The following is a 55,812-nucleotide window of genomic DNA, read 5'->3' as shown; positions in this document are numbered from 1 at the left end:
CGCCAGCCTCCAGCGCCTTGGCGTGGACGTCATCGACGTCTACTACATGCACCGCCGCAACCCCCAGGTGCCCATCGAGGAAACGGTCGGCGTGATGGCCGAACTCGTCGCCGCCGGCAAGGTCAAGCACCTCGGCCTCAGCGAGGTCACCGGCCCCGAACTCCGCGCCGCCCACGCCGTCCATCCCATCGCCGCCCTCCAGTCGGAGTGGTCGCTCTTCAGCCGTGACATCGAGCAGGGCGTCGTCCCCGTCGCCGCCGAACTCGGTGTCGCCCTCGTCCCCTACTCCCCGCTCGGCCGCGGCTTCCTCACCGGCTCGTTCGTCAGCGCCGAGAAGGAACTCGGCAAGGACGACTTCCGCCGCCAGCAGCCCCGCTTCACGGGTGACAACGCCGCCGCCAACGCGGCCCTCCTGGAACCCATCCGCACCGTCGCCGAAGCCCACGGCGTGAGCCTCGGCCAGGTCGCCCTCGCCTGGGTCCAGCAGCAGGCCCAGGTCCACGGACTGGCCGTCGTCCCCATCCCCGGCACCCGCAAGCGCACCCGGGTCGAGGAGAACACCGCAGCCACCCACCTCGAACTCACCCCTTCCGACCTCGCTCTCCTGAACCCCATCGCCACTCAGGTAGCAGGCGACCGCTACGCCGACATGACCTTCACCTCGGCGGGCCGCGAGTAGCAACGGATCGGCCACCCCGAGGGGCAGAGCCCCGCCCCTCGGGCGCCTCGATCCCTCCGTGCCTCCCGCGGCTTCCGTGCCTCCAGCGCCTCCCGTTCCACGCGTTCACGCCAGCCCCAGGGCGAATACCGCGAACCCGGCCGCCAAGAGTCCGGCGAGGGCCCTTCGCTGGGGTGTGGCTCGCTTCCACGGGGACTCGAAGCCGCGGGTGTAGCGGCCTATCAGCAGGAGGAGCCCTGCGAAGACCGGGAGCCAGGCGATCCGGGCGGCTATCCAGGCCCAGGTGTCCGGGCCCGCCGTCAGCCCTGGCACCGTGCCGCCGAGGAACGAGCCGGGCACGGCCGCCGCGAGCATCGCGGTCTGGTGCCAGCAGAGGATCGTCATCGCCGACAGGTTGATGACCACCACCGGCGCCCACAGCGCGGGGCTGCGCATCAGCTTCCCGATGCGATCCCGCAGCAGGATCGCCGCACCGCTCTGCGCGGCTGCCAGCGCCAGGACCAGCAGCGACGGGGGGTGGGAGTTCGTCCGTGCCTCGCCCGGGACACCCACCATCGACGCCGGGTAGTGGAAGACGAACAGCAGGGCCGCGAAGAGGGCTGTCCCCCCGAGGAGCAGCAGCCACGCACCGCGCCTGCCCAGCTTCCTCTCGCCCCAACTGACGCCCAGTTGATAGGCGAACATCCAGCCCGGCAGCAGGTTTAACAGACTCAGCCAGGACGGCATCGCATCCCCGAACGGGCCGTAGCGCAGGAAGTCGATGACGGCGACCGACCCGAGCAGTGGCGCCGCGGCCCAGGCACCGAGCCGCTCGGCCGCCTTGACGCACCAAGGGGTGAGCGCGGTGATCACCGCATAGATCCCCACGAACCACAGCGGCTGTATCACCAGCGTGGACCCCGTGCGCAGGGTCGTGCCCGGCACGCCCATCGCGTACAGCACGGGGATCAGCGCGGCCCAGACGGCCGTGACGCCGAGGACAGGACGTCCCAGACGCGTCACGCGCCCGCGTAGCCAGCGTCTCGTCGACTCCCCGCGCTCCGCCGCCCGCCGGAACGACAGGACGGAGGCATAACCGCCCACCAGGAAGAAGATGCCGAGCATCTGCAACACCCAACTCAGTGGCGCGAAGAAGCCGAACGACGCCAGGGGGCTCGCGTTGTGCAGCGCGCCGCCCGCGTCGAGCGTGAATCCGCCGAGCAGCCAGTGCCCGGTCGGCACGGCTAGCAGGGCGAGCGCTCGCAGCCCGTCTATCGCCCGGTCACGATGCGCGGGCGTCTCGGCGTCGATCGCCGACGCCGTCTTGCGCAGGTTGGTCAGTGCGTTGAGGCTCATGGCCGCTCTCCGGTGGGGCGGGCCTCGGCGGAAGGCGCATCTTCGCCGATGCCGATGCCGATGCCGATGCCGATGTCAGGGGTGTCAGGGGTGTCGGGGGCAGCCGTCTCCGCGATGGCGGCGAAGGTCTGGAGGGAGTCCGTCCCCGGGGCGAAGTAGCCGGTGTGCCCCTCGGCTCGCTCCGCGGGAACGCGTCGGGCGCCGAACCCCGGACCGGCCGGGTCCGCGCCATGGCCGAGGCCGAACAGCTCGACGTTCGGCACGTCACCGATCCAGTCGCTGTCGTCCTTGGCCGCCCACACGCGGGCGGAGGTGCGCAGATCGGCCACGCTGTCCGCGCGCATGCCGGGGGAGCCGAGTACCACCAGGTCGGACGCAGGGAGTTGGGGGGCCGCCAGGCCGCACACCACCGAGCCGTAGCTGTGGCAGAACACGGCGGGGCGTGGGATGCCGACCGCCGTCAGACCTTGCACGAACCGTGTGAGCCGTGGCGCACCCGCCTCCGCGAGCCGCCCCGTCGCGGCGTCGGGGCCGAGGCCGACCGGGGTGGTGTACCCGACCCAGGCCACCACGGCCGTGTGGTCGCCCGCCGCGGAGTGCAGGGAGCGCGCCATCCCGGCCGGTGTGCCGTACCGGTCGTTCGAGCGGTCAAAGGTGCTCAGGTCAATGTCCGAGCCCGGCACGACAACGGATACGTGTCGGGCCTTGACCAAGTCCCCGTACACCTCGGCGACTTGACCTCGCCCACGTGGATCGAACGCGAGTATCTGCCGGCCGGGGCTCAGGAGCTCCTCGTATCGCGCGACGAGGGACCGGGAGCGCTCGTGGTCCTGCGGGGTGAGGCTCGGGTTGCTCTCGCGCGCCTGCTCACGGGCGCGCTCGTCCTTGAGGGCACGGGAGTTGGCCTCGAAGCGCAGAGCGGCCGGGGCACCGTCCAGGTTGCCGACGACCGAGGGATGCCGTGCGGCCAGCCTGTGCTGCTGCGCCTCGCTCAGCGAGTCGAAGAACGCGGCGACCCGGGCGGGGGCCGTGGCCGCCGGATCAGGCAGCCGGACCTCCCACGTATGGTCCGCACGCCAGGCCTGAGTGCCCGGCGGCGGGCCCGTGAGTGGCTGCTGCTCATTGCCGACCGCCCAGCCGGTCGTGCCCGCCACGATCGTCGTCGTGAGCGCCGCGGCGATCAGTGTCCGCTTGCTGCGGTTCTTCCAGCTCCCGCGGGCTTTCCAAGAACGAAGGCGCATGGCCCGTCTCCCTCCCCAACTCGTGGCACGCTCTGGCGTGACGAGGGGAAAAGTAGGGAGACGGTACCCGTCGACACCTCACACTGGGGAGCCAACTTGCAGGTCATACCGGGGTATGTGCGGCTCATACCGCGGTATGGGGAAAAGGGCTCTACTGCTCTCCGGGGGTGATCAGTCCCGACTCGTAGGCGAAGATCACGGCCTGTGCGCGGTCCCGCAGGTCCAACTTGGACAGCACCTTGCCGATATGGGTCTTCACGGTCTGCTCGGCGAGGACCAGGCGCTCGGCGATCTCCTGGTTGGACAGACCGCGCGCGATCAGCACCAGTACCTCGGTCTCACGCGCCGTCAGGCCGTTCAGCCGCAGCGACTGGTCGGTGCGCGGCCGCTGCTTGGCGAAGTCCGTGATCAGACGGCGGGTCACGGACGGAGCCAGCAGCGCATCGCCTGCCGCCACCACGCGCACCGCCGAGATCAGATCGGCCGGCGGAGCGTCCTTGAGGAGGAAACCCGAGGCCCCGGCGCGCAGCGCCTCGTACACATAGTCGTCCACGTCGAAGGTGGTGAGCATCAGCACCTTGGGCACGTGCACCACGCCGGGCGGCGGGTCCAACAGGGCGCGCGCCGCGTTGAGTCCGTCCATCTCCGGCATCCGGACATCCATCAGGACGACATCGGGGTGGGTGTTGCGGCTGACGTCGACACCCGCCTTGCCGTTCGGTGCCTCGCCCACGACGTCGATGTCGCTCTGGGCCGCCAGGAGTGCGGCGAAGCCGGCCCGCACCATGTTCTGGTCATCGACGATGATCACGCGGATGGTCATGCGGTGCCGGATTCCTTCTTGAGGAGTGGGAGTTGGGCCGCCACACGGAACCCGCCGTCGGGCAGCGGCCCGGCGTCGACCGTGCCGCCGACCAACCGTACGCGTTCGCGCATGCCGACGAGTCCGTGACCTGTGCCGCTGTGCTCCAACGAGTCGGGTGCCTCGGTGGGCGGGCCATTGACCACGAGGATCAGCAGATGCTGCCCGTCCAGGGTCACGGTGATGGTGGTGCGTGCTCCCGGCGCGTGCCGCATCACATTCGACAGGGCTTCCTGGACGATGCGGTAGGCGGACAGGTCGACGGCCGGGGTGACGTCGGCCAGCTCGGTGAGCACCGAAAGCTCAGGACGCGACAGATCGATGGGTATGCCGGCACGCACCGTGGCCTCCACCAGATGCGGCAGTCGGCTGAGCCCCGGCTGCGGGGACCGTTCGCCAGGGGTGTCCTCGCTGCGGAGCACAGCGAGCAACCGCCGCATCTCGGTGAGGGATTCACGGGCGCTCGCCGCGATGCTCCCGAACTCCTCGCGCGCCGCGTCCGGAAGGCCGTCGAGGCGGTAGGGCGCGGAGTCGGCCTGCACGGTGATCACAGACATGTGGTGAGCGACGACGTCGTGCAACTCACGGGCGATGCGGGCTCGTTCCTCCAGGAGTGTGCGCTGGGCGCGCTCGGCCTCGCTGATGGTCTCCTGCTCGACGAGTCTGCGCTGTGCGTCCCCGCGCTCGCGCAGCAGCGCACCGAGCAGCAACGCGACGCCGCTCAGCACGATCAGGAGCACGCTGGTGTCCTGGCTGCCCTCATCGCGGAACGCACCGAGGACGAGGCTCACCACGACGGTGACCAGCCAGATCCCCAGGAGGGTGCGACGGCTCTCGCGCAGGGACAGCAGGAGACACACGACCACGTAACCCACGATGATCATGGCCGTCCACGGGGCGGGGCGGTCGTCGCCCATGGACAGCGTCACGATCGCCCCGAGGACGTCCGCGACCACGATGATGCACCAGGCGGCCAACGGACGGCTGACCGCCAGCAGCAGCGGCGCGGCCTGGGCGACCCCCAAGGCGCCCGCCAGCCCGCCACTGACCCCGTAGTCGTTCGTCAGCACCTGGGTGGTGACCGGGATGAGCACCGCGACGAATCCCAGCGCGGTGATCAAGGGGAGCAGTCGCATCCAGCGCTTTGGCGCCCGCGCGAGGAGCGGTTCCGCCCGCCCCGTGGGCGTAGAGAAGAAGGCCCCTGCCCTGCCGAGCCCTTCGCGGACGCCCGCGGCCGCACGCCGAGAAGCACCCCGGCGCCCGTCCGGTTCGGTGGCCGGTGGGCGGGGATCCTGGCCCGGTGGTGTCGATGCGCTGCTCATGGCCTGATCAGCGTAGGCAAGAACCACGCCCCGCGCCGTCGTACCGCGGAGCTGACCTGCACCTCATACCCAGGTACGAACGGGGCCTCCCGCGATACCCAGGTATGACCCGGGCCGGGAGCCGACGCTTCCGCCGAACGCCAGCCCTGCCGTACGGCAACCCCGCCGGACGAGCCCCGCCGGACGAGCTCCGCCGGTCGACAGCCCCACCGGTCAGCAGCTCGGCCGGGTCACAGCTCCGCCAGCAGCTCGGCCTTCTTCGTGGTGAATTCCTCGTCCGTGAGCAGACCGGCTTGGTGCAGCTCACCGAGGTGCCGGATGCGCTCCGCGATGTCCGCGGGGTCGCGACGGGCCACCGGAGCGTTGGCGGGAACCGTGCCCGGCGTCAGGGCGGGGCCCGACGACCGCACCGCTGCGAGCACCGACGCCGCGAACGGCAGCGACTCGTGCACCGGACCGTACCCGAGGCCGAATACGACGGCCGCGGGATCCTGGTCCGCCTGCGCGGGCTGGGCGATCGGGGTCTCACGGCGCAGCAGCCGCAGATGGCCCTCGAAAACCTCGGGGGAGCGCCACTCGACGCCGCTCAGGTCCGTGACCAGGAAGCTCTGGTCGCCGGCCTTCCACTTCGCGGACGAAGCGCCCGTCCAGAACCACCGGAAGGCCACCGACTTGCCGTCGAAAGACGCTTTCCCGTCGTACGCCTTGAACTGCAACGGAGTCTCCGGCGCGGCCACCAGGTAGCGGTCCGGAGGCCCGCAATCGCCCTCCGCGAGCTGGGCCCGCAACTCGTCGGCGTAGTACTCGGCGAGCGTCTCCCGCTCGGCGGGCAGCACGAGTCGATACGGGTCGCAGCCATCCTTGAGCTGGCCCGCGGCCGCCTCCATCAGAGGATCGGCTCCCGGTCTCGGCACGGCGTGCAGGACGACCGTCCCGCGCTTGCCGGGAGTAAGTGTCACCGCCGCGATCGCCTCGTGGGGGATGCGGCGTTCGCCGAGCGCCTGAAGGAGCTTCGGCGTGCGGATCCCCCGTTCGAAGCGGATGAGCACGGAGTCGGACTCGAACTCCCAGGCGGCATGAAATCCGGCCAGTACGTCACCCATGCGGCTCATCGTAGGCGGCACGCGCGCCTCCGTCCCTCCTGCGGCGTGCCGCTGTTTTGTCGATTTCTACGCGCGTCAGGCCACTGTCGCGCCGGAAAATTCCTTCCGGCAGGTGTCATCCCCGCTCGCGCACTGCACCGAGCGGTATGAACCGATGCCGATGTCGGCGAAGTTTCTGAGGCTCTCCGTGCCCGGCTCGAAATAGCCGGTGTGGCCGATCGCGCCGCGTGCGGAGAGCACGCGCGCGCCGAAGTCCCGGGAGACGGGGTCAGCTCCGTGGCCGAGCCCGCCGACCTCCATGTTTGGCACATCCTGGATCCAGTCGTCGCCGTCCCTTGTGGCCCAGATCCGGGCACCCGTGCCCAGCTGGGTCGCCGTGTCCGCGCGCATGCCGGGACTGCCCGCGACCGCGATGTCGGAAACACGGGAGGGCAGCTGACGTGCGGCGACCCCGCACACCACCGAGCCGTAGCTGTGGCAGTACAGCGCGACGGGCGAGTGCCCCGGCAGGCCACGGACCAGGGAGTTCAGCCGGATCGCGCCGTCATCCGCACGCATGGACGTGGCTGCGTCCACACCGAGTCCGGCCGGAGCGGTGTAGTCGGCCCAGGCGATCACGGCGGTACGCGCGCGTGGGCTCGCGGAGTGCTCCGCGCCGTACAAGGCCTTGGCCATGCCGACAGGCGCCGAGTACTTGCGGTTCGTCCGCTCGAAAGTAAGCACGTTCGTGTCCACGCCCGGGACCACGACCGACACCCTGGAGGCCCGGTCGAGGTTGCCGAAGACCTCGGCGATGCGCCCCGCCCCCATGGGGTCGAAGGACAGCACCTGCCGTCCCGGGCGCATCATCACGCCGAAGCGCTTCATTCTGCGCTCCGCCTCCTGTTGCCCGAGAAGGGAGAGTCGCTTGTCGTGCATGCGCTCTCGCTCCGTCTTGCGCGCTTGCCCCAGGGCGATGTGGTTCGCGCGATATCGCAGCGTTACGGGGGCACCGTTCATGTTGCCGACCGCAAGGGGATAGCGGGTGGCGAGGCGGGTGCGCTGTTGCGCGTTGAGCGACGCGAAGAAATGGGCGAGCTTGCCCGCCGGGGCACCGGCGTCGGGCAGGGCCCGTCCACCGATGTGCCCGCGCTCCCAGGCGGAGAGCGAGGCCGCGAGCGGCGATGCGGCGTCCTTGTGGTGGCGTACCGCAGTCCAGCCCGTGGTCGCGAGCATGACGAACACGACGGCGAGCGCAAGCAGTGCGCGCCAGGCGCTGAGTTGAGGGGAGGAGTCGAAGGAAGTCACTACGGAACACCCTAGGAGAATCGTGATGCCTACCGTGCACCGGGTGAGGCAGATCACGTTTCCACTGGGGTAATTGAGGCATAGTGGGCGCACCTTGGGAGCTTTCGTCACGCTCCGTAGGTGCCTTATGCGCACTGCGCACCCATACATGCCGCTACTGACGGTGCATCAAACGATTACCCAGTGTGCTGATTTGTTCGACGGGTCGGTTCCGCGGGTGACCCGCCAAGGAGCGGGCGCGGCGTCACTTCGAGCGCCAGTTCTCCGTCAACGCGGGCCCCAAATGGTCGAGATATGTCTCGGTGATCGCGCGGATCGACTCCACGCTCGAGTCCTCGCCCGCGCCCCACAGTCGCCCGGTCACGCGCATCACCCCGCTGAAGGCGGCCACCACCACGCGCGGCCGGGGGTCGGTGTCCAGGTCGAGCCCCTCACGCTCGGCGATCACACATGCGATCTCCTCCTCCATCTCGATGGAGCGGCGCAGGTGGGCGGCGAGCAAGGAAGGGGTTGACTCGATCATCTGGTAGGTCCGCATGTGGAGTTCGACCGGGACGACCTCTTCGATGGAGCGGCCCATCGCGTCCCAGGCTCCGAGGACGGCACCGCGCAGCGCCACGAACGGGGTTTCGTCGGCAGGGCGTTCGCGCAGCGTCTCCACGAACCGCCGCTCCACCATCTCCTGCACGGCGAAGGCGGTCTCCTGCTTGTTGGCGAAGTAGCGGAAGAACGTGCGCTGGGAGACGTCGACCGCCTCGGCGATCTCGTCGACGGTCGTCTCCTCGAACCCCTTGGTCGTGAAGAGTTCGAGCGCCGCACGCAGGAGGGCGTCGCGGGTGCGCTGCTTCTTGCGCTCGCGCAGGCCGGGCCGAGAGGGCTCGACGGAGATGTCTCCGGAGGTCTCGGCCCGCGGTTTCGCGGGGTCCGTCGCTCGCTGCTCGGTCCTCACGCCATGGTCCTCTTTCCACCGTTCTGACCAGCTCACCTTACCTGTGAGCTACGTGACAGTTACCGACTTGTGAATTGGTTTGTCAACTGTCAGCGACTGACACTAGCCTCGAACGCATGACTAGTCAGATCACCGTCGACAAGGCGGACAAGGAGCCGGAGCCGTCGTCCGCTCCGGCCCCGGCCAAGGGGCTCCGCGGCCACCCATGGCTGACGCTCTTCTCCGTCGCGATCGGCGTGATGATGGTCGCCCTGGACGGCACCATCGTGGCGATCGCCAACCCGGCCATCGCCAAGGACCTCGGCACCTCGATGGCCGGAGTCCAGTGGATCACCAACGGCTACCTTCTCGCGCTCGCCGTCGCGCTGATCACCGCAGGCAAGCTCGGTGACCGGTTCGGCCACCGGCAGACCTTCCTGATAGGCGTGGCGGGCTTCGCCGTGGCCTCGGGTGCCATCGGGTTCTCCAGCAGCGTCGGCCTGGTCGTCGCCTTCCGTGTGCTCCAGGGACTCTTCGGAGCCCTGCTCATGCCGGCCGCGCTCGGCCTGCTGCGCGCCACCTTCCCCGCCGAGAAGCTGAACATGGCGATCGGCATCTGGGGCATGGTCATCGGCGCCTCGACCGCGGGCGGCCCCATCGTCGGTGGCCTGCTCGTCGAGCACGTCAGCTGGCAGTCGGTGTTCTTCATCAACGTGCCGGTCGGAGTCATCGCGCTCGTCCTCGGCCTGGTGATCCTCAAGGACCACCGCGCGGAGAACGCGCCGAAGTCCTTCGACATCCCCGGCATCGTCCTGCTGTCGGGCGGCATGTTCGCGCTGATCCTCGCCCTCATCAAGGGCTCGGAGTGGGGCTGGGGCGGATCAACGACGCTGCTCTTCCTCGCGGGTGCCGTGGTCCTCTTCGTGCTCTTCGCCATCTGGGAGACGAAGGTCAAGGAACCGCTCATCCCGCTGGGCATGTTCAAGTCCATCCCGCTGTCCGCGGGCGTGGTGCTGATGGTCCTGATGGCCTTCGCCTTCATGGGCGGCCTGTTCTTCGTCACGTTCTATCTGCAGAACGTGCACGGGATGAGCCCGGTCGACAGCGGGCTGCACCTCCTGCCCCTGACGGCCATGATGATCGTGGCCTCGCCGATCGCCGGCGCGCTCATCACCAAGTTCGGGCCGCGCGTCCCGCTCGTCGGCGGCATGGTGGCCACGGCCGTCGCCATGTTCGGCATGTCCACGATGACGACGGACACCGCGACGCTGCCGATGTCGCTCTGGCTCGGCCTGCTCGGCCTCGGCCTCGCGCCCGTGATGGTGGGAGCCACCGAGGTCATCGTCGGCAACGCACCGCTGGAGCTGTCCGGCGTCGCGGGCGGCCTCCAGCAGGCCGGCATGCAGGTCGGCGGTGCGCTCGGCACGGCGGTGCTCGGCGCGGTGATGGCTGCCAGGGTCGACGAAGACCTTCCCGGGAACTGGGCGGACGCCAAGCTTCCGCCCATGACCCCGGACCAGCTCGACCAGGCGTCCGCCGCCATCGAGATGGGAGGGGCCCCGGTCCCGCCGAAGGCGCCGGAGCCGGTAGCCGAGGCGATCACCTCGGTCGCGCATGACACGTTCGTGTCCGGCATGGGCCTGGCCTTCACCGTCGCCGGTGTCGTCGCGGTCATCGCGGCCCTGGTCGCCACGGCGACCAAGCGAGGCGCCAACGCCGACGCGGGCGCCGGAGTCGGGCACATCTAGCCGCGCTCACATCCAGCGGCGAGCACGCATCAGGGCGTGCCTCAGGGCACGCATCAGGGAAAGCCCCTCAGGGTCAAACTGGGGGGCTTTCGCCTATCTGGGTGACGCACATCCGTACCCCTTCCGACGGAGCTAGCGAGTGGGTCACAGTTCTGGCAAGTGATCCACACGACACGGGAGTTGATGCAGATGCGTACGACCATGCCCACGACCTTCGCCGCGGCCGCGCTCGCCACAGTGATCCTCACCCCCGCACAGGCCGGGGCCACGGCACCGGCCACACAGGCCGACCTCGCGACACCCGCGAAGCACGCCGGGGCCGCGGCGCCACCCACGCTGGCCGGATGCGGGCCGGGAGAGCTCTGCTTGTGGGGCAAGGCGAAGTTCAAGGGGGCCCGACAGACGTTTGAGCTGTCCGAGATCGACATCGAGAGCTGCGTAGCGCTGCCGGAGGGGGGCAGCGCTCAAGCCCTCGCCAACCGCACGGGCCGGCCGGTGACCACATACCAATCCGCGGAGTGCGGCGAGACGGGCGAGTTCGACACCTATCCGGGGGGTGGCACCTGGGTCCCCGAATCGCCCTACCGCGTACGGGCGTTCAAGGTCTGGGAGACCTGACCGGAGGCACCTGAGGCGCACCCTCGGTCGCAGCGGCACCTGCCCCCGCACCCGCCACGCCAGCCTCTGCCACGCCAGCACCCGCCACGCCAGCCCCTGCCACGCCATGCTCGGCCCCGGCAGGCCCCGTCCCGGCAGACAGGGCCGTCACCTGTGCCCGCAGGGCTCGCACCTCCGTCGTCAGCGCCTCGATCGCCGCCGTCTGGCGCCGCTCCTCGACGTCGTCCCGGTCGAAGCGCGAGATGAACCAGGCCGCGATGTTGGCGGTGACCACACCCAGAAGCGCGATGCCCGACAGCATCAGGCCGACCGCGAGGATGCGGCCGAGTCCGGTGGTCGGCGCGTGATCGCCGTAGCCGACGGTGGTCATCGTGGTGAAGGACCACCACACCGCGTCGCCAAGGGTCTTGATGTTGCCGTCCGGTGACTCCCGCTCCACCGAAAGAACGGCCAGCGAACCGAACATGAGGAGGCCCACGACAGCTCCGGCGACATATGTCGTCAGCTGGATCTGCGACGCCATCCGGGCCCGGCGCCCCACCAGCAGCAGAGTCGAGACCAGCCGCAGCAATCGCAGCGGCTGCAACATCGGGAGGAGGACAGCACCGAGGTCGAGCCAGTGCGAGCGGACGAACTGCTTGCGGTGGTCGGTGAGATAGAGGCGTACGAGATAGTCGGCGGCGAAAGCAGCCCAGACGATCCACTCCACCACCGTGCACGTGATTCCGACGCTCCTGCTCGCGTCGGGCACCACGATGGGCACGGCGTAGGCGACGGCGAAGGCCACCGCGAGCACGAGGAGCGGAGTTTGGGTGCGTCGCTCCCAGCGGAGCTGTGCCGGCCGGTGTTTTTCGGGCGCTTCCATGCGCGCATCGTAGGAAACGCCGGAGGGCGGCGGGAGCCACCGCCCCACCGCCCTCCGAACGTCCTACGTGCTACAGGTGCCGCACAGCGGCTGCCGTAATGCCTAGGCGTCGCCTCCGGCAGCGCCCGGGTCGGCTGCCGTGACGTCAAGCAGCTGGTAGCGGTCGATGGCCTGCTTCAGTACGGAGCGGTCGACCTTGCCCTCGCGGGCCAGCTCGGTGAGCACGCCGACCACGATCGACTGGGCGTCGATGTGGAAGAAGCGGCGGGCCGCACCTCGGGTGTCCGCGAAGCCGAAGCCGTCGGCGCCCAGGGACTGGTAGGTGCCGGGGACCCAGCGGGAGATCTGGTCGGGGACGCTCCGCATCCAGTCGGAGACGGCCACGAACGGGCCCTCGGCGCCGGACAGCTTCTGCGTCACGTACGGGGTGCGCTGCTCCTCCTCGGGGTGCAGGAGGTTGTGGCGCTCCACGTCGACCGCCTCGCGGCGCAGTTCGTTCCAGGAGGTCGCCGACCAGACGTCCGCCTTGACGTTCCACTCCGAAGCGAGGATCTGCTGGGCCTCGACCGCCCACGGCACCGCGACACCGGAGGCGAGGATCTGCGCCGGGATGGCGCCCTGATCGCCCGCCTTGAAGCGGTAGATGCCCTTGAGGATGCCGTCGACGTCCACATCGGCGGGCTCGGCCGGGTGCTGGATCGGCTCGTTGTAGACCGTGAGGTAGTAGAAGACGTCCTCACTGTCCGGGCCGTACATCCGGCGCAGGCCGTCCTTGACGATGTGCGCGATCTCGTAGCCGAAGGCGGGGTCGTAGGCGACGCAGCCCGGGTTGGTCGAGGCGAGCAGCTGCGAGTGGCCGTCCGCGTGCTGGAGACCCTCGCCGGTCAGCGTCGTACGGCCGGCGGTGGCGCCGAGGACGAAGCCGCGGGCCAGCTGGTCGGCCATCTGCCAGAACTGGTCGCCGGTGCGCTGGAAACCGAACATCGAGTAGAAGACGTACACCGGGATCAGCGGTTCGCCGTGGGTGGCGTAGGCAGAGCCCGCGGCGATCAGTGAGGCCGTGCAGCCGGCCTCGGAGATGCCGTCGTGCAGCATCTGTCCGGTCGGGGATTCCTTGTAGGCGAGGAGCAGTTCGCGGTCGACGGCCTCGTACTGCTGTCCGAGCGGGTTGTAGATCTTCGCGCTCGGGAAGAAGGCGTCCATGCCGAAGGTGCGGTACTCGTCGGGGGCGATCAGCACGAAGCGCTTGCCGATCTCCTTGTCCCGCATGAGGTCCTTCAGGATGCGGACGAACGCCATGGTCGTGGCGATCGACTGCTGACCCGAACCCTTCTTCGCGGTCGCGTACGTCTTGTCCTCGGGAAGCTGGAGGGGCTTCGCGCGGACGACGCGGGTCGGGACGTAGCCGCCGAGACCCTGGCGGCGGTCGTGCATGTACTGGATCTCTTCCGAGTCACGGCCCGGGTGGTAGTACGGCGGGGCGCCGTCCTCCAGTTGCTTGTCCGTGATCGGGATGTGCAGACGGTCGCGGAAGCCCTTGAGGTCGTCGACCGTCAGCTTCTTCATCTGGTGGGTGGCGTTGCGGCCCTCGAAGTTCGGGCCGAGCGTCCAGCCCTTGACCGTCTGCGCCAGGATGACGGTCGGCTGGCCCTTGTGGGCCTTGGCGGCCGCGTACGCCGCGTAGACCTTCTTGTGGTCGTGGCCACCGCGGCCCAGGTGCAGGATCTGCTCGTCGGTCATGTTCTCGACCATGGAGCGCAGGCGGTGGTCGTCGCCGAAGAAGTGCTCGCGGATGTACGAGCCGGTCTCGGTGGCGTACGTCTGGAACTGGCCGTCGGGCGTGGTGTTGAGCCGGTTGACCAGGACGCCGTCGCGGTCCTGGGCGAGCAGCGGGTCCCAGCTGCGGTCCCAGACCAGCTTGATGACGTTCCAGCCGGCGCCGCGGAACTGCGACTCCAGCTCCTGGATGATCTTGCCATTGCCGCGCACCGGGCCGTCGAGGCGCTGGAGGTTGCAGTTGACGACGAAGGTCAGGTTGTCCAGGCCCTCGCGGGCGGCGATGGAGAGCTGGCCGAGTGACTCGGGCTCGTCCATCTCGCCGTCGCCGAGATAGGCCCAGACATGCGACTTGGAGGTGTCGGCGATGCCGCGCGCCTCCATGTAGCGGTTCATCCGCGCCTGGAAGATCGCGCCGAGCGGCCCGAGGCCCATCGAGACGGTCGGGAACTCCCAGAAGTCCGGCATCAGACGCGGGTGCGGGTAGGACGAAAGCCCGTTCGGAGCCTTCGACTTCTCCTGGCGGAACGCGTCGAGCTGCTGCTCGGACAGTCGGTCGAGGAGGAACGCGCGGGCGTAGATGCCGGGGGACGCGTGCCCCTGGAAGAAGATCTGGTCGCCGCCGTCGCCCTCGTCCTTGCCGCGGAAGAAGTGGTTGAAGCCCACGTCGTAGAGCGAGGCGGATGAGGCGAAGGTGGCGATGTGGCCGCCGACCCCGATGCCGGGGCGCTGGGCGCGCGACACCATCACCGCGGCGTTCCAGCGGGTCGCGTTCAGGACCTTGCGCTCGATCTCCTCGTTGCCGGGGAAGAACGGCTCGTCCTTGGTGGCGATCGTGTTGATGTAGTCCGTGCTGCGCATCTCGGGCACGGCGACGCGCTTCTCGCGCGCGCGTTCGATGAGCCGGAGCATCAGGTAGCGGGCCCGCTCGCGGCCGCGTTCGTCGACCGCGGCATCGAGGGAGTCGAGCCACTCCTGGGTCTCTTCGGGATCGAAGTCCGGGACCTGACTCGGCAGGCCGCCAATGATGATCGGGTTGCGATCGGATCCGGAAGCCACGCTGTTCCTTCGCTGTTGGGGCTTTCGCCTGGGTTCTGCCTGGCTGTGAGACGTTCCCCATCGTGTACCGCGTAGACGCAATCGTCATCTCTACTGAGGGGTAACCGACGGGTCCGCCCGGCGGCCCTGGGGTAGGCTCGACCAAATCGCAACGATACGCCCATCCCGCCTAGCCGGTTCGTAAGACCGTTCGGACCTCAGTTCCGTCCGGTGTCGTACGAGCGAAGTCGAGCGAAGTGCGAGCGGAGAAGGATTTGGCAGGTGGGCCTTGAGTTGCGGCGACACGGCCGGGAACGTCACCGTTTCAGCGGTCTTGACGGCCGGGTACTTGCGCGATCCGGTCCGCCCGTGTGGACTACCGCCAATGTCCCGCGCACGCGCGTGGATGAAGGCATTCCCGAAAACATGATCAGGAGGCAAGCCGTGAGCGCGACCGCGGACCACGCGGAGGAGCGGACCAACCCTGCCGCGAGGCTGGGTTTCCAGCCCGAGCAGGTGGTCCAGGAGATCGGCTACGACGACGATGTCGATCAGGAGCTCCGCGAGGCCATTGAAGGGGTGATCGGCAGCGAGCTCGTCGACGAGGACTACGACGACACTGCTGACGCCGTGGTGCTGTGGTTCCGCGAGGACGACGGCGACCTGACGGATGCGCTGGTGGACGCCACCCAGCTGATCGAAGAAGGCGGCGACCTCTGGCTGATGACGCCCAAGACAGGCCGTGACGGCTATGTCGAGCCGAGCGACATCAACGAAGCAGCCCAGACCGCCGGCCTCGCTCAGACCAAGAGCATCAACGCGGGCAAGGACTGGACGGGCAGCCGTCTGGTCACGCCGAAGGCGGCAGCCAAGAAGCGGTGAAGCTGCCGCTCAGGCAGCAGGAAGTCGACTGAGCCAACCGCCGTGAGCCCCCACCGACGTAAGCCGGTGGGGGCTCACGCGTGTGTGTGGGGCGCGAGCGTCGTGTGGGGAAGCGCCGGCCCTGCGGGGTGAGGGAAAGTGCCCGCCCTGCGGGGTGATCGGACGAAACGCCCGTTGCGTAGGGTGGTCATCACCCGAACAGCCCCACCGAAGGGATGCGAACTCATGGCGCTCGCCGGCATCGCGACCGACACCAAGGCCCCGGACTTCGAGCTGAAGGACAATCACGGCCGGACCGTGCGGCTGTCGGACTTCCGCGGCGAGAAGAACGTGGTGCTGCTCTTCTATCCGTTCGCGTTCACCGGAGTGTGCACGGGCGAGCTCTGCGCGCTGCGCGACGAGCTGCCGAAGTTCGTCAACGACGACACCCAGCTCCTCGCCGTCTCGAACGACTCCATCCACACCCTGCGCGTCTTCGCCGAACAGGAGGGCTTGGAGTACCCGCTGCTCTCCGATTTCTGGCCGCACGGCGAGGCGTCACGCGCCTACGGAGTCTTCGACGAGGACAAGGGCTGCGCGGTGCGCGGCACGTTCATCATCGACAAGGAGGGCGTGGTGCGCTGGACTGTCGTGAACGGCCTGCCGGACGCCCGCGACCTCAACGACTACGTCAAGGCACTCGACACCCTGTGATTCCTCAGGGGTGACACCCTGTGATTCTTCAGGTGCAGAGCCTGTGGCGGCCGGGAACCGGTCACTAGGATCCACTCGTTGATCCGATGGCAAAGCACGACTGGGGCTCCCCGCCCCTGGACATCAATTTGGGAGGATTTGTGGGAGTCAGCCTCAGCAAGGGCGGCAACGTATCGCTGAGCAAGGAGGCCCCCGGCCTGACCGCGGTTCTGGTCGGCCTGGGCTGGGATGTCCGTACCACCACCGGTACGGACTTCGACCTTGACGCCAGCGCCATCCTGACGAATGCCGAGGGCAAGGTCAGCAGCGACGGCAACTTCGTGTTCTTCAACAACCTGAAGAGCCCGGACGGGTCCGTCGAGCACACCGGTGACAACACCACCGGTGAGGGCGAGGGCGACGACGAGGCGATCAAGGTCGACCTGGCCGCCGTCCCGGCCGATGTGGACAAGATCGTCTTCCCGGTCTCGATCTACGACGCCGAGACCCGCCAGCAGTCGTTCGGCCAGGTCCGCAACGCGTTCATCCGCGTCGTGAACCAGGCGGGCGGCGCGGAGATCGCACGGTACGACCTCTCCGAGGACGCCTCGACGGAGACCGCGATGGTCTTCGGCGAGCTGTACCGCAACGGAGCGGAGTGGAAGTTCCGCGCAGTCGGCCAGGGCTACGCCTCGGGCCTGCGCGGCATCGCGCAGGACTTCGGCGTCAACGTCTGAGCCGAGTAACGCCCTCCGCCTTGTCGTCCGGCGCCGCACACCACGAGTGCGGCGCCGGACGTGCTCAAAACTCCTGCTCCCGGGCACTGCTCCCGCACCATGGGGGACCGGGGAACTCTTGATCTCGAACCACGGGGAGGACACATCATGGGCGTCACGCTCGCCAAGGGAGGCAACGTCTCCCTCTCCAAGGCCGCACCGAACCTCACGCAGGTCCTGATCGGCCTCGGCTGGGACGCGCGCTCCACCACCGGAGCACCCTTCGACCTCGACGCCAGCGCGCTGATGTGCAACTCGGGCCGGGTCATCGGCGACGAGTGGTTCGTCTTCTACAACAACCTCAAGAGCCCGGACGGCTCCGTCGAACACACCGGCGACAACCTCACGGGCGAGGGTGACGGTGACGACGAGTCGCTCCTGATCGACCTCTCCAAGGTCCCGGTCAACTGCGACAAGATCGTCTTCCCTGTCTCGATCCATGACGCGGACAACCGCGGCCAGACGTTCGGGCAGGTCAGCAACGCTTTCATCCGCGTGGTCAACCAAGCCGACCACCAGGAACTGGCGCGGTACGACCTCTCCGAGGACGCCTCCACGGAGACCGCGATGATCTTCGGTGAGGTGTACCGCTATGGCGGGGAGTGGAAGTTCCGTGCCGTTGGGCAGGGGTACGCGTCGGGACTGCGGGGCATCGCTCTAGACTTCGGGGTCAATGTTTCGTAAAGCCGGGGACCGGCGCGGGGGAGACCGCTAAACGGGAGCCCGTACACACACGATTGGGTAGCCAGTGCTTCTGAAAACCTTCGGCTGGTCGTTCGCGGTTACCGCGCTCGGCCTGGTCGCGGCGGTGTTCTACGGGGGGTGGACAGGTTTCGGGATCGTGGCGATCCTGTCGATCCTCGAGATCTCGCTGTCCTTCGACAACGCGGTGGTCAACGCCGGAATCCTGAAGAAGATGAGTGCCTTCTGGCAGAAGATCTTCCTCACCATCGGTGTGCTGATCGCCGTCTTCGGCATGCGGCTCGTCTTCCCCGTCGCGATCGTGGCCATCAGCGCCAAGATCGGCCCGATCGAGGCTGTGCGCCTCGCGCTCAACGACAAGGACAAGTACCAGCAGTTGGTGACCGACGCTCACCCGTCGATCGCCGCGTTCGGTGGCATGTTCCTGTTGATGATCTTCCTCGACTTCATCTTCGAGGACCGTGACATCAAGTGGCTCGGCTGGCTCGAGCGCCCGCTGGCGAAGCTCGGCAAGATCGACATGCTGTCGGCCTGCATCGCGCTCATCGTCCTCATGATCTCCGCGATGACCGTCGCCACCCAAGCCCACCAGCACGGCGGCACACACGTGGACAAGGCGGAGACGGTGCTGCTCTCCGGCGTCGCCGGACTCATCACCTATCTCATCGTGGGCGGACTCTCCGGGTTCTTCGAGAACAAACTCGAGGAAGAGGAGGAGCGCGAGCACGAGCAGGAGGAAGAGGCCAAGAAGAGCGGCAAGAAGGTTCCTGCCGTCGTCATGGCCGGCAAGGCCGCGTTCTTCATGTTCCTCTACCTCGAGGTCCTGGACGCGTCGTTCTCCTTCGACGGCGTCATCGGCGCCTTCGCCATCACCAACGACATCGTCCTGATGGCGCTCGGCCTGGGCATCGGCGCGATGTACGTCCGTTCGCTCACCGTCTACCTGGTCCGCCAGGGCACCCTCGACGACTACGTCTACCTGGAGCACGGCGCGCACTACGCGATCGGCGCCCTCGCCGCGATCCTGCTCATCACGATCCAGTACGAGATCCACGAGGTCATCACCGGCCTCGTCGGCGTCGTCCTGATCGCCTGGTCCTTCATCTCCTCCGTCATGCGCAACAAGCGCATCGCGGCCGAGGAGGGCAAGGGCTCGGGCTCGGACGAGAAGACCGAGGTTCCTTCCGGCGTCTGACGCAGGGTCCGACCCGGCTCCGGAGTGTGACGCGGGGCCGAGTGAGGAACGCTTCTGAACGGGGCGGCCATCGAGGACGAGTCCTCCTGGCCGCCCCGTGGCATTCGTAACGGGCCCATGGGGCTCCGGCACTTTTTTGGGGGCGGCGATGTCCTTCTGGGACGGTCTGTGGCGTGGACGCTCGATGGACTACGAGTCGGGCAGTGCGGCGACCAACTCCATCGAACTCACGAAACGGCACCCGACGGTCTCGCTCAACAAACAGGGCGCGGCCACCGGCAATCTCCGGGTCAACCTCTCCTGGCAGATGCGTACGTCGGACATCATCGGCAAACCCAAGGGCGGCGGCCTGCTGCGGCACCCCTTCCGGATGTTCCAGCCCGACGTGGTGCAGGCGCACACCCAGGGCGTGGTCAACGTGGACCTCGACCTCGGCTGCTTGTACGAGACGGTGGACGGCGCCAAGGGCGTCGTGCAGCCGCTGGGCAGCTTCTTCGGGGACCTGAACGCGCCGCCGTACGTGAAGCTCAGCGGCGACGACCGGTTCGGTTCGCCGTCAGGCGAGACGATCTACGTGAACCTCGATCACCGTGAGTCGATCAAGAGGCTGCTCTTCTTCGCGTACATCTACGACCAGACGCCCGCCTTTGACCGCACGCACGCCAAGGTGACGCTCTACCCCAGCAACGGCCCGCGGATCGAGATCGACCTGGACGAGCGCCAGCCGCAGGCCCGCTCCTGCGCGATATTCACGCTGGAGAACGTCAAGGACGAGCTGGTCGTGCGCCGTGAGGTGAAGTTCGTGTACGGCTTCCAGGCCGAGCTCGACCGGTTGTACGGCTGGGGGCTGCAGTGGGGCCGCGGCTACAAGACGAAGGTCGGCGGCGCCTGAAGCGCCTCCCCGGCCCGGCCTGCCTCGCGCGCCCCGAGCGCCCCGCCTGCCCCGCGCCCTCAGCGTGCGAGGAACTGCGGGCCCTGGGGCGGCAGCCGGAAGTTCGGGTCGGGCATCGGGGCCACGGGCTGCGGATAGCCGTACGAGGGCTGCGGGACCGGCGCCGCGTGCGCGGGCGCGTGCTGCGGGTAGCCGTAGGACGGCTGCGGGGCGGGCTGGTGGCGCGGAGGCTCGGGAGGGTAGCCGTACGAGGGCTGCGGGGCCGGAGCGGGGAAGGGCTGCGGAGGCGGAGCCTGCGTGGCGGGCGCGGGCAGCGGTTGGCGCTGGGGGTAGGGCTGCGGGAGCGAGGCCTCGGTCGTCGGCTCGGGCACCGCCTCCGATTCGTCCACGGAGATGCCGAAGTCGCCGGCGAGTCCCTCCAGGCCGTTCAGATATCCCTCACCCAGGGCGCGGAACTTCCAGACCTCACCGCGGCGGTAGAGCTCGCCGCAGATCAGGGCCGTCTCGGCGCCCGTCTGCGGGGTGATGTCGAAGTAGGCGAGCGGTTCGGCCTCGGACGCGCCCGCGTCGTACAGCAGGATGCGCAGGGCTCGTACGTTCTCGAAGGCGACGTTCTCGGCGGACGCGACGAGCAGGACTCGGCTCACCGCGGGGTCCAGGCCCGCCATGTCCGTCTGAATCGTGTCGGTCAGGCCTTCGGAGAGGCCCTGACTGACGCGCTTCTTGCCGAGTCGCCAGACCTTGCCGGACGGGTGGCGCGGCTGGTTGTAGAAGACGAAGTCCTCGTCGGAGCGGACGCGGCCGTCGGCGCCGAGCAGCAGGGCCGACGCGTCGACGTCCGGGACGCCCTGCCCGGGGGTCCAGCGCAGCACGGCGCGGACGGCCGTGGCTTCGAGCGGGACGTTCGACCCCTTCAACATCGCGTGCGTCATGCGGTCATCCTGCCTTCCCGGGTTTGGACGGGACAACGCGGGGGTGACGGTGTGTGGCCTGTGTGTCTGTCATGGCCGAGTTACTTGAATTTCATGCCCGTGGGGAACCCTTGACACCCGTCCCTACGTACTATTACCGGCCACATCACGTCGGGTCGCGCCGACGAGTACAGGGGAAATCATGCGTCATTTCGGGCATATAGCCCCAGAGGTGCGACAGCGTCTCTTTCATCGGGAGCCGTGCGTCTTCACCGCGGACTCCTCCCCGCGCCTGCTCGCCGCCGCCCTGGGAGCCACGCTCTACAGCCCGGCCACGCGCCCCCGCCTCGCCGGTGACATCATGAAGCAGGCGGGACGTGGCGTGATCTCGATGGTCCTCTGCCTGGAGGACTCGATCGATGACGCGGAGGTCATCGGCGCCGAGGAGAACCTGGTCAGACAGTTCGCCGAGCTGGCCGAGCGGGACGGCGCCGAGCCGCCGCTGCTGTTCATCCGGGTCCGGGCCCCCGAGCAGATAGCCGACCTGGCGGCCCGCCTCGGACCCAGCATCCGGCTGCTGTCCGGATTCGTGCTGCCCAAGTTCACCGAGGAGCGTGGCGTCGCCTTCCTGGAGTCGCTCGCCGCGGCGGAGGCAGCGAGCGGCCGCAGGCTCTTCGCGATGCCCGTCCTGGAATCCGCCGAGCTGCTGCATCTGGAGAGCCGCTCCGAGACGCTCGCCGGGATCGCCCGCACCGTCGACAAGTACCGCGAGCGGGTGCTCGCGCTGCGCCTCGGCGTCACCGACTTCTGCTCGGCGTACGGACTGCGCAGACCGCCGCACATGACCGCGTACGACGTCCACATCGTGGCCTCCGTCATCGCCGACGTCGTCAACCACCTCGGCAGGGCCGACGGCACGGGCTTCACCGTGACCGGTCCCGTGTGGGAGTACTTCCGCGCCCAGGAGCGGATGTTCAAGCCGCAACTGCGCCGCAGCCCCTTCCTGGAGGGCCGGGCGGAAGAGCTGCGCCAGGCACTCATCGAGCACGACATCGACGGGCTGCTGCGCGAGATCGAGCTCGACCGGGCCAACGGCCTGCTCGGCAAGACCTGCATCCACCCCTCGCACGTGCTGCCCGTGCACGCGCTCTCGGTCGTCAGCCACGAGGAGTTCAGCGACGCCGAGGACATTCTGCGCCCGGACCGGGACGGCGGCGGGGTCATGCGCTCGGCGTACACGAACAAGATGAACGAAGTGAAGCCGCACCGCGCCTGGGCCGAGCGGACCCTCCAGCGAGCCGAGGTCTTCGGCGTCGCGCGCGAGGACGTCGGCTTCGTGGAGCTGCTCTCCGCCGGGCTCTCCGGGTGACCGCCGGGACCTCCCCGATGACTCCGGCCGAACGTAAGGACTGTGCGAGGACTGTGAACGACGACGTGGTGGAGCCGGCGACGGTGTGGTCAGGGACGTGGGTCGCCGAGCGGCTCGGCGTGGAATTGGCCGGGGACGCGGGGTTGAGCGACCTGCTCGGCCTCGCCCTGCGCCGCAACCCGAAGCGGGCGCACCTCCTGGTGTCCAACGTCCTCGGCAAGCATGTGCCGCAGCTGCCCTCCGTCGTGTACGCGGCCGGGCGCGACCTCGGTGTCCGGGTGCGCGCGCTCCTGGGTGACGCGGAGGCCCGGCGCGCGGTCGTGCTCGGGTACGCGGAGACGGCGACCGGCCTCGGGCACTGCGTCGCGGACGGCATCGGCCTCGCGCCCTACCTCCACTCCACGCGCCGCCCGGTCGACTCGGTGCGCCGGGCGGGCGGCTTCGAGGAGTCCCACTCGCACGCGACCTCGCACCTGCTGCTCCCCGAGGACCCCCGGCTGCTCACCAGGGACGGTCCGCTGGTGCTCGTGGACGACGAGTTCTCCACCGGCAACACGGTCCTCAACACCATCCGCGCCCTGCACGAGCTGTACCCGCGCGAGCGGTACGTCATCGTGGCCCTCGTCGACATGCGCTCCCCGCAGGACCAGGGCCGCCTGGCCGACTTCGCCCGGGAGATCGGCGCACGGGTCGACCTGATCACGACGGCGTCCGGCACCGTGAGCCTGCCGGACGGCGTCCTGGAGAAGGGCCAGGCGCTCGTCGAGGAGTACGAGGACTCGGCGCTCCCCGCCCCGCGCAAGGAGGGCGGCTCGGTCACCCGGGTCGACATCGGCTGGCCCGCGGGGGTGCCGGACGGCGGGCGCCACGGGTTCGCCCCCGAGCACCGGACGGCACTTGAGGCGGCACTGCCGGGGATGGCTGACCGGCTTGCGGAGGCGCTGGCTCCGGCGGCCCGTCCGGGGAGCGCCCCAGGTCCCGGCCGCGTTCTCGTCCTCGGCTTCGAGGAGCTGATGTACGCGCCACTGGCCCTGGGCGTCGCCCTTGAGGAGCGGCTGCCCGCCGGGAGCGCGGAGGTGCGGTACTCCACCACCACCCGCTCACCCGTCCTCGCGGTCGACGACCCCGGCTACGCCATACGCAGCCGCCTCGTCTTCCCCGCGCACGACGCTCCCGCCGACGGACCGGGCGACCGGTACGCGTACAACGTCGCGGGCGGCGGCTTCGACGCGATCGTCCTCGTGGTCGACTCCGTGGGCGACCGCCCCGAACTCCATGCCCCCGAGGGTCTGTTGGCGCAGCTCGCCGCGCACGCCCCGCAGGTGCTGCTCGCCGTCGTGCCCTCGTACATCCCCGAAAGGCCCTCCATGCTGCCCGAGCCCCTCCGCGGCCCCGCCTTCTCCTCGTACGCGGCCGAAGACGTCGGCTGGCTGCTCCAGGACCTCTCGGACGTACGTCTGGAGGCGCCCACCGAGGAGCGCGAGGAGGCGATACAGAGCGGTGGCGCGCACTACGCCGAGTCGCTGCCGGTCGAGTACCAGCCGAGCCCGCAGTACCAAGAGCTGTTCCGCGCGGCGCTCGGCACCTCCGCGGCCCGCATAGCGCAGGCCGTCGGCACCGTCACCGAGACCGTGCTCGCCGAGCGGCCGCCCCGCCCCGTCCTGGTCTCACTCGCCCGAGCGGGCACGCCCGTCGGCGTACTGATGCGGCGCTGGGCGCAGCACCGGCACGGCCTCGACCTGCCGCACTACGCCGTGTCGATCGTCCGCGGCCGCGGCATCGACGCCAACGCGCTGAGGTGGCTCGCCGCACACCACGACCCCGCCGACGTCGTCTTCGTCGACGGCTGGACGGGCAAGGGCGCGATCACACGTGAACTCGCCGAAGCGGTAAGGGAGTTCGAGGACTCCGGCGGCCCGTCCGGCTTCAACCCGGAGATCGCGGTGCTCGCCGACCCCGGCTCCTGCGTCCGCACCTACGGCACCCGCGAGGACTTCCTCATCCCCTCGGCCTGCCTCAACTCGACGGTGTCCGGACTGATATCGCGCACCGTGCTGCGCGCGGACCTGGTCGGACCCGATGACTTCCACGGCGCGAAGTTCTACCGCGAACTCGCCGACGGCGACGTCTCCCTGGACTTCCTCGACGCCATCACGGCCCGCTTCGACGAGGTGGCCGACGCCGTGGACGCCCAGGTCAAGGAGCTGCTCTCGGCCGACAGGGCACCGACCTGGGAGGGCTGGGCCGCCGTGGAGCGGATCAGCGAGGAGTACGGCATCCACGACGTGAACCTGGTGAAGCCCGGCGTCGGCGAGACGACCCGCGTCCTGCTGCGGCGCGTCCCCTGGAAGATCCTGGCACGCGCGGGAGCGGGAGCCGACCTCGATCACGTACGACTCCTCGCGGAGCAGCGTGGCGTGCCGGTCGAGGAAGTGGACGAACTCCCCTACACCTGCGTCGGACTGATCCACCCTCAGTTCACGCGGGGAGCCACCGGCACGGACGGCAAGGCGGTGGCCGCCAAGTGAGCACGCCTCGCAAGGTTTTGGTCGCCAGCGACCTCGACCGCACCCTCATCTACTCCGCCGCTGCCCTCGGCCTGACCATGCCCGACGCCTTGGCGCCGCGCCTGCTCTGCGTCGAGGTGTACGAGAGCAAGCCGCTGTCGTACGTCACCGAGACCGCCGCCGGTCTCCTCGACGAGGTGGGCCGCCGCACGGTCTTCGTGCCGACCACCACGCGGACCCGCGAGCAGTACGGGCGCATCCATCTGCCGGGCCCCGCACCGGAGTTCGCGATCTGCGCCAACGGCGGGCACCTGCTGGTCGACGGGGTGTCCGACCCCGCGTGGCGTGCGGACGTGGACCGGCGGCTCGCCGCCGAGTGCGCCTCGCTCGACGAGGTCCGCGCGCACATGGTGGGCACCGCCGACCCGGCCTGGCTCCTGAAGGAGCGGGTGGCCGAGGATCTCTTCGCCTACCTGGTCGTCGAGCGCTCCCTGCTGCCGAAGGAGTGGGTCAAGGAGCTCGCCGTGTGGGCGGAGGGGCGCGGCTGGACCGTCTCGCTGCAGGGCCGCAAGATCTACGCCGTGCCGAAGCCGCTGACCAAGAGCGCCGCGGTGCGCGAGGTGGCCCGCCGTATCGGCGCGGACGAGATCCTCGCCGCCGGTGACTCGCTCCTCGACGCCGACCTGCTGCTCGCCGCCGATCGCTCCTGGCGTCCGGGGCACGGCGAGCTGGCCGACACGGGCTGGACCGCTCCGGGGCTCACCGTGCTTCCGGAACGCGGCGTCGCGGCGGGGGAGGAGATCCTGCGGCGGTTCCTCGGCCGTGATCCGGCCGACGGCTGACCACCGGTCGTCCGCTGCCGCTAGCCTTGGCCCATGCCCCGATACGAATACCGCTGCCGTTCCTGTGGCGACACCTTCGAGCTGAGCCGCCCGATGGCCGAGTCCGCCGACCCCGCGGCCTGCCCCGCCGGGCACGAGGACACGGTGAAGCTGCTGTCCACGGTGGCCGTCGGGGGCTCGTCCTCGGCGCCCGCCCCCGCACCGGGCGGCGGCGGCGGCTGCTGTGGCGGGGGCTGCTGCGGCTAGCGGGCCGGGCGGTTTCCTGAGGGAGGGCGCTCAGCGCACGACGGTTCCGGGCCCCGCTCCCAGCAGCCCGAGCTCCGCACGCGTGGGCGCGCCTTCCCAGTCCCCGTGCGACGCCACGGCGAAGGCGCCCGTGGTCACCGCCCGGTCGAGGCGCCCCGCCAGGTCCTCCCCGTCGAGCAGCGCCGACAGGTAGCCGGCGACGAACGCGTCCCCCGCGCCCACGGCGTCCACCGCCCGCACCGGGCGCGCCGGGGCGTACAGCTCCCCGGCGGCGTCGTACGTGGTGGCCCCGTCGGCGCCGAGCTTGACCACGACCTCGCGGACGCCCCGCGCGAGGAGTTCCCCGGCCAGGGCGGAGGCCTCACCGGCGTCCTTCGTCTCCGGCAGGCACAGCGGCAGTTCGTCGTCCGAGGCGATGAGGACATCCACGTACGGCATCCAGCCGCGCATGACCACGGCGGACTCCTCCGCGCTCCACAGCCGCGAGCGGAAGTTGACGTCGAGGCAGACCGTAGTGCCGTGCTGCCGGGCCAGTTCGAGGGCACGGCGGCACGCGTCGAGTGCGGACGGGCCGAGGGCCGGGGTGATGCCGGTGAGGTGCAGGACACGAGGCGCGCCGGCCGAGGCGAAGGCGGCCTCGACCGCCGTCGCCGCGAGGCGTGAACCGGCCGAGCCCGCGCGGTAGTAGTGCACGCGGGTCACCTCGGGCAGCCGGGGTTCGAAGAGGATCAGGCCCGTGGGCGCGTCCGGGTCACGGGTGGCGGCGCTGACGTCGACGCCCTCGGCCCGCAGCGTGCGAAGGACCAGCTCGCCCGCCTCGTCGTCACCGACCGCGCCGGCCCACCGCGTCGCGTGGCCGAGCCGCGCGAGACCGATGGCCACGTTCGACTCGGCGCCCGCGACGGACACGTCCATCGAACCGCCCAGCTTCAGCGGACCGCTGCCGCGCAGGGCGACCATGCTCTCGCCGAGGGTGAGGACGTCGGCGGCACTCCCGTAGGCCATGGCGCTCATCGGCCGGCCCCCGTGACCGCCACGAACTCCGCCGCGCGCTTGCGCAGCGCGCCCAGGTCGCCGCCGTCCGCCGCGTCCCCGATCAGCGGGGAACCGACGCCGACCGCGACCGCGCCGAGCGCCAGATACTCCTTCGCGGCGGCCGCGTCCACGCCGCCCACCGGTACGAAGGGGAGGTCGGGGAAGGGGGCCCGCAGCGCCTTGAGGTACGCGGGGCCGCCCATCGCAGACGCGGGGAAGATCTTCAGCGCGGTGGCGCCGGCGGCGCTCGCCGCGATCACGTCGGTGGGGGTCAGCACGCCCGCTGCCACGGGCAGTTCACGCCGCAGGGCCTCGTCCACGCCCGCTCCCAGCCCCGGCGTCACGACGAGGTTCGCCCCGGCGTCCGCGGCGCGCCGGGCGTCGTCCGCCGTGAGGACCGTGCCCGCGCCGAGCCAGGCCTCACCGCCGAGTTCGGCGCGCGCCCGCCGCAGGACGCCCAGGGTGTCCGCGCCGCTGAGGGAGACCTCGACGAGCGGCACACCGGACTCGACGAGCGCCATGACCGTCCGGAAGGAGGCTTCCGCGTCGGTGCCGCGCACGATGGCCACGAGGCGCTGGGTCCGCAGGGCTGAACTGAAGGCAGTGGTGAGGTCCGACATGCCCCAAGGCTCGCACAGGGAGCTCAGCGTGCCTGCTCAGGGTGGTCAGCCCCAGAGTGATGAGTCCCGGAGCGGTGAGCCCCGGAGCGGTGAGCCCCAGGGTGGCGTGCCTGCCAGTACGGGTTGTCGTGCGGCAGGGCCGAGCCGACCCGCCCGTACATCCCGAAGATCATCAGCAGGACGCCCACCACGAAGCTGAACAGCACGTTCTGGATGCGGAAGGCGAGGAAGTTGAAGCCGGTGTCCAGGAGGGCGAGGTTGACGAAGCCGCTGAGGATGAAGGCGCAGCCGAGGAACATGTTGAGCGTCGACGCGAAGTTGCCACCGATCACCATGCCGACGAGCAGGAGCAGCCCGACGCAGATCGACAGGACGCTGAGCGCGCCGTTGGTGTTCAGACCGGCGACGGTGTCGCCCCCGGTGTCGAAGAAGCCGACCTTGTCGATCAGGCCGAGGATGCCGAACGCGATCAGGACGAGCCCCATCAGGCCCGCGCCGACGCGGTAGATCGTGCTGAGACGGTGGTCGACGGGCAGGTGTTCGTTCAGCGTGACGCGCCGCCGTGGCCGCCTCGTCCCTGAGTGAAGTACATGCGTGGCCATGTCCGCCTCCCGATGTCGGCGTACGTAGCTCCAGGATCCGCCCGCGGGCCACGGACCGCCACCGGCACCCCGGAAACCCGCTGCCCCTGGGGCCTCAGGCCCCCTGCCCGCGCTCCTCCCTGATCTGTGTGACCACGCGGCCCACCGCCTGCCGCACGCCTTCGGTCTCGGTCAGAAAGTGCCAGTAGTCGGGGTGGCGGCCCTCCAGGGAGGCCACCGCGCGGTCCAGGCGGGCTACGGACTCGTCCAGCGGGCGGGCGTGCCGCTGCTCCGGGGTCTGGCGTCCCGCCATGGCGAGGCGCTGGGCGTCGCGGATCGCGAAGCGGGTGCGCTCGATCTCCTGCTGGGGGTCCTTCGCCACCGCGTTCAGCCGCTGCAGCCGGTCGCCGGCGGCCGAGACCGCCTCGTCCGTCGAGTTCAGCAGGGCACGGACCGTCGAGAGCAGGGAGGTGGCGTCCGGCCAGCGCTGTTCGTCGCGTGCCTGGCGGGCCTCCTTGAGCTTGACCTCGGCCTGCCGCACGTTCTCCGCGGCCTGGTCCGGCACGCGCTGCAGGTCCTGCCAGCAGGCGACGGTGAACCGCCGCCGCAGCTCGCTGAGGATCGGTTCGACCTGGCCGCTGCGGGTGGTGAGGGCCTGCGCGCGCGTACGCAGCGAGACGAGGCGGCGGTCCGTCTCGGCGGCACGCTCGGGCAACCGCTCGGCCTCGGCCCGCACCGCTTCGGCGTCCCGCAGGACGCGGTCGGCGCGCTGCAGCGTTTCCGGCACGCCGTGCTGCCCGGCGCCTTGATTGAGCTTGGTCAGCTCAGGCCCGAGGGCGGCGAGGCGGGCGGCCAGATCATCGGCCTTGAGCCCCGCGCTCCGTACGGCATCAAGGGCGTTGCTGGCGGCGAGGAGGGTCTGGCGGGCCCGCTCGACGGCCGGGGCGAGCCGGGCGAGCTGTGTCTCCGCCTTGTCGAGCAACGGGCCGAGCCCCTGCTGGAACCGGTCCAGGTCCTGCTTGGCCTTGTCCAGCTCGGCCTTGGCCTCGGTGAGCTCGGTCCGCGCGCGGGCGGCGACGGATGCCTCCAGGTCGTCGCGGTCGAGATCGTGGGCGTCGACCGCGCTGATGTACTGGTGGCTGGCCTCGTCGATCCGCCGCCCGATGGCGTCGAAGTCGGACACGGCACGCTGGGCTGCGGGCGTGGAGTCGACGGCGACGATGGTCTCGATGGAGATCCGCAGGTCCCGCTGGGCGGTGTCCAACTCGTAGAAGGCCGCGGCCGCCGCGTCCTTGGCGGCCTGCGCGTCGGCCCGCACGCTCTCCCCGCGCCCGCCGAACCACCGCCGGGTGCCGCCGCCCGCGAAAGCGGCGGGAAGGGCGAGGGCGAGGAGGGGGAGGGGCAGGAGGGCGAGCGTCAGCGCGTCGCGCACAGGGCTCGGGCGGACGCCAGGGCGGGGACGAGGCCGCACGCTCCCGCAGCGACGTACATCCGCGTCCGGCAGTGCTGGTCCACTCGACGTGTCCGGTGTGTACGGCTGCGAAGGTGTCGCCGTCACTATCCCTCTCCCGTGCTGTCATCCGCCTTGCCCGGTGTCACATTCTCCCACCGGTTAATGACGAACACACGGGCCGGTTAGTTCGCGCTGCGCACCGGAACTTCGCCGTCTTCGCTGCGGGCGGACACGAGGTGCGGACCACCACCGCCGCCGAGGGCGGAAACATCCGTGCGCCCACCGGCCGGGGACCGCTCCCGTACGGGTTTGCGGCCCGGGGCCACAGGCAAGGTAGGCTGTCGAAACATCCCGGGCGCGTAGCTCAGCGGTAGAGCGCTGCCCTTACAAGGCAGATGTCGGCGGTTCGAAACCGTCCGCGCCCACAGTGAAGCCGTGCAGGCAGGCGGCATGACCGGCCCCCCCATCCTTGATCGGATGGGGGGGCCGGTTTCGTGTGCGGGGCCCTTCCGCGTCACGATTCCACCTGGGGGCTGGGCGTCCAGCCGGGTTCCGAGTGGCTGTCGTTCGTCGGTTTGACGGTTCCGGCCCTCAACTGGGCCTGGAGCGCCTCGATCTCCTGCCGCATGGCCTTCAGCTGCTCGTAGGTGTCGAAGAGGTAGCGGACCTTGGTGCGCAGTGTCAGCGGGTCGATGGGCTTGAGGGCCACGTCGGCCACGCCGAGCAGGAAGGCGGCCGCGGCGACGTCGCGGCTGACGTCGAAACCGGTCAGCAGGACGATCGGTATGGCGCGCGTCTGGTCCAGGCGCCGGACGTAGCGCACGACGTCGAGACCGCTCACGCCCGGCATGCGCACATCGAGCAGGATGAGCCCGACGTCCCCGCGCAGCACCACCCTGAGCGCGTCGTCGCCGTTGGTCGCGCTCACCAGCGGATAGCCGAGAGGGGCCAGCGCGCTCTCCAGCGCGAACAGGGTGTCCTTGTGGTCGTCGACGACGAGGATCACGGATTTGGTCTGCATGGACGGGGCCCCCTCTCTCAACAACCACGTTATGCCGAAGTCGAGTTGGAGAGTCCCTTCGTTACCGCAGGGCTAAACCTGGGCGCGGGCCGGCGGCAACAGGAGTATCAGAGGCACCGGCAGCACCAAGAGATGCCGCGAAGCGGCGCAGATTCAGTGATCCGACCGGTGCGTTTGCAAAACTCCGTCGTGAAGTTTTTCGCGGGCTAGTTCCCCTCCGCCTTCGCGTACTCCTGGGCCATGCCTCCCGCGAAGTCGTACACCACGACCTGTTCCTCGCCCACCACCCAGGCGTCGTGGCCCGGCGGGCACACGAAGACGTCGCCGGGGCCCACTTCGGCCTCGCCTCCGTCGTCCATGCGGACGTGCATGCGTCCCTTGACCACATAGGCGTTGTGGTGGATCTGGCAGCTCTCGGTGCCGGCCAGCGGGGCAACGGATTCGGACCAGCGCCAGCCGGGCTCGAAGGTGCCCACGGCGAAGTCCAGCCCCGTGAGATGAACGGCTTCGAGGTGACCGCGAGGAAAATCGCGCCGCTCGTCCGGCTTTTCGACCGCCTTGACCTCGATCATGACAACTTCCTCCGTCCGGGCCCTGCCCAATCTCCGGAGTCAGTTGGAGTCGCCGCGGGGCCCACGGCCGACGTCATCACCAGCCGACCCCTTTACTTTTATCGTCCGCCTGCCGGCCGGAGGGCGCCACCGCGGGGCTGCCGCCCGATCCGCGTGCGGTCGCGAGTGGTCGCGAGTGGAAAGACGGCAACGGATCGATCGGGTGGTCGTTCACAACCTTGGGGATGCCGGGTGAGTTGAAGAGACCGGCAGGGCCTGCGTGGGGCCCTCGCCGGAAAGGATTCCTCTCATGAAAATTTCCAAGGCCACCGCCGGTTTCCTCGGGGTCGGGCTCGCCATGGGGGCCGCTTCCGCCGCGAACGCCGCGCCGCAGCCGCCCGCGGACGGGGCCGGCGGCGGGACGCTGGTCGACTCCGTCGCGCGGCTCACGCCGAATTCGGCGGACGTGCAGAACCCTCTCGACGAGGTCGCCGTCGACCCGGCCACCGGGGAACTGCGGGCGAACAACCCCTCTGCCGTCACCTCCACGGTCGACGGCGCGGCGCAGGGCGCGGTTTCGCTGCTCGGCGGCCTTCCCGCCGGGACGCCACTCGGAGGCTGAGGCGGGGCAGCGCTCAGGGGGCGGAGAGGCGGGGCAGACGCGGGGCGCGCGGTGCGGTGTCCGTGTACGTCAGCCCTGTTCGCGGCCCGTGGGCGAATCGCCGACGCGGAACGGCTTCCTGGCCCGGGGCGTCCAGTTCCCGGCGTAGGCGTCCTTGCGGATCCGCCGGTAGACGCGGTCGGCGCCGGGACCGTAACCGAGGTCGTAGGCACCGCGGTCGGCGCGCGCATCGACGGCAGGTCGCGTCGGCGGGCACGGCCGCCCGGTGGCGACCGGTCAGTTCAGCGGCCGGAGCCCGGGTGTGTGCGCTTGTACCTGCGGTCCCAGCGTTCCTGACGTTCCTTGCGGATGCGGTAGTCGCGGTAGGTCTTGGGGAAGCCTCCGCCCCCGCCTCCGCCGCCCCCGCCGCCACCTCCGGCACCAGGGGCCGCGCCCGCGCCGCTTCCGCTGCTGCTCTTGCCCGAGCCTCCGCGGTCGTACTGCTGGACCATGTAGAAGACGAGCGCCGCAGCGGCCAGCCACAGAAGCGGCTGGCTGAAACCCAGGCCGACCAGTGCAAGGAGCAGGACGACCAACAGAACACTCATCGCAGCACCTCCTCGGCGTTGGGGGGAGTCAACGCCCGCCGTCACCCGGTGTCAATGACTTTCTCGTGGATGTGTTTGAGCCGTGCGCGAGCCGCCACCGCGTCCGGTCCCGTCACCTGTTCCCAGAAGCGGTGACAAGTGACGAACACCGCCAACTCCCTCTCCCGAGCCCGGAGTTTCTCGACCTCCGCCTGTTCGTCCGGACTCCAGCCGGGGGAGGCGGGGCGCTCCACCTTCCGCCAGCCGTGGTCGTCGCTGAAGCCGTCGAGGGGCGTGACCGACCAGGGGAGCCGCTTCAGCAGGGCCAGGAGTTCGGCCCGGACCTGGTGCAGTTCCTCCTGACCCGCGAGGAGGTCGTCCGGAAAGTCGTATGCAGGGGTTGCAGGCACTCCGTAATGCTACTCCTGTTCGAATTACGAGTGCGAGGGCTTCCGTGAGTGCGAGGGGCTTCCGTGGTCGACACGACTTCCCGTGCGCGCCCCAATCGCGGCAAGCTGTAAGCATGTGCCGCAGCATCAAGACGCTCCGTCCGCCCGCCATCCCCGAGGACGCCACCGAGGAGGAGGTCCGGGCCGCCGCGCTCCAGTACGTGCGCAAGGTCTCGGGGTTCCGTGCCCCGGCCGCGCACAACCGCGAGGTCTTCGACCGTGCCGTGGACGCGATCGCCGAAGCCACCGCCGAGCTGCTCGCCGGGATCGAGGTGCGCGGAGCCAAGCCGCGGGCCGCCGATCAGGACCCGGGGGAAGTCCCGGCGGCCTAGTTCGCCGCGGTCGCCGTCGCCGTGGCGGCGCCCGCCGCGGCCGTGCCCGCCGCGGTACGCGGCCGTCGGACCAGGAACGCCGCCCCCGCGCCCGCCGCGAACAGCGCGAGCAACGAGACGCCCGTGGCCAGCCACGTCGCGCCGAGCCACTGCGCGCCGAAGTAGCCGAGTGCGACGCTGTAACCGGCCCAGGCCACGCCCGCGAGGGCCGACCAGGGCAGGAACTCGCGGACCTTGCGGTGTGCGGCTCCCGCCGCGAGCGAGACGATCGAGCGGCCCGCGGGGGCGAAGCGCGCGATGACGACCAGGGCGCCGCCGCCCCGGGAGAGTGCCGTGCCGAGTCGTTCCTGCGCGGTGGTGAGGCGGCGCGAGCGGGCGATGGCGCGGTCCAGGCGTTCGCCGCCGCGCCAGGCGAGGCGGTAGACGGCCAGGTCGCCGAGGACCGAGGCGGTGGCCGCGCAGAGCAGCAGGACCAGGATGTCGGGGACCGCGTGCGGCACGCTCTGCGCGCTGGTGCCCGCCGCGGCGGCCGCCGTGGCCGCCGTGATGACCAGGACGCCGCTCGGCAGCACGGGCACGACGATGTCGAAGAGCACCGAGAGCGCGACCACCGCGTAGATCCATGGGCTGCTGGTCAGTGAGCCCAGATTCTCAAGCACCGAAATTCCCCGTAACTCCCCGGCCGACGACTTGACTGCCGCGACGTCGCGGGGGAGCGGCAGGGGCGGCTTGGTGACAGCTGTACAGCGTACGCCGCGCTCTCCCGCGGAGATCCACGGGGGGCTCATATGTTCGCTACATCACGTTCACCCGGCTGCCGCCCCCGATGGGGCATACGGCGCCGAAGTCCCGTACCAACATCATCAGCAACCCAGCGACCAGCAGGGTCGGCGGACGGTACGGAAGGAGCGGGGCGATGGTGGCAGGAATGCTCGCCGGGGCCGTGGCAACGGCGGTGCTCGCAGCGGGCGGCGGCGCGGCCGGTGAGGGCGCACCCTTTCACGAGGGAGCACCCTTCTATGAGATGAAGGTCGGGGGGCGGTTCGCCCCGCCCACGGCCTCCATGTACGTGTGGGCGGTCACGTACGACACGAAGCTCGTCCCCGCCGGATCCCAGATCGAGGTGGACCAGCAGGGCAGGCCGAACGACATGTCGGTCACGCTCCGCGTGAAGGGAATGCAGCCCGGTCGCGCGTACGGCGCGCACGTGCACCAGAAGCCGTGCGGCGTCGACCCCGAAGCGGCGGGCGGGCACTACCAGCACCGCAAGGACCCGGTCCAGCCTTCCGAGGACCCGGCCTATGTGAACCCGGAGAACGAGGTCTGGCTGGACTTCGCCACGGGCGCTGACGGCTCGGGCACGGCGACGGCCCGCCACGACTGGGAGTTCCGGGCGGGTGAGGCCCGATCCGTGGTGCTGCACCGCGAACAGGGCGGCGCGGGGGAGCGGGTGGCGTGCTTCACGGTGCCCTTCCTGCCCACCCACTGAAGCCCTCGGGGCGCCAAGGGGTCTGACCATGGGACGGCGCCCCTTCCTCGTACGCGTACGAGGAAGGGGCGCCGTCACCGGTGCGCCTGAGCGCGCGTCCGCGTCAGGCGGCCACCGGGGTCCGCTCAGAGGCGCCCTTGTCCGCGCTCTCGCCGCGCGAGGCGAAGAGCCGGTCGAGGCCGAGCGCGCCCGAGCCGGTGAAGACGAGCAGGAGCATGGCCCAGCAGAAGATCGCGGAGGCCTCGCCGCCGTTCTGCATCGGCCACAGGGCCTCCGGCTGGTGCACCTTGAAGTAGGCGTACGCCATCGAGCCCGACGAGATGAACGCGGCGGCGCGGGTGCCGAGGCCGAGGGCGACCAGGCCGCCGCCGATCAGCTGGATGACGGCCGCGTACCAGCCGGGCCAGGTGCCCGCGTCGACCGTGCCGCCGCCCATCGCGCCACCGAGCACTCCGAAGAGCGAGGCGGCGCCGTGGCAGGCGAAGAGCAGGCCGATGACGATGCGGAAAAGCCCGAGGGCATAGGGCTGGGCGCTGTTGAGACGTCCAGTCATGGTGGGGGACTCCTTCGGTTTTCGGGGACGGTAACCGAGTGGAGGCCCAAGGTTAGGTGAACCTAATCAATGCTTGCAAGTTCAACATCTGGCCATTCGGGCGATTCCACTTCCCCCGCGGACGGGATCACTCCGCTCGCCGACGGGATCTGCGCGACCCCCGCCGCCGTGCGCAGCACGGCCCGCGCCACCGCGTCCGCGTCCGACAAGGTCACCGAGTCGACGCCCGGCCGGGCCCCGGCGGCCGTCACCCAGTGCACGCCCTCGGTGGGCACACCGAACGCGAACCTCCGTGTGTGCGAACGGCCTTGACGGTCGATCAGGTGGTAGGGGCGGGGAGTGACGTCGACGCCTCCGGTTTCGTGGCCGTCGACGACGTGGGCGCGGCACTGCCCCGTCCTCAGGAGCCGGCCGAGCAGTTCGTCCGCGGTGCGCCGCACGTCCGGTTCGGGGAGCCGGGCCTCGATCACTGTGGTGACCGGCACAGCCGACCCCGGCACGTCGGGGGAGTGCGCGAGGTACGCCCCGTCCGCGGTGGGGCGCACGTCGAGACGCGGGCCCAGCACGTCGAGGACGCCCGCCTCGATGAGCGCGGTCATCTCCTCGATGCGGCGCCGGGGCGGGCCGATCGAGAGGTAGGCGTTGAGCGGCGTGTACCAGCGGTCCAGGTGCTCCCGGCGCGACGTCCCGGACAGGCCGCCGTGGTCGAGGATCAGGCGGAGTTCGTTGCGCAGGTCGCGCAGCACGTCCAGGGCGGACTTCAGCGGGCTGGCGACATTGCCGAGCGCGGCCTGCGCGGTGTCCTCGCGCAGATACCCGAGCAACCAGGCGCGGAAGTCGTCCGGGGAGCGGAAGGTGCGGCCGGAATGCGGCTGCGCGAGGCGGTCCCAGGACCAACGCGCGGTCTCGGGAATACCGAACTCGGCCAGTGTCAGATCCTCTTGAGGGCTGCGGTGCGGTGACGCGAGGAAGGCGTCCCGGAACTCCGCGGCACGCCCGGCGGGACGGACGAGGGCGGTGTAGTAGACCGTCTCGACCTCCTTGGCGACCAGTGGCCATATCTCGTCGAGGAAGTCCGGGGCTTCGCCGCTGTCCGCGCGCTTGCGGAAACGGGCTATGACGTCGGGGGTGAGGACGAGCGGCTGATGCCGTCCGTACGGGCCCTTCGCGTTGTCGCCGCGCGCTTGATACGGGATGCCGCGCCGCGACCCCGCGTACAGCTTCGGCTCGTGCCCCGATGGCTGGTAGCGGAGCCCGCCCCCCGGCGCCGGGGCGAAGCGTCCGCCGCGGGCCTGCGTCAGGAGCGCCATGTGGTCGAAGAAGTTGAGGCCGAGCCCGCGCAGCAGGACGTGCTCGCCGGGTGCGACGGCCGAGAGGTCCACGTCGGCGGGGTTGGCCGGCGGTATGTGGCGAAGGCCGTGGCGTGCGGCGTGCGCGGCGAACTGTTCCTGCGTGGTGTCGCCGGCCGCGGGGAGGTGCCCTTGGGCGAGGACGACGGCGCTGAGCCCGGAGAGTTCGCGGCCGCTGTCGAGGGCGAGGGTCTGGGGGCCGTCGCCCGGGCCGTCGAGCCGCACGGCCCGTGCCGCGTGCACCTCGACCCGGACCGACCCGGGGGCGGCGCGCAGGGTTTCGGCGAAGACCCACTCCAGGTAGCGGCCGTAGCAGGCACGCGTCGGGTAGTCGTCCGGGCCGAGCCCCGGCGCGTGCCCGGCGGCGGCCCACGCGTACAGGCTCGGCCCCGGCCGGATCGGCCCGGCGCAGTCGACGCTCTCGTCGGTGAAGAGGGTCACCTGGGAGGCGACCGTGTTCATGAGCAGTTCGGCCGGCTGGGCGGTTCGCCAGACGCGTCCGGGTCCCGGGGGCGAGGGATCGACGACGTGCACCGTCAGCCGTGCCCCCGACGGCAGGAGTTCGGCTGCCGAGGCGCAGAGGCGCTCCAGGACACTCGTCCCGCGGGGCCCCGCGCCGACGACGGCGACTGCGACGTCATGGTCCGGTGCGGCCGATGCGGATGGTGCGGACAAAGGCGTGACTCCCGGGCATAGCAGGGGGTGGTGGGGGGTGTGGGGGTGATGGGCGCGGTGGAAGCGGACGGTCCGCCTCATCATGCCGCCGCGGCCCCGGAAGTCGAACCCCGCAGCGGAGGATCACCGGACAGGTGTGGCCTGTGTCACGCGATGCGTGTGAAGCATCGGTGGCCTTTGAGTGGCTATGGGAAACAACGGGGCGTGCGAGGTAAATGGGGCGTGCGAGGTAAATGACGAGACGAGACGAGAGGCCACGGGCCCGCGGGCTCACGGACCCGCGGGCTCGCGGACCCGCGAGCCCGCGCCCCGCCGAGTCACGAAAGTCGGGACTCCTGGGTCGTCTTCAGGTGGGTACCCACGCCCTTCACCACCTGGGCCTGGTCGAGTCGTACGTGCGCCGAGCGGCCCCGCAGCGTCAGCGTCATGAGCTGGTTGCCGAACCAGGGCCCGCCCGTCTTGCGCCAGTTGATGGCCGCCGGCGCGGATCGGCCATGGCGCACGAAGCGGCGGCCCAGCGCCCGGCCCACCCTGCTCCAGCCGAAGTGGAAGCCCAGCTTTATCGACGCGGGGATGGAGTTGTGGACGGGGGAGCACGTCAGCTGCAGGACGCGGGACTCGGGGCCGCCGCCGTCCGGCCACGTGGGCTCCGCGATGTACGCGTGGTGGACGTCGCCGGAGAGCACGCACACCGTCGCCGGGGCGCCCGCCCCCGTGCCCGCCTCGGCGATCAGGGAGGTCAGCGCGTCGAAGGACGAGGGGAACGCCGCCCAGTGCTCCAGGTCCGAACGCCTGCGCAGGTTCTCGCCGAAGCGGGCCCAGCGCGCGCCGCGCTCGCCACGGCACAACGCGGCGTTCCAGCCCTCGGCGTCATGGATGAGGTGCGGCAGGAGCCAGGGCAGCGACGTGCCGATCAGAAGGTGGTCGTAGCCGCCCGTGGCGCCCGAGCCGTCTGCTCCGCCCACGCCGTCCAGCGCTTGCTCGCGCAGCCAGCGGGACTCGTCCGGATCGATCATCGCGCGGTTCTGCTCGTCCAGGACACGCGCCGCCCGTGTGTCGATCATGAGCAGGCGTACACGGCCGAAGTCCCGGCGGTAGCTCCACCGGGTCGCCCCCGGATCGGCGTCCGACGCGGAGGCGAAGGCGCGCAGCGCGTCCGTGCCGTCGGGGGCCGAGCGCAGCGTGGCGTACAGCTCGTCGCGTTCGAGCTCGGCGGGCGGCAGATTGCCGATGTGCTGGTAGACCCAGTACGACATCAGGCCGCTCAGCACGCGCTCGCGCCACCAGGGCGTCGCGCGCATCTCGGCGAGCCAGGCCGCGCTGGTGTTCCAGTCGTCTATGACGTCGTGGTCGTCGAAGATCATGCAGCTGGGCACGGTGGAGAGCAGCCACCGCACCTCGGGGTCGAGCCACGACTCGTAGTAGAGGTGGGTGTACTCCTCGTAGTCCGCGACCTGGTCGCCCGGCGGGTCGTTCAGGTTCCGGCGGGCCGCGAGCCAGCGCCGGGTCGCCTCGGACGTGTTGTCCGCGTACACCTGGTCGCCCAGGAGGAGCAGGACGTCCGGGCGGTCGGCCGGCGTGCCGGTGGCGATGCGGGCGGCGAGGGTGTCGAGGGCGTCGGGCCCGACGGGATCGTGCTCGTCGCTCGGCGGGGCGGCCCAGCGGCAGGACCCGAAGGTGACACGGATCGCCTCGTCGTCGCCGTCGCCCGGCGTGCGGATGGTGCTCGGCGGGAAGGGCGAGTCCGGCAGTGGCCACACGGGCGCGCCGCTGTCGCCGAGCCGCACCTCGTACGCCGTCTCCGTGCCCGGACGCAGCCCGGTGACCGGGATGAGCGCGTAGTGATGGCCCGCGATCTGAAACGTGTTCGCCGTGCCCTTGGCGCCGTCGGCGCACCGCACCTCGGCGGTGCACGGGCGGTCGGCCTCGACCCAGACCGTCGCCGTCGAACCGTCGACATACCTCAGCAGTGGACCCAGGCGCAGCCGTGCCACGATGATCACTCTCCTCCGTCGCCCCGTACGGTACGGAACGACGGAGGGCAGTGGGGAGGTTCCGCGGATTCCCGCTGGTTACAGGCCGGTGACCTCGCCGCTCATGCGAGCCGGTGACCTCAGCAGCCGTTGAGGACCGACGACAGCTTGGTCTTCTCCGCCGCGTTCACCGTGAGGCTGTAGTGGTGCTTCACGTCCACCCACATCCGGGCGTAGTAGCAGTGGTACGACGCGGTGGGCGGCATCCATTCCGCCGGGTCCTGGTCGCCCTTGCTCTGGTTCACGTTGTCGGTGACGGCGATCAGCTGGGGGCGGCTGAGATCGTTGGCGAAACCTTCCCGCTGGGCGGTGGTCCAGCCGCTCGCGCCGGACTTCCACGCCTCGGAGAGCGGGATCACGTGGTCGATGTCGACGTCGGAGGCGGCGGTCCAGGTACCGCCGTCGTACGGGGACTTCCAGGTGCCGGAGGTGGCCGCGCAGCTGGAGTCCTGCTGGACGTTCGTGCCGTCGCGCTTGAGGACGACCTCGCGGGTGTTGCAGGCACCGGACTGGGTGCTCCAGTGCGGGAACTTCTCCCGGCTGTAGCCGTCGGACGAGCCCTCGGCCTTCTCGGTGAGCTGGCCCAGGTAGGTGCGGGCGGTGGCGGCGGAGACCGGTGCCGGGGGAGCGGCCTGGGCGGGTGCGCCGGTGAGGAGGGCCGCCGCGGAGGTGAGGGCGGTCAGGGCGGTGATCGTGGCGAGACGTCGACGCGCGTAGACAGCGGACATACGAACTCCCTTGATGTGGGGGGATGTTGGCCGTTGGGGCGGCCATGCTGACGCGGTGGGGTTTCCTGCGGATGTGCGTCACGTGACAGGGTCGCGTCAATCAGGTGGTCAGTTCAAGAGTTCTGGCGCCGTGTCATGTGCGTTCATGCGTACGGGAGTTGGAATCGAGTGACCCGGGTCACATGCCAGGGGGTCGAAAGGTCCTGGTCCGGGGTGTTCGTACGTCCCGTACGATGGATGGCGCAGAAGGGGAGTAGCTCTTCGCCGGACCGTCGACATACTGCTCAGCTCGCCTGAGCCGGCGCCCGGAGGCAGGCCCCGTCATCTCGCGGTGCAACCGCGATGGACCGGGTCGGCCAGCGAGACCTTCGGCAAGCAGTACCCGACGTACATGACCGTGTACGTCCGTGTGTGCTGCCGTGCCGAGGTGTCGTACGTGATGTACAGATTGCTCTCGGTGGGGCAGCCCCGACCGATTGAGGAACCTTGATCAGCATCAGCGTGATGGCGCTCGTCTTCGGCGTCGTCTTCCTTGCCGAACTCCCGGACAAGACAGCGCTGGCCGGGCTCGTCCTCGGGACGCGCTACCGCGCCTCGTACGTCTTCGTCGGGGTCGCGGCCGCCTTCGTCGTCCATGTCGTGCTCGCCGTGGCGGCGGGCAGCGTGCTGACGCTCCTGCCGCAGCAACTGCTGCACGCGCTCACCGGCGTCCTCTTCCTCGGTGGGGCGGCGATGCTGCTCCTGAAGGGCGGCGAGGACGAGGAAGAGGTCCGTGAGCCCAAGGACCAGAGCTTCTGGAAGGTCTCCGGCGCGGGTTTCATGCTGATCCTGGTCGCGGAGTTCGGTGACCTGACGCAGATCATGACCGCGAACCTGGCCGCGCGGTACGACGACCCGCTCTCCGTGGGTCTTGGCGCGGTGCTCGCGCTGTGGGCGGTCGCCGGGCTCGGCATCGTCGGCGGAAAGGCGCTGATGAAGCGCGTGCCGCTGTCGCTCATCACCAAGATCGCGGCGCTGCTGATGCTGGGGCTCGGGGTGTGGAGCCTGTACGAGGCGATTGCCTGAGTCTTGCCTGGGCCTTGCCTGAGTCTTGCCTGGGCCTTGCCTGGGCCTTGCCTGGGCCGCTCACACGACCACCCGGGTGCCCGGCCTCGGGGCGCCTGTAAGGGGTGTGACCTGCGGTGCTGGCGTCTGCTGGCCCCTTTTTGTATCGTGGAGAAACAAAGTGGCTCCGCCCGTGTTCCCTGACCGGCGGGCGGGGCTGCCTTGATTCTTTTCCCGCTCCCCCGCGACATCTCTGCACCTCCCTCTGTGCTCTGGAGTACGCCGATGACGGCTGAGACCGCCTCTGTTCTGACCGCCCGGGCTCTCCTCCTGGACATGGACGGGACGCTCGTCAACTCCGACGCGGTGGTCGAGCGCTGCTGGCGGCGCTGGTCCGAGCGGCACGGGCTCGACTTCGACGAGGTCATCAGGATCGTCCATGGGCGTCAGGGGTACGCCTCGATGGCGGTGCTGCTGCCCGAGCGGCCCATGGAGGAGAACTACGCGGAGAACCGCGAGATGCTGGCCGCCGAGACCGCCGACATGGAGGGCGTCGTTCCGGTGCCGGGCGCCGCTGCCTTCCTGGCCTCCATCGAGGGACTGCCGCACGCGCTCGTGACGTCCGCCGACGTGCCCCTGTCCAACGGTCGGATGGCGGCGGCCGGTCTGCCGCTGCCGGACGTGCGGGTCACCGCGGAGAGCGTGAGCGCGAGCAAGCCCGACCCCGAGGGGTTCCTCAAGGGCGCCGCCGAGCTGGGCTTCGACCCCGCCGACTGCGTCGTATTCGAGGACTCCGGTGCGGGGATAGCCGCGGGTCTCGCGGCGGGCATGCGGGTCGTGGGGATCGGCCCCCGGGCCGGGGAGTACGGGCCCACCGTGCATGTCGCTGACCTGACGGAGGTACGGGTGGAGCCGGTTGAGGGTGGGGGACTCCGGCTGAGCTTCGGGTGATCTTCGGTCGCTCGGGGGCTTTGAACTGCCCCGGTTGCTGGGGTCTGGTTGGCCTGCCCCGGTTGCCCCCCGGCTGATGCTTCCGGCGCCTTGCACCTTCGCGGTGCAGGGCGCCTCGCCTTTACCAACGGCCCTGTTCTACGGCTCCCTCGTCTCCGCCTCGAGTGCCGCCCGCGTCTCCTCCCCGTAGACCCCACGGCCGTCGCGGTGGGTCGCGCGGGCGTACTGGTAGCGGGCCACCGCGTCCTCCACCTGCCTGTCGTACGTGCCGTGGGGCCCGTCCATGTACAGGTACAGCTGCTGCAGGCGTTCCTGGAGCTCCGCGACCTCAGGGCCCCTGTCGCCGCGGCGCAGGACGCGGTCGGCCTTGGGTGACGCCGGCTCCACCGAGCCCGTCGCCCGTGCCGTCGAGCGGCTCGGCGGCCGGGTGGACCGCGGCTTGGGCGAGGCCGAGCGCGACGCGGTGGGGGACGGGCTCGCCTTCGGCGAGGCGGACGACGACGCGGACGGGGACGGGGACGCGGAGGGTGCGGCGGACGTCGTCGAGGGCGCCGGTGCCTCCGTGGCGGACTCGGAAGGTCCGGTCACCGCACGGGTCGGCACGTCCGGCAGCGCCTGCTCCCGCTGCGGCTTGTCGGGCGAGAGCAGCACCGCGGCGAGCACCCCCACGGCCACCACCGCCACCACGGCGCTCACCGCCGCGTACAAGCCCCTACGGCCGCGCCGCGGCGCCGGTCCGTCGCCGTACGGCAGAGGGAGAGGGGAGGTGTTCTCGCCCGATACGGCGGAGGGTGCGGCCACATCGCCCGCCCCGCCCGGCGCGAACAGCCCCACGTCCGCCGAGCGCGGCGGAGCCACGGCTTCCGGCGGGAGAACGTGGGCGGGGGCCGGATCAGGCTCGGGTGCCGCCTCCTCCGCGAGGCCGGGCTCCGGCAACGTCACGTACGGACGGATGCGCAGCGGATCGAAGTCCTCCGCCGCGGCCGCGTCCGCCGACCTCGCGTCCCGCGCCGCGTCGGCGGCCCGTTCCGTACAGCCGCAGGCAGGCGCGCCGCCCGGTGCGCGCGACGCACCGCATTCAGGACACCGCCGGTCGCCCGGACCGCTGTCGAAGCGGTCCTCCGGGTCGTTGCCGGGCCCGCCGTCCCGCCCGCTGCCGTCGCCGTCCGGACGTCTTTCCGTGCTGCTCACTCTTCGTACCCCACCCCTAGAGAACTCCAGCGATTATGCAGACCCAGGCTTCAACAGGCCATAACGGGTCACACGGACCAGGATGGAGAGGGAGAGCCCTCGCAGGACACGCGGGAGTTTTCAGGAGGTGTCCATGACGCAGGACGTCAGCGCCCGCCCCGCGGGGCCGGAGCCAGATCCCGTCCCCGGCCCACCGGACGAGCACGCGCACGGCGGCGTACTGGTCTCCATCGGTGCGCTGCTGCTCGGCATGCTGCTCGCCGCCCTCGACCAGACCATCGTCTCCACCGCGCTGCCCACCATCGTCAGCGAGCTCGGCGGCATGGAGCACCTCTCGTGGGTCGTCACCGCGTACCTGCTCGCCGCGACGGCCGCGACGCCCCTCTGGGGCAAGCTCGGCGACCAGTACGGCCGCAAGAAGCTGTTCCAGATGGCCATCGTCATCTTCCTGATCAGCTCGGCGCTCTGCGGAATGGCGCAGAACATGCCGCAGCTCATCGGCTTCCGCGCGCTCCAGGGAATCGGCGGCGGCGGACTGATGGTCCTGTCGATGGCGATCGTCGGTGACATCGTCTCGCCGCGCGAACGAGGCAAGTACCAGGGCCTGTTCGGTGCGGTCTTCGGCGCGACGAGCGTCCTCGGGCCGCTGCTCGGCGGCCTCTTCACCGAGCATCTCAGCTGGCGCTGGGTCTTCTACGTCAACCTGCCGATCGGTGTCGTCGCGCTCGTCGTCATCGCCGCGGCCCTGCACATTCCGGTGCGTTCGACGAAGCACGTCATCGACTACCTCGGCACCTTCCTGATCGCGGCCGTCGCCACCTGCCTCGTCCTCGTCGCCTCGCTCGGCGGCACCACCTGGGGCTGGGGATCGCCGCAGATCATCGTCCTCGCCGTGCTCGGCGTCGTGCTCGCCGCGGCCTTCGTGGCAATCGAGCGCAGGGCGGCCGAACCGGTCATCCCGATGAAACTGTTCCGGGTCAGGACGTTCACGCTCTCCGCGATCATCAGCTTCGTGGTCGGCTTCGCGATGTTCGGCGCGATGACGTATCTGCCGACGTTCCTCCAGGTCGTCCAGGGCGTGACGCCGACGATGTCCGGCGTGCACATGCTGCCGATGGTGATCGGCATGCTGATCTCGTCGACGGCGTCCGGCCAGATCGTCAGCCGTACGGGCCGCTGGAAGGTGTTTCCCGTCGCGGGCACCGGGATCACGGCGCTCGGCCTGCTCCTGCTCCACCAGCTCGACGAGAACAGCGGCACGGGCGAGATGAGCGCCTTCTTCTTCGTCTTCGGCTTCGGGCTCGGCCTGGTCATGCAGGTCCTGGTCCTCATCGTGCAGAACGCGGTCCCGTACGGGGATCTGGGCGTGGCCACGTCCGGTGCCACGTTCTTCCGCTCCATCGGAGCCTCGTTCGGCGTCGCGATCTTCGGCACGATCTTCGCCAACCGGCTCGTGACCAAGCTCAACGACGCCGTGGCCGGGCAGCAGCTGCCGCCGGGCGTCAGCGCCGACTCCCTCAAGGCGGACCCGCGCGGCATCGCCGAACTCCCGGCGGCGGTGCGGCCCGGCGTCGTTCACGCGTACGCCTCGTCCATCACGGACGTCTTCCTGTACGCGGCGCCGGTGGCCCTGGTCGCCTTCGTCCTCGCCTGGTTCCTGCGCGAGGACAAGCTGCGCGGCTCGGTCACGGCGCCCGACCAGACCCAGACGCTCGCCAGCAATCCCGTCGAGCGTTCGTCGTACGACGAGGTGGCGCGGGCGCTCTCCGTCCTCGGCACGCGGGAGGGCCGCCGCCAGATCTACGTACGCATCACCGAGCGCGCGGGCTACGACCTGCTGCCCGGCGCCAGCTGGCTCCTGCTGCGGATCAGCCGCCACGGGCACGTCGAACCGGCGATGCTCGCCGAGCGCACCACCGTGCCCCTGTCCGTGATCACGGCGGCGTCCCGCCAGGTCGAGGAGCGCAGGCTCGCCCGGCGCCAGGGCATGGGCCTGACGCTGACCGACGAGGGCCGGGCGGCGGTCGCGAGGCTGGCCAAGGCCCGCGAGGAGTCCCTGGCCGAGCTGCTCGGCGACTGGTGGGGGCCCGACCGGCCCACCGACCTGGTCAAGCTCGTCGAGGAGCTCGGCGCCGAGATGTGCGGCTCCGACGCCGAACAGCCGCGCAACGGCAGGTCACCACAGCGCGGGGTGGCGGCCTGAGCGGCGCCGCCACCCCGCTCCCGGTTCGCGGAATCAGGTGGATGGGCGTCAGGTCAGCTTCAGCTTCTTGGCGTACCAGCACTCCGCGTACATGCGCTCGGTGAGCGGCGCGCTCTCCTCGTAGCCGTGCCGGGCGTAGAGCGCTCTGGCCTCGACGAGGTCGAGGCGGGTGTCGAGGATGATGCGCTCGGCGCCGAGCGCGCGGGCGGCGTCCTCGGCGGCGGCGAGCAGCAGGGCTGCGCCGCCCTTGCCGCGCATGTCCTCGCGCAGGAAGACGCGCTTGAGCTCGGCGGTGGGAGGAGCGGGCGGACCCGGAACGTCCGGCAGATCGTTCATGAGTCGCACCCCGGCCGTGCCCGCGGGCTCGCCCCCGTACCGGGCGACGAGGAGGGTGCCGGTGGGCGGGCACAGGTCGCCGCCCGTCTCCGCCGCGACCTCGCGCTCCAGCTCTCCGGGGTCGGTCCTGCGCCCCTCGTGGAGGAGGTAATAGCGGTCGCTCACCTCGGTGTAGTACGCGCGCCACAGTGCGGCGGCGACGGGCGAGTCGACGGCTTCGGGGGCGACGGTCCAGGCGGCGGTGGCCGGGGTGCCGTTCTCGATGCGGGTGGTCATGGGCCATTCTCGGGACGCGACTGCCGTGCCCCGCAAGCTAATTAGGGGGGCGCCGCGGCCTTGCCGGGTCGCTCGGTCAGGCGAGCCGGTCAGGTGAATTGCTCAGGTAAGTCGCAGAGGTAAGCCACAGAGGCAAGTCGCAGAGGTAAGTCGCTCAGGTGATCCGGCCAGGTGATGAGCCGGTCAGTCCTTGCGGCCGGTGGCGGCGATGCTGACGCCGAGCCCGATCATGGTGAGCCCGCCGACGCCGCCCACGGTCGAGAGCCGCCGCGGCGAGTGCGCGAACCAGCCGCGCGCGGTGGCCGCGACCAGACCCCACACGCTGTCGGACGCCAGGGCGATGGCGTTGAAGACCAGGCCGAGCAGCAGCATCTGCAGCATGACGTGCCCCTGCTCGCGGTCGACGAACTGCGGCAGCACGGCGGCGAAGAAGACGATGGTCTTGGGGTTGGCCACACCGACGGCGAACCCTTCCCACAACGTACGCAGCCCACTCTGGGCAGGGGCGTCACCGGTGAACGCGGCGTACAGCGAACGGCGTTGGCGCACCGCCTTGACCCCCAGATACACCAGGTAGGCGGCGCCCAGCAGCTTCAGCGCCGTGAACACGACGACCGAGCGCTCCACGACGGAGCCGATGCCGAGAGCGACGGCGACCACGAGCACGTACGCGCCGATCGTGTTTCCCACCACCGAGGTCAGCGCGGCACGCCGTCCCTGCGCCAGCGCCCTCCCGATCACGAACAGGACGCTGGGCCCGGGAATCACGATGAGCAGGAACGACATGGCCGCGAAGGCGAGTATCCGATCGGAGGACATCATGAGCCCATGGCACCACAGGTCCACCGCCCCTCGACATCGCTTTTCCGCGGGGCCCCGCGGAGCGTGGGCCAGCCCACGGCTAGCCCTTGGGCGCGGCCTGCTGCACGACCTCGAACGACCACACGGCGGCACTGCTCGACGCGGGCTTGGGCCGCTCCCCACCACCCGCGGCGCCACCCTGGTGCGCGGCCTTCATCGGTCCCTCCATCCACGCCTGGAAGGACTCCTCGTCACGCCAGCGCGTGTAGACGAGGTAGTCGTCGGTCCCTTCGATGGGGCGGAGCAGCTCGAACCATTCGAAGCCGTCCGAGTTCTCGACGGCACCGGCGCGGGACGCGAAGCGCTTCTCCAGGGTTTCCCGCTGCTCGGCGGGAACGGTCAGCACGTTGATCTTGACGATGCTCATGAGGCCATCCTGCCGCAGGGGCTTCCGGCCGCTGTGACCGACCTGAGGGGTGGGGGGTCGGTGTCGCGTCTGCTGTGTCTTGGGTGTCCACTGCGGGTCTTGGATGTCCACTGCGGCCACTGTGTCTGATGCGGCCACTGTGTCTACTGCGAGTGCTGCGACGCGGACGTCGGTTTGTCGGACGGGGCCGGGCGTCGGGGACGCCGCCCAGTGCTGCCGCCGGGTGTGTCGCGGCCAGGGTGTCGGATGCGAGGGAGCGGCGGTTCATGCCCCTAGCCCCTGTTCGGGGGGCGTTCGCTGTCCGGGTGGCGTTCGCTGTTCCGGTGGCGTTCGCGCCAGGATTCGGCCACCTCCTCCACGTCGAAAGGCTTCAGGCCCAGGGGTGGACCCGGTGGTGGCAGGCGCAGGGCCTCGGTGATCTTGGCGTTGAGGGCTGTCACCAGGCGGCGGGCCGCTTGTTCGGAGGGGGCGTCGGGGGCCGCGGCCAGAACGTCCTCCGCCTCCTTGCGCAGGGCCAGGGTCGGGGGGAGGTGGGAGAGGCCCTCGCGGGCCATCTTCTGCTTGATCCACCACTGTTCGTCGTGTGACGTGGTGTTCAGGCCGTCCGGCAGCGGCTTGCCGCGACCCTTCAGGGTGGCGAAGTCGCCCCGTTCCTCGGCCTCGCGGATCTGCTTGTCGATCCACGACTCGAAACTGACCTCAGGTGGTTTCCGTTCAGTCATGCGTCCATTGTTCCAGGCGACCGTGCGGTCACGTGAGGTGCGCCATAGGATGCGGCGGCGCGGGGGCGTGTGCGGCCGTCGCGTTTTCTGGACGCCGAGAGCTGGGGGAGCGTACGTGCTGGAGCTGACCATGGCCTCGTTGGCCGGGGCGGACGAGGGGGCGACCGCGGGCATGCTCATGGCTGACGCCCCGAGCGCGCCGGGTTCCGTGCTGCGGGTGGGGCGCGATCGCGGGGTGTGCCGCCTTGTGCCGCCGGATGACTGGCTGTTCGTCTCGCGTACGCATCTGGAGTTCCGCTGCGGGCCCGACGGAAGCTGGACCGTCACGTGGGTACGCGGGTCGCATCCCGAGCCCGCCTCGGAGGTGCGGCTCAGTGTGGGCGGGAGGCCGGCGCCCCTTGCGTACGGGGGGACGGCTCCGTTGCCCCGGGGTGAGTCCGGTGACGTCGTCATCCAGGACCGGGCCGGGCCTCGCAGCGTGCATGTCGGGTTTTATCTGGAGGGTTGAGCCGCCTGGTGGTGTGGTGGGTTGGTGGGCGTGCGTGCTTGCCGTTTGGCTGGTGGGGCTCAGTCCAGTACTCGGGCCAGGGCCAGGCCGTCGTAGCCCTTCGTGCCCACCGTCTGCAGCGCCGTTCCGCTCAACTTCGGGTGCGTGGCGATGAGTTCCAGCGCCTTGCGTGTTCCCTGCACGCCGGGGTCGGTGCTGTCCGCGTCGACCACCGCGCCGCTGCGTACGACGTTGTCGACGATGATGAGGCTGCCGGGGCGGGTGAGCTTGAGCGACCACTCGACGTAGTGCGGGTTGTTGGCCTTGTCCGCGTCGATGAACACCAGGTCGAAGGGGGCCGCCTCCTCGGACACGAGTGCGGCAAGTGAGTCGAGTGCCGGGCCCACCCGGACCTCGGTGAGCTTGTCGAGGCCGGCGCGGGCGAGGTTGCCGCGGGCCACGTCGGCGTGCACCGGGGAGTACTCCAGAGTGACCAGGTGGCCGTCCGCGGGCAGGGCGCGGGCCAGCCAGATGGTGCTGTAGCCGCCGAGCGTGCCGATCTCGAGGATGCGGTGCGCGCCCTGGATCTGGGCGAGGAGCTGGAGCAGCTTGCCCTGGTTCGGCGCGACGCTGATCTGCGGCAGACCGGCTGCGTCGCTGTCGTGCAGGGCCGCGGCCAGGGCCTCGTCGGCGGGGGCGAGCAGGTCGGTGAAGTAGGTGTCCACCGCGGTCCATTGCTGCTGGGGCATGGGGGCCTTTCCGGGGCAATCGCTACTCGTTAGGTTCGCTAATGATGTTAGTGGGGGTGGGGTCGATTGTCAGTGGGGGCTCGCATACTGAGGTCGATGGGTTGTGGTGGCGTTGGGAGGCCGCCCTTGGAGGGGGCGGGTGCGCGCGACCAGGACTTCACGGACTCCGTCGGCGTACGGCACGGGTGCCCACCACGATGCGCCGGCCCGTTCCGCTGAACTCGGGCGGCTGCCCTGCGGGGCTTTTCCCCAACCCCGCCCCTTCCCGAAAACCCGCTCTGGCGCGGGGGCCTTGGTTGCCGTCATCACCGGCTTCGCCGAGTTCGTCCTCAAGCGCCGGACGGGCTGAGAGGGGCGGGCGGGTTTCCACCTGGACGCGGGGCCTTGCGTGCCGTCGGTCACCGGCTTCGCCGAGTTCGTCCTCAAGCGCCGGACGGGCTGGGTGGGGGGCAAGGTGGGCCCCCGGCTCAGCTCAAGCTGAGCTGGTTTCCCTCAGGTCGGCCGGGCTTGCCTCCACCGCCGGGCCGGACCCCGGCAAAGGGCGGCCCGCGCTTTCTGTCGTGAACCAGACCGCGATGCCGCCCACCACGGCCGCCGCCATCATGTAGTAGGCGGGCATCATCATGTTCCCCGTTGCTCCGATCAGCGCCGTCACCACCAGCGGTGTCGTGCCTCCGAAGATCGACACGGAGATGTTGAAGCCGATGGAGAGCGAGCCGTAGCGGACCTTGGTCGGGAAGAGGGCGGGGAGTGTCGACGGCATCGACGACGTGAAGCAGACCAGGAGCAGGCCCAGCGCCGCCATGCCCAGGCCGATCGCCCAGAGCGAGCCCTGGCGGATCAGGAGCAGGGCGGGGACCGAGAGGAGCAGGAAGCCCGCGCAGCCCGCCGCGATCACCGGGCGGCGGCCCACCCGGTCCGTCAGCGCGCCCGCGAACGGCTGCACGCACATCATCAGCGCCATCACGGCGAGCACGACCAGGAGTCCGTGCGTCTCGTCGTACTTGAGCTCGCTCGTCAGATAGCTCGGCATGTACGACAGCAGCATGTAGTCCGTGACGTTGAAGACCAGGACCAGGCCCATGCAGAGGAGGAGGGCCTTCCACTGGCCCGTCACCATCTCGCGCAGGCGCACCTTCGGGCGGGACTGCTCGTCCTTGTGTGCCTTGGCGAGCTCCGCGGCGAACGCCGGGGTCTCCTCCAGCTTCATCCGCAAATACAGGCCGATCAGGCCCATCGGGCCCGCGATCAGGAACGGGATGCGCCAGCCCCAGGAGAGGAGGTCGTCGGTGGAGAGCAGGGCCGTCATCAGGGTGACCAGGCCCGCGCCGCCGATGTAGCCGGCGAGGGTGCCGAACTCCAGCCAGCTGCCGAGGAAACCCCGCTTCTTGTCGGGTGCGTACTCGGCGATGAACGTGGAGGCGCCCGCGTACTCGCCGCCCGTCGAGAAGCCCTGCACCAGGCGGGCAAGCAGCAGAAGGATTGGGGCGCCCACGCCGATCGACGCGTACGACGGGATCAAGCCGATCGCGAACGTGCCCGCCGCCATCATGATCATGGTGAGGGCGAGGATCTTCTGGCGGCCGATGCGGTCACCTAGCGGCCCGAAGACCATGCCGCCCAGCGGGCGGATCAGGAACGCCGCGGCGAAGGCGCCGAAGGTGGAGAGCAGCTGCGCCGTGGGGTTGCCCGAGGGGAAGAAGACCTTGCCGAGCGTCACGGCGATGTAGCTGTAGACGCCGAAGTCGAACCACTCCATCGCGTTGCCGAGAGCCGCCGCCTTCACTGCCCGCTTGACCAGCGCCGGGTCGACGACGGTGACATCTCCCGAGGCGGGCGCGGACGGAGGGGCCTGCGTCCGCGAGGTCTGCGGGGATACGGGTGCGAGGGGTGCGGCTGCCGGCAAGGGTTCGCTCGCCTGCCTCTCGGTTGACGACAAGGACAGAGCCGCCCGGCGAGGGGCGGCCCGCAGGCGACCATAGGTGTAGACGGCACCATTACGTTCAGTGCCCGGCCAACCGCGTACTGTCCGGAATGTGCCGCTATCCAGGGCGAATGGTTCCGCTTGTGACGGTGGCGAGAAGCCGTTCTTGTGATCTAAGTCGCGGCTCGCGCAAGGAACCGCCCGCGGGGGCCCGAATCGTCGTTCCATGGATGGGAGGTGGACGGGGTGTGGAGATCCAGTTGATGGTCGGACAAAAAGGGCCGGTTAGGAAGTCTGCGCAAAAGCCGGTAGAAAACGGTGTGGCCGACAGGTGAAATGGGGGTGCGGCGCGTCTCACCAGAGGGCGCGAGCCCTTCGGGTCCGACCGCACATCTCGGGGCCGACGGAGAACTCTCGGGACCGGCCGGACGTTGGGACCGAGCAGAGACGACGAGCGGGCGGGAGGGCCGACGGGGCGTGGCGAATGTCGAGCACGGAGGACCGGGAAATGCCTTTGGGACGGGGGCACCCGGCACACCGACAGCGCGGATCGGGGCGATCCGCGTCGCCCTCTGGCTGATCGCTGCAGTACTCGCGGTACGCCAGGCGGCCGTCGTCCTGCGAACGCCGAAAGGCGAGCGGCTCATCGATCTCGAGACCTGGATCGGCCCGGACGGCGTCCTGCATGTGAACGGCTCCTTCTACGACGCGGACAAGTTCACCGGCACCCCCTTCGCGGGACTCGTGCTCAAACCGTTCTCGCGCGCGGCCGAGCAGGCGCTCGGCTGGGGCTGGACGTTCGGCACGCTGATCCTGGTCGTGCTCCTCGGCATGGTCGCGGCTCGGGCGCTGCCGCAGCCCGTGTCCCGGCGCACCTCGCTGCTCGCCGCGCCCGTCGCGATCTGCCTCCTGATGCTGTCGCTCCCGGTGCGCAACACCCTGTACCTGGGCCAGACCAGCATCTTCCCCGTGCTCCTCGTCCTGCTCGGGTGCTTCGCGGTCCGCGGGGAACGCGCCAGCGGCGTCCTCATCGGCATCGGGGCCGCGCTCCAGCCCACGCTGCTGCTCTTCGCCGCCCTCTTCTGGTTCACCGGCCGCAGGCGGGCCACCGCCTCCACCGGCGCCACCTTCCTCGCCATCACCGCGCTCGCCTGGGCCGCGATGCCGCACGATTCGTGGACGTACTGGATACACCACCTGGCGGGAGCGGGCCTCGGCGCGAGTCCGGCCGGTCTCGCCAACCAGTCGCTGCACGGCGCCCTGCTCCGGTTCGGCCTCGAAGGGCCGCTGGAGATCGGGCTCTACGTGGCCCTGAGCGCGGTCGTCGTCTGGTTCGGCGTGCGCCGGGCCGTGCGCTACGCCAAGGACGGGCAACTGCTGCTCGCCGTCGCGATCACCGGCTGTGTCGCCGTCGCCGTGTCCCCGACGACCTGGCAGCACCAGCTCCTGTGGGTGCTGCTCGCGGTGGTCGGCCGGGCCGGCAAGAAGCAGTCGGACCGGTACATGTGGCCCGTCGCCGTCGTCCTCGTCTCGACGCTGCCGGCGAAGATGATGCTGCCGAACATGCCGGTCGTGGAGCCCATCCGCGACAACGTCGTCCTGATCGCCGCGCTCGCCGCCGCCACGGTGGTGCCGTTCCTGTCCCGTACGGACCCGCGGTACCAGGAGCCCGTCCCCACCGACTACGCCAGGCCCGCGCCCGCACGCTGGAGTTGGGTGCCGCTGCTCCCGTTCTGGCGGCGGGTCACCACCCGGCCGAACCTCCTGCTCGAACTGCTCCTGATCCGCGTCGGCTACTCCGCCTACCAACAGGCGCGGCTCGCCGCGACGGGCGGCACCAACTCGGGTGGACGCGCCACCGCCGAGCAGCACGGCGAGCAGGTCCACGCGATCGAGCAGTTCCTGCACATCGACATCGAGCACTGGGTCAACCACGCGGTGGTGAAGGTCAGTTGGCTCGAAGAGTTCTTCAACTTCTACTACACCTCGTTCCACTTCGTGGTGCCGCTGACGGTCCTCGGCGTGCTCTACGTCCGGCGTCCCGCCGACTACCGCTGGGCGCGCTCGGCCCTCGGCTTCGCCACGCTCCTCGCGCTCGTCGGGTTCTGGCTCTACCCGCTGGCCCCGCCGCGCCTGATGCCCGAGCTGGGCTTCATCGACACGGTGCACGGCGTGCAGGACTTCACCCAGCCGGACTACGGCACGCTGACCGCGCTCACCAACCAGTACGCGGCGATGCCCTCGCTGCACTTCGGCTGGTCGCTGTGGTGCGGTGTGGTGATCGTGGCCCTCGCGCCGAGGTGGTGGATGAAGGCCTTGGGCCTGCTGCATCCGCTGTGCACCGTCGCCGCGATCGTCGCCACCGGCAACCACTGGGTCCTGGACGCGGTGGGCGGCGCGGCCGTCGTCGGCGCGGGCTTCGGCATCGGCTACCTCCTGGCAGGACCCCGCGTCGCCAGGACCCTGAAGGTGGCCACGGGGGCGGAGCCGGTCACGGGCGCGGAGCCCGTCACGCGCGTGAAGCCGGTCATCGACATGACGAAGGACTCGGCGAAGGACCGTACCCCGAGCTGATCGTGTACGTGCCCGGTGCGGACACCGTGAGCCGGGTGAACTCGCCGTGCCGCTCCAGGCAGGCCCCCTCGGCCCGGAGCCACGGCGAGTACACCAGGCGAAGCGTCACCGGCCCGCGCGTGGGGACGCGCACCACCATGGCCGACCCGGTGGACTTCACGACGGTCGCCGGCCTCGACACCATCGGCACCGCGTCCTTCACCCGGAACACCCGCCAGTGCGCGTCCCGCCACACCGGCTCCAGCCACTTGGGGCCACTGGCGACCAGGGCCGCCTCGTCCTCGGCGAACCCGTCCGGCTTGCCCGACGGCAACACCACGTAGCCGACCGCCCACTTGTCCAGCCACGCCCGGTAGGTGGTGGCCGAGAACGACCCGTCGTAGAAGAGCCGCCCGCGTTCGATGTCGAGCTGCCGGTTCCAGCCGCGCGCCATGTTCACGTACGGCGCCAGGGCCGTGGCCTCGCGGTGGTTGCGGGCCGGGACCACCTCCACGCGGCCCCGGTCGGCGCCGAGCCGCTCCAGCTCCCGCACCACGCCCTCGGTGTCGGCGGCCCACTTCGGCACGGCCGTCGACACCGTCAGATCGTCCGCGGTCTTCTGCCCGACCCACGCCGTGGACAGCACGAGCGCCACGGTGAGCACGACACGGCGTACGCGGGACAGCGCGGGCATCAGCAGGGCGCCGAGCAGCGCGGCGGGCGCGAGCAACTCGGCGAGGCGCTCCACGTTCGTGCCGATCGGGGACGGGATGAGATAGGTGAGGACCGTCCCGGCCGCGTACACCCCCGCCCCCCACCGCAGTACGCGCCACTCGCGCGGAGCCGCCACGATGAGCGCGAGGCCGAACAGCACGGGCGGGAAGATCCGGTCGAACGGCATCAAGTGCTCGCCGGAGAAGGGGAAGAGCGCGGTGGTCACGCCCACGACCACCACCGGCGGCACCATCAGCGCCGCGGCCCGCCCCCAGTCACGTACGAGGAAGTAGGCGGCGCCCGCCACCACGAGGAAGAGGCCCGCCACCGGACTGGACATGGTGGCGAGCGCCGCGCACACCACGGCCGCCACCACACGCCGCTCGCGCACCAGCATCAGGCATGCCGCGAACCCGAAGGCGATGCCGAGGGCGAACGTCGTGCGCCCGGACGCGACGTTGCACCACACCGCGAGCGAGGCGAGCACCGCGGGCCACAGCGGGCGCCGCATCCCGGTGCGTTCGACGAGCGCGGCGACCAGCCAGGCACCGGCGACACCCGACACCACCGTCACGGTCTTCACGCCCACGGCGGCCATCAGGTAAGGCGAGATCAGGCTGTAGTTGGCGGTGTGCATGCCGCCGTACCAGAACAGGCCGTACGCGGCGGCCCCGTGCTCCGACGCGAACCGCGCCCACGCCTCCTGGGCCGCCAGGTCGCCGCCGCCGGTGGCGAGGAACGCCGCCCACACCGCGTACAGCGGAAGCGTGGGCAGCGTGGCGACGAGCGGAACCCGGTGGCGTCGGCAGAATTCCCGGAAGGAGGTCTTCCGCTCCGAGGGTGTGCTGCCCGACGGCGCGAGAGAGAGACCAGCGGAGACCACGGCACCGTTTCCGTTCGAAGTCTTGGAGAGGCAACGTTTGCTTCTCAAGACGCGCAACGCAACAGAAACGTTGGCTCCGGACGGTTCATGGCCGGATATGTGCCAGGGGGAGGCAGGGGCAGGGCGTGGGAGGTGTCGCCCCTGCCTCCCTGGCGGCGGGTCAGCCGGTGCTGACCTGCAGTTCCTTGACGCCGTTCAGCCAGGCCGAGCGGAGCCTGCGGGGGTCGGAGACCAGTCGCAGGTCGGGCAGCGCGTCCGCGATCGCGTTGAAGATGAGGTTGATCTCCAGGACGGCGAGGGACTTGCCGAGGCAGAAGTGCGGGCCTCCGCCGCCGAATCCGAGGTGCGGGTTCGGGTCGCGGGTGATGTCGAACTTCATCGGGTCGTCGAAGACTTCGGGGTCGTTGTTGGCCGAGGAGTAGAAGATGCCGACGCGGTCGCCCTGCTTGATCTTCGCGTCGCCGATCTCGGTGTCCTGGGTCGCGGTGCGCTGGAAGGAGACGACGGGGGTGGCCCAGCGCACGATCTCCTCGGCGGTGGTCTCGGGGCGCTCGCGCTTGAAGAGTTCCCACTGCTCGGGGTGGGTGAGGAAGGCGTGCATGCCGTGGGTGATGGCGTTGCGGGTCGTCTCGTTGCCGGCCACCGCGAGCAGGATGACGAAGAAGCCGAACTCGTCGGACGAGAGGTTGCCCTCGTCC

53 protein-coding genes and 1 tRNA gene (2 of these 54 only partly in view) are annotated in these 55,812 nt (G+C 70.3%); 22 read left to right on the top strand and 32 right to left on the bottom strand.

What is annotated here, in order from left to right:
• Positions 1-679: the 3' portion of an aldo/keto reductase gene (locus ACWD02_RS01550; protein WP_451204343.1), read on the top strand. 263 nt of this gene lie to the left of the window's left edge; only the last 679 of its 942 coding nucleotides appear in the window; its start codon lies off the left edge, out of view; its stop codon occupies positions 677-679.
• Between the two features lie 105 nt (positions 680-784).
• Here the strand turns inward: ACWD02_RS01550 and ACWD02_RS01545 are convergent, their stop codons facing one another.
• The 7 genes from ACWD02_RS01545 to ACWD02_RS01515 form a co-directional block, all read right to left on the bottom strand.
• Positions 785-2,014 (bottom strand): acyltransferase family protein, encoded by a 1,230-nt coding sequence (locus ACWD02_RS01545; protein ID WP_451203310.1) that lies wholly within the window; start codon positions 2,012-2,014, stop codon positions 785-787.
• Complete coding sequence (locus tag ACWD02_RS01540; RefSeq protein WP_451203308.1) at positions 2,011-3,255, bottom strand: alpha/beta hydrolase; 1,245 nt, start codon at positions 3,253-3,255, stop codon at positions 2,011-2,013. The genes ACWD02_RS01545 and ACWD02_RS01540 overlap by 4 nt, the downstream gene beginning before the upstream one ends.
• Before the next feature lie 151 nt (positions 3,256-3,406).
• A complete protein-coding gene (locus ACWD02_RS01535; protein WP_451203306.1) occupies positions 3,407-4,078 on the bottom strand; it encodes a response regulator in 672 nt (223 codons plus the stop codon).
• Positions 4,075-5,439, bottom strand: coding sequence for a sensor histidine kinase (locus ACWD02_RS01530; protein WP_451203305.1), 1,365 nt, complete (start codon positions 5,437-5,439; stop codon positions 4,075-4,077). Before ACWD02_RS01530 ends, ACWD02_RS01535 begins: the two co-directional genes overlap by 4 nt.
• A gap of 230 nt (positions 5,440-5,669) precedes the next feature.
• Entirely contained in the window at positions 5,670-6,542 is an 873-nt protein-coding gene (locus tag ACWD02_RS01525) for a DUF4429 domain-containing protein (RefSeq protein ID WP_451203303.1), read from the bottom strand.
• Positions 6,543-6,617: 75 nt separating this feature from the next.
• On the bottom strand, positions 6,618-7,829 hold the full coding sequence (locus ACWD02_RS01520; protein WP_451203302.1) for an alpha/beta hydrolase: 1,212 nt from the start codon (positions 7,827-7,829) through the stop codon (positions 6,618-6,620).
• Between the two features lie 244 nt (positions 7,830-8,073).
• Positions 8,074-8,718: a TetR/AcrR family transcriptional regulator gene (locus ACWD02_RS01515; RefSeq protein WP_451204341.1), complete on the bottom strand. Its 645-nt coding sequence runs from the start codon at positions 8,716-8,718 to the stop codon at positions 8,074-8,076.
• A 176-nt stretch (positions 8,719-8,894) separates the two neighbouring features.
• Here ACWD02_RS01515 and ACWD02_RS01510 point away from each other — a divergent pair, with 176 nt between their 5' ends.
• Both ACWD02_RS01510 and ACWD02_RS01505 read left to right on the top strand, forming a co-directional pair.
• Positions 8,895-10,505 carry an MFS transporter gene (locus ACWD02_RS01510; RefSeq protein ID WP_451203300.1) on the top strand — a complete coding sequence of 537 codons (1,611 nt, stop codon included), beginning with the start codon at positions 8,895-8,897 and terminating at the stop codon, positions 10,503-10,505.
• Between the two features lie 189 nt (positions 10,506-10,694).
• Positions 10,695-11,123 (top strand): peptidase inhibitor family I36 protein, encoded by a 429-nt coding sequence (locus ACWD02_RS01505; RefSeq protein ID WP_451204339.1) that lies wholly within the window; start codon positions 10,695-10,697, stop codon positions 11,121-11,123.
• Here the strand turns inward: ACWD02_RS01505 and ACWD02_RS01500 are convergent.
• Both ACWD02_RS01500 and aceE read right to left on the bottom strand, forming a co-directional pair.
• Complete coding sequence (locus ACWD02_RS01500) at positions 11,104-11,988, bottom strand: potassium channel family protein (RefSeq protein ID WP_451203298.1); 885 nt, start codon at positions 11,986-11,988, stop codon at positions 11,104-11,106. The two genes, ACWD02_RS01505 and ACWD02_RS01500, sit on opposite strands and share 20 nt — an antisense overlap.
• Positions 11,989-12,090: 102 nt before the next feature.
• Positions 12,091-14,823, bottom strand: coding sequence for a pyruvate dehydrogenase (acetyl-transferring), homodimeric type (gene aceE / locus ACWD02_RS01495; RefSeq protein ID WP_451203296.1), 2,733 nt, complete (start codon positions 14,821-14,823; stop codon positions 12,091-12,093).
• A 423-nt stretch (positions 14,824-15,246) separates the two neighbouring features.
• Here aceE and ACWD02_RS01490 point away from each other — a divergent pair, with 423 nt between their 5' ends.
• From ACWD02_RS01490 to ACWD02_RS01465, 6 genes are all read left to right on the top strand, one after another.
• Complete coding sequence (locus ACWD02_RS01490) at positions 15,247-15,684, top strand: DUF3052 domain-containing protein (RefSeq protein ID WP_361189495.1); 438 nt, start codon at positions 15,247-15,249, stop codon at positions 15,682-15,684.
• A gap of 225 nt (positions 15,685-15,909) precedes the next feature.
• Positions 15,910-16,377 (top strand): peroxiredoxin, encoded by a 468-nt coding sequence (locus ACWD02_RS01485; protein ID WP_451203294.1) that lies wholly within the window; start codon positions 15,910-15,912, stop codon positions 16,375-16,377.
• 140 nt (positions 16,378-16,517) lie between these two features.
• Entirely contained in the window at positions 16,518-17,093 is a 576-nt protein-coding gene (locus ACWD02_RS01480; RefSeq protein ID WP_361827689.1) for a TerD family protein, read from the top strand.
• Positions 17,094-17,240: 147 nt separating this feature from the next.
• Positions 17,241-17,816, top strand: a complete 576-nt coding sequence (locus tag ACWD02_RS01475) for a TerD family protein (protein WP_451203292.1) — start codon at positions 17,241-17,243, stop codon at positions 17,814-17,816.
• Positions 17,817-17,880: 64 nt separating this feature from the next.
• Positions 17,881-19,029, top strand: coding sequence for a DUF475 domain-containing protein (locus ACWD02_RS01470; protein ID WP_451203290.1), 1,149 nt, complete (start codon positions 17,881-17,883; stop codon positions 19,027-19,029).
• 148 nt (positions 19,030-19,177) lie between these two features.
• On the top strand, positions 19,178-19,921 hold the full coding sequence (locus tag ACWD02_RS01465; RefSeq protein WP_363208500.1) for a TerD family protein: 744 nt from the start codon (positions 19,178-19,180) through the stop codon (positions 19,919-19,921).
• A gap of 59 nt (positions 19,922-19,980) precedes the next feature.
• Here ACWD02_RS01465 and ACWD02_RS01460 read toward each other — a convergent pair whose 3' ends face one another.
• Complete coding sequence (locus ACWD02_RS01460) at positions 19,981-20,853, bottom strand: TerD family protein (protein WP_451203288.1); 873 nt, start codon at positions 20,851-20,853, stop codon at positions 19,981-19,983.
• Between the two features lie 181 nt (positions 20,854-21,034).
• Here ACWD02_RS01460 and ACWD02_RS01455 point away from each other — a divergent pair, with 181 nt between their 5' ends.
• The 4 genes from ACWD02_RS01455 (at position 21,035) to ACWD02_RS01440 (ending at position 25,796) form a co-directional block, all read left to right on the top strand.
• On the top strand, positions 21,035-22,201 hold the full coding sequence (locus tag ACWD02_RS01455; protein WP_451203286.1) for an HpcH/HpaI aldolase/citrate lyase family protein: 1,167 nt from the start codon (positions 21,035-21,037) through the stop codon (positions 22,199-22,201).
• Positions 22,202-22,218: 17 nt separating this feature from the next.
• The gene (locus ACWD02_RS01450) at positions 22,219-24,729 is read left to right on the top strand and encodes a phosphoribosyltransferase (protein ID WP_451203284.1); all 2,511 of its coding nucleotides are present in this window, start codon (positions 22,219-22,221) and stop codon (positions 24,727-24,729) included.
• Between the two features lie 77 nt (positions 24,730-24,806).
• A complete protein-coding gene (locus tag ACWD02_RS01445; RefSeq protein WP_451204337.1) occupies positions 24,807-25,550 on the top strand; it encodes an HAD family hydrolase in 744 nt (247 codons plus the stop codon).
• 33 nt (positions 25,551-25,583) lie between these two features.
• Positions 25,584-25,796, top strand: coding sequence for an FmdB family zinc ribbon protein (locus ACWD02_RS01440; RefSeq protein ID WP_451203282.1), 213 nt, complete (start codon positions 25,584-25,586; stop codon positions 25,794-25,796).
• A gap of 30 nt (positions 25,797-25,826) precedes the next feature.
• On the opposite strand, the gene ACWD02_RS01435 is transcribed toward ACWD02_RS01440, so the two are convergent.
• The 4 genes from ACWD02_RS01435 to ACWD02_RS01420 form a co-directional block, all read right to left on the bottom strand.
• A complete protein-coding gene (locus ACWD02_RS01435; RefSeq protein ID WP_451203280.1) occupies positions 25,827-26,810 on the bottom strand; it encodes a sugar kinase in 984 nt (327 codons plus the stop codon).
• Complete coding sequence (locus ACWD02_RS01430) at positions 26,807-27,451, bottom strand: bifunctional 4-hydroxy-2-oxoglutarate aldolase/2-dehydro-3-deoxy-phosphogluconate aldolase (protein WP_451203278.1); 645 nt, start codon at positions 27,449-27,451, stop codon at positions 26,807-26,809. Before ACWD02_RS01430 ends, ACWD02_RS01435 begins: the two co-directional genes overlap by 4 nt.
• 23 nt (positions 27,452-27,474) lie before the next feature.
• Positions 27,475-28,053, bottom strand: a complete 579-nt coding sequence (locus ACWD02_RS01425; protein WP_451203276.1) for a DUF4383 domain-containing protein — start codon at positions 28,051-28,053, stop codon at positions 27,475-27,477.
• Positions 28,054-28,147: 94 nt separating this feature from the next.
• The gene (locus tag ACWD02_RS01420) at positions 28,148-29,590 is read right to left on the bottom strand and encodes a hypothetical protein (RefSeq protein ID WP_451203274.1); all 1,443 of its coding nucleotides are present in this window, start codon (positions 29,588-29,590) and stop codon (positions 28,148-28,150) included.
• Positions 29,591-29,838: 248 nt separating this feature from the next.
• Here ACWD02_RS01420 and ACWD02_RS01415 point away from each other — a divergent pair.
• A tRNA-Val gene (locus ACWD02_RS01415) sits at positions 29,839-29,910 on the top strand.
• 89 nt (positions 29,911-29,999) lie between these two features.
• Here ACWD02_RS01415 and ACWD02_RS01410 read toward each other — a convergent pair.
• Both ACWD02_RS01410 and ACWD02_RS01405 read right to left on the bottom strand, forming a co-directional pair.
• A complete protein-coding gene (locus ACWD02_RS01410) occupies positions 30,000-30,506 on the bottom strand; it encodes a response regulator (RefSeq protein WP_451203272.1) in 507 nt (168 codons plus the stop codon).
• Positions 30,507-30,712: 206 nt separating this feature from the next.
• Positions 30,713-31,078 (bottom strand): cupin domain-containing protein, encoded by a 366-nt coding sequence (locus ACWD02_RS01405; protein WP_451203270.1) that lies wholly within the window; start codon positions 31,076-31,078, stop codon positions 30,713-30,715.
• Between the two features lie 289 nt (positions 31,079-31,367).
• Here ACWD02_RS01405 and ACWD02_RS01400 point away from each other — a divergent pair, with 289 nt between their 5' ends.
• Positions 31,368-31,679, top strand: coding sequence for a hypothetical protein (locus ACWD02_RS01400; RefSeq protein ID WP_451203268.1), 312 nt, complete (start codon positions 31,368-31,370; stop codon positions 31,677-31,679).
• Between the two features lie 281 nt (positions 31,680-31,960).
• On the opposite strand, the gene ACWD02_RS01395 is transcribed toward ACWD02_RS01400, so the two are convergent.
• Together ACWD02_RS01395 and ACWD02_RS01390 are read right to left on the bottom strand one after the other, a co-directional pair.
• Positions 31,961-32,266, bottom strand: a complete 306-nt coding sequence (locus ACWD02_RS01395; protein WP_451203266.1) for a hypothetical protein — start codon at positions 32,264-32,266, stop codon at positions 31,961-31,963.
• Positions 32,267-32,307: 41 nt separating this feature from the next.
• Entirely contained in the window at positions 32,308-32,655 is a 348-nt protein-coding gene (locus ACWD02_RS01390; protein WP_451203264.1) for a hypothetical protein, read from the bottom strand.
• 113 nt (positions 32,656-32,768) lie between these two features.
• Between ACWD02_RS01390 and ACWD02_RS01385 the strand changes: the two genes are divergently transcribed.
• The gene (locus ACWD02_RS01385) at positions 32,769-33,026 is read left to right on the top strand and encodes a DUF2277 domain-containing protein (protein ID WP_451203263.1); all 258 of its coding nucleotides are present in this window, start codon (positions 32,769-32,771) and stop codon (positions 33,024-33,026) included.
• Here ACWD02_RS01385 and ACWD02_RS01380 read toward each other — a convergent pair.
• Positions 33,023-33,685 carry a DedA family protein gene (locus ACWD02_RS01380; protein WP_451203261.1) on the bottom strand — a complete coding sequence of 221 codons (663 nt, stop codon included), beginning with the start codon at positions 33,683-33,685 and terminating at the stop codon, positions 33,023-33,025. The genes ACWD02_RS01385 and ACWD02_RS01380 overlap by 4 nt on opposite strands.
• Positions 33,686-33,942: 257 nt before the next feature.
• On the opposite strand from ACWD02_RS01380, the gene ACWD02_RS01375 reads away from it, so the two are divergent.
• Positions 33,943-34,515, top strand: coding sequence for a superoxide dismutase family protein (locus tag ACWD02_RS01375; protein WP_451203259.1), 573 nt, complete (start codon positions 33,943-33,945; stop codon positions 34,513-34,515).
• A gap of 103 nt (positions 34,516-34,618) precedes the next feature.
• Here ACWD02_RS01375 and ACWD02_RS01370 read toward each other — a convergent pair whose 3' ends face one another.
• From ACWD02_RS01370 to ACWD02_RS01355, 4 genes are all read right to left on the bottom strand, one after another.
• The gene (locus ACWD02_RS01370; RefSeq protein WP_451203257.1) at positions 34,619-35,068 is read right to left on the bottom strand and encodes a DoxX family protein; all 450 of its coding nucleotides are present in this window, start codon (positions 35,066-35,068) and stop codon (positions 34,619-34,621) included.
• A gap of 62 nt (positions 35,069-35,130) precedes the next feature.
• Complete coding sequence (locus ACWD02_RS01365; protein WP_451203255.1) at positions 35,131-37,092, bottom strand: FAD/NAD(P)-binding protein; 1,962 nt, start codon at positions 37,090-37,092, stop codon at positions 35,131-35,133.
• Between the two features lie 317 nt (positions 37,093-37,409).
• Positions 37,410-39,086, bottom strand: coding sequence for an alkaline phosphatase D family protein (locus tag ACWD02_RS01360; protein WP_451203253.1), 1,677 nt, complete (start codon positions 39,084-39,086; stop codon positions 37,410-37,412).
• A 119-nt stretch (positions 39,087-39,205) separates the two neighbouring features.
• A complete protein-coding gene (locus ACWD02_RS01355; protein ID WP_451203251.1) occupies positions 39,206-39,853 on the bottom strand; it encodes an HNH endonuclease family protein in 648 nt (215 codons plus the stop codon).
• 486 nt (positions 39,854-40,339) lie between these two features.
• On the opposite strand from ACWD02_RS01355, the gene ACWD02_RS01350 reads away from it, so the two are divergent.
• Both ACWD02_RS01350 and ACWD02_RS01345 read left to right on the top strand, forming a co-directional pair.
• Positions 40,340-40,918: a TMEM165/GDT1 family protein gene (locus ACWD02_RS01350; RefSeq protein ID WP_451203249.1), complete on the top strand. Its 579-nt coding sequence runs from the start codon at positions 40,340-40,342 to the stop codon at positions 40,916-40,918.
• Positions 40,919-41,182: 264 nt separating this feature from the next.
• Positions 41,183-41,848, top strand: a complete 666-nt coding sequence (locus tag ACWD02_RS01345) for an HAD-IA family hydrolase (protein WP_451203247.1) — start codon at positions 41,183-41,185, stop codon at positions 41,846-41,848.
• Positions 41,849-41,986: 138 nt separating this feature from the next.
• Here ACWD02_RS01345 and ACWD02_RS01340 read toward each other — a convergent pair whose 3' ends face one another.
• Positions 41,987-43,039: a peptidoglycan-binding domain-containing protein gene (locus ACWD02_RS01340; RefSeq protein WP_451203246.1), complete on the bottom strand. Its 1,053-nt coding sequence runs from the start codon at positions 43,037-43,039 to the stop codon at positions 41,987-41,989.
• A 133-nt stretch (positions 43,040-43,172) separates the two neighbouring features.
• Here ACWD02_RS01340 and ACWD02_RS01335 point away from each other — a divergent pair, with 133 nt between their 5' ends.
• Entirely contained in the window at positions 43,173-45,242 is a 2,070-nt protein-coding gene (locus ACWD02_RS01335; protein WP_451203244.1) for a DHA2 family efflux MFS transporter permease subunit, read from the top strand.
• A 48-nt stretch (positions 45,243-45,290) separates the two neighbouring features.
• Here ACWD02_RS01335 and ACWD02_RS01330 read toward each other — a convergent pair whose 3' ends face one another.
• The 4 genes from ACWD02_RS01330 to ACWD02_RS01315 all read right to left on the bottom strand — a co-directional run bounded on the left by ACWD02_RS01330 (position 45,291) and on the right by ACWD02_RS01315 (position 47,804).
• On the bottom strand, positions 45,291-45,854 hold the full coding sequence (locus tag ACWD02_RS01330) for a GNAT family N-acetyltransferase (RefSeq protein WP_451203242.1): 564 nt from the start codon (positions 45,852-45,854) through the stop codon (positions 45,291-45,293).
• A 183-nt stretch (positions 45,855-46,037) separates the two neighbouring features.
• On the bottom strand, positions 46,038-46,676 hold the full coding sequence (locus tag ACWD02_RS01325) for a LysE family translocator (protein ID WP_451203239.1): 639 nt from the start codon (positions 46,674-46,676) through the stop codon (positions 46,038-46,040).
• A 79-nt stretch (positions 46,677-46,755) separates the two neighbouring features.
• Positions 46,756-47,082, bottom strand: coding sequence for an antibiotic biosynthesis monooxygenase family protein (locus ACWD02_RS01320; RefSeq protein WP_451203238.1), 327 nt, complete (start codon positions 47,080-47,082; stop codon positions 46,756-46,758).
• A gap of 272 nt (positions 47,083-47,354) precedes the next feature.
• Positions 47,355-47,804, bottom strand: a complete 450-nt coding sequence (locus ACWD02_RS01315; RefSeq protein ID WP_451203235.1) for a DnaJ family domain-containing protein — start codon at positions 47,802-47,804, stop codon at positions 47,355-47,357.
• 115 nt (positions 47,805-47,919) lie between these two features.
• Here ACWD02_RS01315 and ACWD02_RS01310 point away from each other — a divergent pair, with 115 nt between their 5' ends.
• Positions 47,920-48,312, top strand: a complete 393-nt coding sequence (locus tag ACWD02_RS01310; protein WP_451203233.1) for a hypothetical protein — start codon at positions 47,920-47,922, stop codon at positions 48,310-48,312.
• A 59-nt stretch (positions 48,313-48,371) separates the two neighbouring features.
• On the opposite strand, the gene ACWD02_RS01305 is transcribed toward ACWD02_RS01310, so the two are convergent.
• Together ACWD02_RS01305 and proP are read right to left on the bottom strand one after the other, a co-directional pair.
• Entirely contained in the window at positions 48,372-49,040 is a 669-nt protein-coding gene (locus tag ACWD02_RS01305) for an O-methyltransferase (protein ID WP_451203230.1), read from the bottom strand.
• Positions 49,041-49,512: 472 nt separating this feature from the next.
• The gene (gene proP / locus ACWD02_RS01300) at positions 49,513-50,946 is read right to left on the bottom strand and encodes a glycine betaine/L-proline transporter ProP (protein ID WP_451203227.1); all 1,434 of its coding nucleotides are present in this window, start codon (positions 50,944-50,946) and stop codon (positions 49,513-49,515) included.
• A gap of 495 nt (positions 50,947-51,441) precedes the next feature.
• Here proP and ACWD02_RS01295 point away from each other — a divergent pair, with 495 nt between their 5' ends.
• Complete coding sequence (locus ACWD02_RS01295; RefSeq protein WP_451203224.1) at positions 51,442-53,538, top strand: bifunctional glycosyltransferase 87/phosphatase PAP2 family protein; 2,097 nt, start codon at positions 51,442-51,444, stop codon at positions 53,536-53,538.
• On the opposite strand, the gene ACWD02_RS01290 is transcribed toward ACWD02_RS01295, so the two are convergent.
• Positions 53,492-55,114 carry a hypothetical protein gene (locus ACWD02_RS01290; RefSeq protein WP_451203221.1) on the bottom strand — a complete coding sequence of 541 codons (1,623 nt, stop codon included), beginning with the start codon at positions 55,112-55,114 and terminating at the stop codon, positions 53,492-53,494. The two genes, ACWD02_RS01295 and ACWD02_RS01290, sit on opposite strands and share 47 nt — an antisense overlap.
• A 160-nt stretch (positions 55,115-55,274) precedes the next feature.
• Positions 55,275-55,812, bottom strand: partial view of a cytochrome P450 gene (locus ACWD02_RS01285; protein ID WP_451203218.1) — the end only. 707 nt of this gene lie beyond the right edge of the window; 538 of the gene's 1,245 nt are visible here — the last part of the coding sequence; its start codon lies beyond the right edge, outside the window — the gene reads right to left on this strand; it ends in the stop codon at positions 55,275-55,277.

It is taken from the genome of Streptomyces sp. NPDC002853, assembly GCF_053591915.1.
This window is presented reverse-complemented; position numbering and strand designations above follow the sequence as displayed.

What these genes read in the sequence shown, in the direction of transcription:
- ACWD02_RS01445 (WP_451204337.1), top strand. Translation starts at nt 24,807, where the DNA reads ATGCCCGACGCCTTGGCGCCGCGCCTGCTCTGCGTCGAGGTGTACGAG.
- ACWD02_RS01485 (WP_451203294.1), top strand. Translation starts at nt 15,910, where the DNA reads ATGGCGCTCGCCGGCATCGCGACCGACACCAAGGCCCCGGACTTCGAG.
- ACWD02_RS01400 (WP_451203268.1), top strand. Translation starts at nt 31,368, where the DNA reads ATGAAAATTTCCAAGGCCACCGCCGGTTTCCTCGGGGTCGGGCTCGCC.
- ACWD02_RS01315 (WP_451203235.1), bottom strand. Translation starts at nt 47,804, where the DNA reads ATGACTGAACGGAAACCACCTGAGGTCAGTTTCGAGTCGTGGATCGAC.
- ACWD02_RS01475 (WP_451203292.1), top strand. Translation starts at nt 17,241, where the DNA reads ATGGGCGTCACGCTCGCCAAGGGAGGCAACGTCTCCCTCTCCAAGGCC.
- ACWD02_RS01540 (WP_451203308.1), bottom strand. Translation starts at nt 3,255, where the DNA reads ATGCGCCTTCGTTCTTGGAAAGCCCGCGGGAGCTGGAAGAACCGCAGC.
- ACWD02_RS01435 (WP_451203280.1), bottom strand. Translation starts at nt 26,810, where the DNA reads ATGAGCGCCATGGCCTACGGGAGTGCCGCCGACGTCCTCACCCTCGGC.
- ACWD02_RS01465 (WP_363208500.1), top strand. Translation starts at nt 19,178, where the DNA reads ATGTCCTTCTGGGACGGTCTGTGGCGTGGACGCTCGATGGACTACGAG.
- ACWD02_RS01545 (WP_451203310.1), bottom strand. Translation starts at nt 2,014, where the DNA reads ATGAGCCTCAACGCACTGACCAACCTGCGCAAGACGGCGTCGGCGATC.
- ACWD02_RS01305 (WP_451203230.1), bottom strand. Translation starts at nt 49,040, where the DNA reads ATGCCCCAGCAGCAATGGACCGCGGTGGACACCTACTTCACCGACCTG.
- ACWD02_RS01460 (WP_451203288.1), bottom strand. Translation starts at nt 20,853, where the DNA reads ATGACGCACGCGATGTTGAAGGGGTCGAACGTCCCGCTCGAAGCCACG.
- ACWD02_RS01410 (WP_451203272.1), bottom strand. Translation starts at nt 30,506, where the DNA reads ATGCAGACCAAATCCGTGATCCTCGTCGTCGACGACCACAAGGACACC.
- ACWD02_RS01530 (WP_451203305.1), bottom strand. Translation starts at nt 5,439, where the DNA reads ATGAGCAGCGCATCGACACCACCGGGCCAGGATCCCCGCCCACCGGCC.
- ACWD02_RS01450 (WP_451203284.1), top strand. Translation starts at nt 22,219, where the DNA reads ATGACTCCGGCCGAACGTAAGGACTGTGCGAGGACTGTGAACGACGAC.
- ACWD02_RS01440 (WP_451203282.1), top strand. Translation starts at nt 25,584, where the DNA reads ATGCCCCGATACGAATACCGCTGCCGTTCCTGTGGCGACACCTTCGAG.
- ACWD02_RS01510 (WP_451203300.1), top strand. Translation starts at nt 8,895, where the DNA reads ATGACTAGTCAGATCACCGTCGACAAGGCGGACAAGGAGCCGGAGCCG.
- ACWD02_RS01330 (WP_451203242.1), bottom strand. Translation starts at nt 45,854, where the DNA reads ATGACCACCCGCATCGAGAACGGCACCCCGGCCACCGCCGCCTGGACC.
- ACWD02_RS01335 (WP_451203244.1), top strand. Translation starts at nt 43,173, where the DNA reads ATGACGCAGGACGTCAGCGCCCGCCCCGCGGGGCCGGAGCCAGATCCC.
- ACWD02_RS01525 (WP_451203303.1), bottom strand. Translation starts at nt 6,542, where the DNA reads ATGGGTGACGTACTGGCCGGATTTCATGCCGCCTGGGAGTTCGAGTCC.
- ACWD02_RS01385 (WP_451203263.1), top strand. Translation starts at nt 32,769, where the DNA reads ATGTGCCGCAGCATCAAGACGCTCCGTCCGCCCGCCATCCCCGAGGAC.
- ACWD02_RS01355 (WP_451203251.1), bottom strand. Translation starts at nt 39,853, where the DNA reads ATGTCCGCTGTCTACGCGCGTCGACGTCTCGCCACGATCACCGCCCTG.
- ACWD02_RS01455 (WP_451203286.1), top strand. Translation starts at nt 21,035, where the DNA reads ATGCGTCATTTCGGGCATATAGCCCCAGAGGTGCGACAGCGTCTCTTT.
- ACWD02_RS01320 (WP_451203238.1), bottom strand. Translation starts at nt 47,082, where the DNA reads ATGAGCATCGTCAAGATCAACGTGCTGACCGTTCCCGCCGAGCAGCGG.
- ACWD02_RS01405 (WP_451203270.1), bottom strand. Translation starts at nt 31,078, where the DNA reads ATGATCGAGGTCAAGGCGGTCGAAAAGCCGGACGAGCGGCGCGATTTT.
- ACWD02_RS01325 (WP_451203239.1), bottom strand. Translation starts at nt 46,676, where the DNA reads ATGATGTCCTCCGATCGGATACTCGCCTTCGCGGCCATGTCGTTCCTG.
- ACWD02_RS01375 (WP_451203259.1), top strand. Translation starts at nt 33,943, where the DNA reads ATGGTGGCAGGAATGCTCGCCGGGGCCGTGGCAACGGCGGTGCTCGCA.
- ACWD02_RS01370 (WP_451203257.1), bottom strand. Translation starts at nt 35,068, where the DNA reads ATGACTGGACGTCTCAACAGCGCCCAGCCCTATGCCCTCGGGCTTTTC.
- ACWD02_RS01425 (WP_451203276.1), bottom strand. Translation starts at nt 28,053, where the DNA reads ATGGCCACGCATGTACTTCACTCAGGGACGAGGCGGCCACGGCGGCGC.
- ACWD02_RS01505 (WP_451204339.1), top strand. Translation starts at nt 10,695, where the DNA reads ATGCGTACGACCATGCCCACGACCTTCGCCGCGGCCGCGCTCGCCACA.
- ACWD02_RS01500 (WP_451203298.1), bottom strand. Translation starts at nt 11,988, where the DNA reads ATGGAAGCGCCCGAAAAACACCGGCCGGCACAGCTCCGCTGGGAGCGA.
- ACWD02_RS01535 (WP_451203306.1), bottom strand. Translation starts at nt 4,078, where the DNA reads ATGACCATCCGCGTGATCATCGTCGATGACCAGAACATGGTGCGGGCC.
- ACWD02_RS01345 (WP_451203247.1), top strand. Translation starts at nt 41,183, where the DNA reads ATGACGGCTGAGACCGCCTCTGTTCTGACCGCCCGGGCTCTCCTCCTG.
- ACWD02_RS01430 (WP_451203278.1), bottom strand. Translation starts at nt 27,451, where the DNA reads ATGTCGGACCTCACCACTGCCTTCAGTTCAGCCCTGCGGACCCAGCGC.
- ACWD02_RS01395 (WP_451203266.1), bottom strand. Translation starts at nt 32,266, where the DNA reads ATGAGTGTTCTGTTGGTCGTCCTGCTCCTTGCACTGGTCGGCCTGGGT.